Genomic DNA, 55028 nt, shown 5'->3' with positions numbered 1-55028 from the left:
GTCGGTCACGGGCGTGCAGGGCTTCACGGGTGAGCCGGCCCTGGCCAGCCAGGCGCCGAGCCTCCAGGGCCACGTCGACCACCTGGGCCGCCTGGAACGAGCGCCACCGTTCCACGCCCTTCCGCAGCCGCGCCTCCGTGTGGCCCCGTGACCCGTACGAGGGGTCCGCGCCCTCGAACCGGGAGTCCGCGCACCGCGTGTGCGGCGCCAGGAACGACACGTCGGCCGTGACGCCGGCCGCCAGCAGATCGGCCCGCAGTCCCTCGGGGTCGCGCATCTCGTTGAGAGCCACCGTGATCGTGCCGTCGGGGTTCTCGGTCACCGCGTACGCCGGGGTCCCGCCGCCTGGTCACATAGCGGTGGAGGAGCGGTGCGTGCCGGTCGAACAGGACGGCGAAGACCTCCGGCTCGTGCAGCGATCTCTCGATGAGGTCGCATCATCGGCCGCGACGACTTCGCGGGTGGTAGTCATGCATCTCGGCCCTTCCTGGCGTATGCGGTCATCTGTACTTACCGAGCCAGGCCGAAATGCTTCATTTTCTTCAATCGCCGGTCGTACGCGCCGGTCAGGTCTCCGGGGAGGGGAATTCGAGCCGGTTGCCGACGTTGTCGTGGGCGTAGAAGCGGCGGTGGCCGGGGAAGTGCGAATCCCAGGCGACCTCGACACCGGCGGCCTCCAGGCGCGCGGCGAGGTCGTCGAGGCCGCTCACCAGGATGCCCGGGTGCGCCTTTGTCACACCTCGCCCTTGATCTCCAGACGTTCGAGTGCCTTGGTCAGCGGATGGAGGGTCAGGCCGATCTGCCACTTCCGCGCGCCCAGCTCGCGCAGCCGGTCTCCCACGGTCTCCTCGCTGATCGGCACGGGCGGCTCCCAGGTCAGCCTGCGTACGGCGTCGGGCTGGAGCAGGTTCTCCGTCGGCATGCGGTGCTCGTCGGCGAGCGCGGCCACGACGGCCCGCGCCGCCACGAGCCGCTTGGCCGCGGCCGGGTCCCGGTCGGCCCACCGGTTGGCCGGAGGAGGGCCGTCCCCAGGCCCCACGGGCTGCGGCAACCCCGCCTCCGGCATCGTACGGGCCCGGTTCACCGCCGCCAGCCAGTCGTTGAGGTGACGGCGGGCGCTGCGGCCGACGAACGGCGTGATCTCGGTGAGGGCCTTGGTCGTGCGCGGCTGGTCGAGGGCGGCCTGCACGATCGCCGAGTCGGGCAGTACGCGGCCCGGCGCGAGGTCGGCCTCGCGCGCGATCTGGTCGCGCAGCGTCCACAACTCCCGCACCACGGCGAGCCCCCGCAGCGTGCGCACCCGGTGAATGCCCGATGTGCGCCGCCACGGGTCGGTACGCGGGGGCTGGGCGGGAGCGGCCAGGATCGACGCGAACTCCTCCATCGCCCACTCCAGCTTGCCGCTGTCGGTCAGCTCGTCGTGGAGGACGTCGCGCAGCTCGACCAGCACCTCCACGTCGAGCGCCGCGTAGCGCAGCCAGTCTTCCGGCAGCGGGCGGGCCGACCAGTCGGCGGCGGAGTGCCCCTTCTCCAGCCGCAGGCCGAGGACGAGCTCGACCATCGTCCCCAGGCCCACCCGCTCGTAGCCGAGCAGCCGCCCGGCCAGTTCGGTGTCGAACAGGCGGCGCGGACGGAAGCCCAGCTCGGCCAGGCACGGCAGGTCCTGGTTCGCGGCGTGCAGGACGATCTCGGCGTCGCGTACGGCCTCGTCCAGCGCGGACAGATCGGGGCAGGCGACCGGGTCGATCAGCGCGGTTCCCGCGCCGGTCCGGCGGAGCTGCACCAGGTAGGCGCGTCCGCTGTAGCGGTATCCGGAGGCGCGCTCGGCATCGACGGCCACCGGCCCCGTCCCGCGGGCGAAGGCGTCCACGGCTGCCGCGAGCGCGGCGGAGTCCTCGATGACGGGCGGGATTCCCTCGCGCGGCTCCAACAGTGGCTGGACTACGGGTTCTGTCACGGGCTACGGAACTTTCGGATCATCTCGGCGGGCGGGGCGCGGACGCAGCGCGGCCACGTCGGGCGGCAGCGGGGGGATGCCCGCGGCCAGGCACATGAGGTCGCACCAGGCGGCCGCGTGCGGCGACAGGTCCTCGTCGAGCGGCGACCACGAGGCGCGCAGCTCGATCTCGGTGGTGACGGGGTCGTCCGCCTTGCTGCCGAACCCCTCGGAGACGGCGCGGGTGACCGTGCCGCCCACCGCGGCGTATCGCGCGCCGTGGGCGTCGAGCGCTTCGGTCAGCCAGCTCCAGGCCACCGGCCCCAGCAGCGGGTCGGTGGTCATCTCCGGCTCCATGTCCGCCCGTACGTAGGCGACGAGGCGGAACGGCCCCTCCCAGCCGCGCTGGCCTTCGGGGTCGAACAGCATGATCAGGCGGCCGACGGCGAGTTCGTCGTCGTCACGGTACACGGACGCCCCGACGGCTCCGGAGTACGGCGCGAGCCGCTGGGGCGCGGGGATGTCCTCCAGCTCGATCTCCGGCCGTACCTCGGCGGGGCGCAACGTCTCCAGCGCGCGCCGGAAGGCGGCGGGAGGCGCCGGCGGTTCACCGAGGGTCATGACGGAAGAGTAGGTCGGATTCGGGAGAGCGCGAAGCAGGGGGGTGGCTGTGGGGGGCATCGGGAGTCGTCACACCGTCGCCGCCAGTCGAGCCGCCACCCCGCCGGCCGGACGCGCCGTGGCACGTCCGCGCCCGCGGCCCCGCCGCTCCGTCACGTCCGAAAGGGCGGTTCCCCGCGCCGCGCGGCTGGGACGGGCGGGGCGCGCGGCGTCGCTGCCGGCACAGTGCTCAGTGCGGCGTTCGGGGGAACTCCACATCGAAGTCATCGCTCCGGGGCCTCTCGTCGGATCCACGGTCGTGGCGGTCGCTCGGGACTGATCCGACGTTGGCACGTCCCGGCGACATTTCCCCGCATCGCACTCGGCGTGTCTCGAAAGTGGTATTGGAATCGATGCCGGATGGCCGATTGGCGAACACATTGCCGAGCTGTGAGATGACTCACAGGAGGGGATGGGGATCACCTTACGCGATCAACGGCCGTCGCGCGTCGTTCTGGAGTCCCAGGTCGTGGGTCCGGGCGCCGGGCGAGGCAGGGACATGGCAGGCTGGTCCCGTGAAACCCCAGCTCGCCGATTCCGTTTTCATCCGCGCCTGCCGGCGCGAGCCCGTTCCGTACACGCCGGTGTGGTACATGCGCCAGGCCGGGCGCTCGTTGCCGGAGTACCGCCGCGTGCGCGCGGGCGTCGAGATGCTCACCGCCTGCGCCACGCCCGATCTCGTGGTCGAGATCACCATGCAGCCGGTCCGCAGATACGGCACGGACGCGGCGATCTTCTTCAGCGACATCGTGGTCCCGCTCAAGGCCATCGGCGTCGACCTCGACATCAAGCCGGGGGTCGGCCCGGTCGTCGGCGCCCCCATCCGCGACAAGGCGGGCATGGAGATCCTGCGGCCCCTGGAGCCGGACGACGTCCCGTACGTCACCGAGGCCGTCGGCGCGCTCACCGAGGAGCTGGGCGGGATCCCGCTGATCGGCTTCGCCGGAGGGCCGTTCACGCTCGCGTCGTACCTGATCGAGGGCGGCCCCTCCAAGAACCACGACCGCACCAAGGCCATGATGTACGGCGAGCCGGAGCTGTGGCACGAGCTGATGGAGCGGCTGGGCGCGATCACGCTCGCCTTCCTGCGCGTGCAGGTGGCTGCGGGGGCCTCGGCCGTCCAGCTGTTCGACTCGTGGGTGGGCGCGGTCGCGCCGCAGGACTACCGCACCTACGTGCTGCCGCACACCAGCCGGATCTTCGCGGGCCTGGCGGATCTCGGCGTGCCGCGCATCCACTTCGGGGTCGGCACCGGCGAGCTGCTCGGCCTCATGGGCGAGGCCGGCGCCGACGTGGTGGGCGTCGACTGGCGGGTGCCGCTCGACGAGGCCGCGCTGCGCGTGGGCGCCGGCAAGGCCCTGCAGGGCAACCTCGACCCTGCCATCCTGCTCGCGCCCTGGGAGGTCGTCGAGAGGCGGGCCAGGGAGGTGCTCGAACGCGGCAGGGTGGCCGAGGGGCACGTGTTCAACCTCGGTCACGGCGTGCTTCCCTCGACCGACCCCGACCAGCTCGCCAGGCTCACCGACTTCGTTCACGAGTCGTCCGCCCGCTGACGCGCCCTACCCCCGGGTGTGCTCCGACGCCCGGTCCTCGTCCTGCTCCTCGTCCTGCTCCTCGTCCTGGTTCTCGGGCCGGTCCTCACGGGGGGCCGGATCCGGCGAGGTGAAGCGCGGCTGCGCGGGGGAGGCGGGCCCATATCCGGGAGGCCCATATCCGGGAGGCACGGGACCGGGGGGCACGGGACCGGCCGGCGGGGCGGCACGGCGGCGTCTACGGCGCAGGACGGCCCGGACGGCCAGCCACACGACCCCGGCCACGACGATCCAGGGCAGCAGCGCGCCCAGCACGGTCAGCGCCACCACGGTCGACGCGGTGAGGGTCTTCCACCCGGTTCGCAGCCCGCTGAGGAAGCCGGACTCGTCGTCGTCCTCGCTGGGCCGGGTGGAGGACGTCGGCGGGGACGCCAGGGTGAGCGTCACGGTGGCCATGCCGGTCTGCGCCGCCAGGGCCTTCTGCCTGGCCTGCAGCGACTCCAGGTCGGCCTCCCGGTTGGAGATCTCCCGTTCGATCTCCAGGATCTCGCCGATCTTGTTCGCCTTCGACAGCAGCGTGCGGAACTGCCCGAGCGCGGCCTCCGCCGACTTCACGCGGCTGGCGACGTCGGCGACCTCCTCGGTGACGTCCTGCGCGTTCTGCCGCATCGACTTGCGTTTCCCGAGATCGCGCCCGAGCTGGGCCAGCACGTCGGCGTAGCGCGCCGGGGGCACCTTGAACGCGATGGTCGACCGGTCGCCGCCCGAGACGGACGAGCTGCGCTCCTCGGCGACGTAGCCGCCCGCGCCCGTCACGATCGCCTTCGCACGGTCGGCCGCCGCCGGGACGTCCGCGGCCTCGACGGTGAGCTCGGCCTGGTAGACGATCGCGCGGTCGGCCGGTTCGATCCTGGCCTTGTCCTGCGCGCCGCTTCCGCCGCCCGCGGCGGAAGCCTGCTCCCTGATCTCATTCTCGGCCACCGCCGTGGGGGCGTCCGCGGCCGGCGCCGCGGGGGCGTAGGACGTCCCGCCGGCCGAACCGTCCGCGCCGCAGCCCGTCAACAGAAAAGCGACGGCCGCCAGGGCCGCCGCTCCGTACCGGATTCGCCTCATGTCCTTTACATCGGTTCACCGGTAGGGGCAGTTCGACGCCGGCGATCACGATGGCATCACGATGCCGCCATGGTCGCCGGCGCCTCTGTTTCGGGGGGTGCGAGGGTTCAGAGAGATTCAGGTGGTGAGAGGGTTTCCGGAGGTGGGGTCCCGTGGGTCCGGCCGGGCCGGGCCGGACCCACGGGACGTCTTTGTCAGCCGCCCGTCAGCCGCGCAGCTGCTTGATCAGCGCCTGCGCGTCACGGATGAGCGCGTCGCCCGCGGCCTTGTCGGTCACCCGCTTGGCGTCGCCGGCGAATCCGGCGAACCGCTCCAGGGCCTTGATCGCGTTGTCCTTCTTGCCCATGCCGGCCTGCTTGGCCGCCTGGTCCAGCTGCGCGGTCAGGACGTCACCGTCTTCGGTCACCGTGCCGGCGTTCCTGAAGGCGGTGAGGAGGGCCTTCACGTCCTCGAAGGAGGTCGTGACCGTGAAGGTCACCGACTTCTTCGTGACCTGGCCGGCCTTGTCCTTGGCGGTCACGACCAGCTCGTTCTCGCCGAGCGGCAGCTTCCACAGGGGGAGCGCCTCACCCGACTTGACCTGCAGGTCGCCGACGGCGCCCGTCACGCTCGCCAGGCCGGAGCCCGCGTCGGTCGCGGTGAAGACCGGCGTGATCGAGGCCGAGTCGCCGTGCTCGCCGGATTCGACACCGCTGACGGTCAGCTCGGGCGCGGTCTTGTCGATCTTCACCGTGACGGTGCCGATCTGCGAGACGTTGCCGCCGCTGTCGGTCGCGCGGTAGCGGACCTCGGTGGTGCCCTCGGTGCTCAGGGTCACCGGGTTGTTGGCGTTCGACCAGGTGCTGCCGCCGTTGACCGAGTACTGCCGGCTCGCGACCGTGCCGTTGTCGGTCGCGGTGACCGTCAGCGTCACGTTGCCGGTGTACCAGCCGTTCTCACCGTTCGGCTGGGCCGGGTTGAGGGTGGCGGTCACGGTCGGCGGGGTCTTGTCGGCGGCGCCGTCACCCACGAAGGTGAACGCGTCCACCTCCACACCGCCGGTCGAGGTGACATAGAGCTTGCCGCTGCCCGTGGGGGCGTTCTTCAGCTCGGTCGTCACCGTCTGCCAGCCGGAGCCGGCCGGGATCGCGACGGTCGCGAACGGGGCGGCGGTCGGCGAGTTCCACCGCAGCGACAGGGTGCCCGCGCCACTGGCCTTGGTCTTCACCGAGCTGATCCCGGCGAGATTCACCGGGTCGTAGCCGATGTGGTCGCCGGCGTCGAACGAGGTGACCTTGTTGAGGCCGGAGGCCGTCTCGTCCTGGGTCTTGGTGACGCCCTTGCTGTCGTCCCCGTGCTCGGCCTCCATGAGCTTGGGGTTGAGGACCAGGGTCGCGTCACCGGTGGCGCCGGGAATGCCGTTGGCGCCGTTGTCGCGGTAGCTGACCACGACGACGCCGAAGATGTTCTCGGTCTCGCCGTGCTCGGGGGCGTCCGCGGGGGTCGCCCAGGTGACGGTGCAGCCCGTGCCGGTGGTGATCGGGTGGGCGTGCGTGTCGTGGCCGAGGCCGAAGGTCCACGCGACCCGGCTGCAGGTCGGGTTGTCGCCGTCCTCCTGGTCGGCCACCTTGACCGTGAACGGCACCGCGTTGCCCCAGTCGATGAAGGAGCCGTCGCCGGGGGTCTGGATGCTCACCTTGGGGGCGGTGTTGCCCACGGTGATCTCGGCGGTGGCGAGGCCGAACCTGCCGCCCGCGTCGGTGACGCGGAGCCGGGCGGTGTACTGCCCGAGCTTGTCGTAGGTGTGGCTCGCCGTCACGCCCTTGGCGTCGAAGGTGCCGTTGCCGTCGAAGTCCCACTCGTAGGTCAGGTCGCCGGCCTCGGAGTCGGTGGACTTGGCGCCGCTGAACTCGACGGTGAGCGGCGCGTCGCTGCCCGAGGTCTTGTCCGTGGTGATCTTCGCCTGCGGGGCCTTGTTGCCGGGCGAGTAGTCGATGCGGTACAGACCCGAGTCGGGGTTGGCCCGGAAGAAGCCGTCGCCGTACTCGAGCACGTACAGCGCGCCGTCGGGGCCGAACTCGAGGTCCATCGGGTTGTCCGTGATGGGCATCGCCATCTTGGTCAGCTCGGCGTTCGGCAGGAAGTGCTCAAGCTTGGTCACCGGGCCGTCCGAGCCGGACACGGTGAACGCGGCCAGGTAGTCCTGGGAGAACTCGCCGAAGAAGAACTTGTTGTCCCAGTATTCGGGGAACTTCGTCGGCGACGGGTTGGCCGGGTCGAAGTGGTAGACCGGGCCGCCCATCGGGGCCTGCCCGTTCTGCACCGGGTCGAACTCGGTCAGCCCGGACCACTCCGCCGGCTGGTCGCTCGCGCGGTCGCCGTAGTACAGGTCGGCCGGGGTCGCCGGCGGCACCGTGTCGAGGCCGGTGTTCCACCGCGAGGTGTTCTTCGCCCCCGCCGCGCAGTCGAACCAGTCACGCGGCTTGGAGGTCGCGTAGTCCCAGTTGTTGTAGTTGAAGTTGTCGCCCGTGCAGTACGGCCAGCCGCCGTTCATCGGCTTGTTCAGCGGGGTGACGTTCCACTCGACGAGACCCATGGGGCCGCGGTTGGGGTCGGCGGCGCCGGCGTCCGGTCCGTAGTCGCCCCACGACAGCGTGCCGGTCTTCCCGTCGACGTCCATGCGGAACGGGTTCCGCACGCCCATCACGAAGATCTCGGGCCGGGTCTTGGCGGTGCCCTTGGCGAACAGGTTCCCGTCCGGGACCGTGTAGGAGCCGTCCTCCTGCACGGTGATCCGCAGGATCTTGCCGCGCAGGTCGTTGGTGTTGCCCGCGCCGCGGCGGTCGTCGAAGCCCGGGTTCATGCCGGGGGCGTCGTTGTTGGGCGCCATGCCGTTCGCGCCGGGGGTGCTGGCCGGGGTGTTGTCACCGGTGGCCAGGTAGAGGTTGCCCTCGTCGTCCCAGTCGAAGTCACCGGCGACGTGGCAGCACTGCCCGCGGTTGGTCTCGACCTTGATGATGACCTGCTCGGTGGACAGGTCGAGCTTGTCGCCATCCCACTTGAACCGGGAGAGCTGGTTGTAGCCCTTCCACTGGTTCCAGTACGACTCGTCCGCGCCGGCCGGCAGGGAGTTGGGCGCCGAGCCCGCGGGGGTCTCCGCCGGGTACGGCCCGGTCATCTTCCGGGGCGCGTAGTAGACGTAAACCCACTTGTTGTCGGCGAAGTCGGGGTCGATGCCGATCGTCTGCAGGCCGTCTTCGGAGTTGTTGTAGACGTCGATCCTGTTGATGATCTTCGTCACGCCGCTGGCGGGGTCGGTCATCCGGACGTCGCCGTTGCGGGCGGTGTGCAGGACGCGGCCGTCCGGCAGGATCGCCATGTCGATCGGCTCGCCGACGTCCTTGGTGAGGGTGACCTTCTCGTAGTTCTCCCAGTGCAGGGGGTCGTCGTGCGCCTGCGCCGGTGCGGCGGTGAGCGCCGCCGCGAACGGGAGCGTCAAGGCGGCGGCGAGAACGCCGCCCAGTATGCGAGTACGCTTCAAGTCTGCTGCGCCTCTTCTTCCGGGGGGGTGACAGGGGAAAGGCGGGCCGCCGCGTGCCGGTGGAACGGGTCGAACGCGTGGCGGTCCGCCATACTCGTCGAAGTCGTCAGCCGCGCAGAGCGGACATGTTCCGGTAGCTCAGGTCCGCGTACTGGAGGGACTGGCCCGGGTTCGACGCGTTGCCGGGGGCGTTGTCCTGCTCGTACATCGGGTTGTGGTAGCCCTTGGCGCCCACGCCGCGCAGGAACGCCGCGTAGTCGATGTCGCCGGTGCCGAACGGAACCATGTCGTAGCCGTTGGCCGTGCCGGTGTTGATCTTGCCGTCCTTGGCGTGGAACAGCGGGAACCGCTTGGTCTGGGCCTGCACGACGCCGAGCGGGTTGAAGACCTGCGTCTGGGTCGACCCGTCGGGAGCGGTGAAGGTCTTGTGCTTGTACTGCGCGACGTGGGCCCAGAAGATGTCCATCTCGAGCCAGACGTGCTTGGGGTCGGTGATCTGGAGGAAGTACTCGAGGCGGCGGATGCCGGAGGAGCGGGTGGGCCGGCCCTGCGCGTCGAGCGGGCCGCTGTCGAGCAGGAAGCTGTAGGCCACGTCGTGGTTGTGCGTGTACAGCTTGAGGCCCGCGGCGGTGGCGATCTCGCCGAGCGCGTTCCACTTCTCGGCGGCGACGTCCCAGTCGGCCTTGTAGGCGCTGCCGGTCGGGTCGCTGCCGGTGCCCACGTGGGCCATGCCGAGGATGTTGGCGATCTCGAGGTGGAGCTTGAACCGGTCCAGGTCGGCCTGGTTCAGCGGCCAAGAGCCGGGGATGAAGCCGTGGTTGCCCTGGGCGACCAGGCCGTTGTCGTCCAGCCAGCCGCGCAGCAGCTTGGCGCCCTCGACGCTCTCCAGGCTGGCGCCGCCCTCGGCGTTGCGGTGCTGGCTGTAGCCGGCGAACTCCACCTGGGCGTAGCCGATGCGGGCGAGCTCCTCGAACACGGCGCGGAAGCCGGAGGGGAGGTTGCTGGACTGCGGGTCACGGGAGATGGCGTCGCGGACCGTGTAGAGGATGATGCCGCGCCGCGGCGGCGGGACCAGAACGCCGTTCGGGCCGTTGCCCGCGGGGGCCGCCTGCGCGACCGACTTCATCGGACCGGCGGCCGCCACGGCGGCGGCCGCCGCCATGCCGGTCGTGGCCGCGAGCAGCTGGCGGCGGCTGAGCCCCAGCCTGCGGCCGAGTGTGCCGGCCGTCTCCATCTCTTCTTCGTACGCACTCATCGTCGTGCCAACTCCATTTGCGTGAAGAACCTTGTTCCCCCGATGACGCGGCCGAGCCGCTGGTGACTCCCCAGAGCGGACGAGAGGGTCAGGCGTGATGAGCCGCTCCCGGGGCGGGGGACCCACGGGGTGGGCTGCCCGGGTGCTGTCGTTCGCCTCACTCCGACCCCTCGTTACTGTGCGGAGCACTTGGCGAGCAAGTTACGACACTTTTACTCTTCTGGGAAGAAGTTTCGCCATGATCTTTTGAACTTTGTCTTTGTAGAGGACAAAGTCGGCGACTCGCCAGGATCCGCGGCGGCGTGGCGCGCCCCCGCTCCCCATCGCTCGGGCCGGGAGGGGTGGGTAACCGGGCCTGGTTGCACCGTTCCCACGCAGGTGGATGAACTTTCCATAACTCTCGGGGGACTTTTTCTTGTCAGTGACGAAAGATCCCTCTTACTATCCGAATGTTCCGGGTCATCCTTCATACCCGAGTTGACGGGAGAGTTACAGTGCCCATCGGTGTCTGGCTGGTCGGCGCGCGAGGGTCCGTCGCGACCACGGCTGTGGTCGGGGCGGCAGCGGTCCGCGCGGGAGCGGCCCCGCCCACCGGCTGCGTCATCGAGGCCCCGGGTTTCCCCGGGGGATTCGTCCCCTTGCGTGACCTGGTGTTCGGCGGTCATGACGTGGCCGCGGTCCCCTTGCGCAAGAGGGCCGAGCTGCTCGCCCAGGCGGGCGTGCTGCCTCCCGTCCTGACAACCCTGCTCGCAGCCGACCTCGACGCGGCCGACGCGGAGATCAGGCACGGCTACGTCCCCGGCGAGGAGAGCCAGGCGGAGGCCGCGCGGCGGCTGGCCGCCGACATCACCGGCTTCCGGGAGCGGCACGGCCTGTCCCGGGTCGTCGTGGTGGACGTGTCGTCGACCGAGCCCCCGGCGGAGGTGCCGTACGCCCGGCTCGCCGACCTGGAGGAGGCGCTCGCGTCCGGGCAGGACGTCCTGCCCGCCAGCTCCCTCTACGCGTACGCGGCCTTCCAGGCCGGTTGCGGCTACGTGGCCTTCACGCCCTCGTCGGGCCCCACCCCGCCCGCCCTCGACGAGCTGGCGCGGCGCAACGGCGTGCCGTACGCCGGACGTGACGGCAAGACCGGCGAGACGCTGGTCAAGAGCGCGCTCGCGCCGATGTTCGCCGGCCGCGCGCTGCGGGTCCGCTCGTGGTCGGGGCTCAACCTCCTCGGCGGCGGCGACGGCGCCACGCTGGCCGATCCCGCGGCCCGGGAGAGCAAGTCGGCGAGCAAGGCGCGCGCCGTCCCCGCGATCGTGGGCGAGGACGTCGAGGGCCTGACGCACATCGACTACGTGGCCGACCTCGGCGAGTGGAAGACCGCCTGGGACCACATCACGTTCGAGGGTTTCCTCGGCGTGCGGATGACCATGCAGTTCACCTGGCAGGGGTGTGACTCGACGCTGGCCGCCCCGCTCGTCCTCGACCTCGTGCGCCTCGTCGCGCGGGCCCACGAGGCCGGGCACGGCGGCGTGCTTCCCGAGCTCGGCTACTTCTTCAAGGACCCGCTGGGCGGCGCCGGGCACGACCTGCCCACCCAGTACGCCCGGCTGGTGGCGTTCGCACAGACCCTCACGGGTGAACGGCCGTGAGAGCCTGGCTGGAGCTGGTCCGCGCGCCCGCGGCGCTGTCGGTTCCCGGGGACACGCTCGCCGGTGCGGCGGCGGCCGGGCGATCGGCCCGGCCCGGCCTCGCCGCCGCGTCGGTCCTGCTCTACTGGGCCGGCATGGCGCTGAACGACTGGTCCGACCGTGAGCTCGACGCGGTGGAGCGGCCGGAGCGGCCCATCCCCTCCGGCCGGATCAGCCCGGCGGGGGCGCTCGGGGTCGCCGCCGCGCTGACCGGCGCCGGGGTGGCCGCCGCCGGGATCTTCGGCGGCCGGCGCGGGCTCGCGATCGCGGGCCTGCTCGCGGGTTCCGTGTGGGCCTACGACCTGAAGCTCAAGCACACGCCGGCGGGTCCGGCCGCGATGGCGGCCTGCCGCGTGTTCGACGTCCTGCTCGGCGCGGGCCCGGGCACCCGGGCCGCGGCCCCCATGGCCCTGGCCGTCGGCGCGCACACGTACGGCATCACCCTGCTCGGCCGGGCCGAGGTCGACGGCGCCGACCCTCCGACGATCGTCGGCGCGATGGCCGCCACCGGCGCGTCCGCGGCGCTGGCCGCCTTCGCCTGCCGCGGCGGCGGGACCGCGGCGCGCCTCGGCGCCGCCGGGCTGGTCGCCGGGTACCTCGCCACGGCCGGGCGGGCCCAGGTGGCGCTGTGCACCGACCCCGACCCCCAGCACGTGCGGCAGGCGGTGCGGATGAGCATCCTCGGCCTGATCCCGCTGCAGGCGGCGGGGGTGGCCGGACGGGGCAGGCTCGCCCAGGCGGCGGCGCTGCTGGCCGCGTTGCCGGCCGGCCGCTGGCTGTCGGCGAAGGTGGCCACGTCGTGATATGGGCCTACTGCACCAACGGCTTCCGCGATCATCCGCTCGATCAGACGCTGGAGGTGCTCGCCGACCTCGGTTACACCGGTGCGGCGGTCACGCTCGACCACGGGCACCTCATGCCCGGCGCCTCTCCGGCGGAGGTCGGGCGGATCGCGGCGCTGGCGGGGCGGCTCGGCCTGGCCCTCGCCGTGGAGACGGGCGGCAGGTACACGCTCGACCCCCGGCGCAAGCACTTCCCGACGCTGCTGCACGACGAGGCCGGGGCGCGGGTGGACTTCATCCGTGAGGCGATGCGGATCGCTGCCGACCTCGGCGCTCCCGTGGTGCACCTGTGGAGCGGCATCCGGCCGCCCGAGGTGCCCGAGGCCGAGGCGTGGGACCGGCTCGTACGGCACTGCGAGCGCCTGCTCGGCGAGGCGGACAAGGCGGGCGTCACGCTCGGGTTCGAGCCCGAGCCGGGGATGCTCGTGGCGGACCTCGCCGGATACGAACGGCTGCGCGGCCTGCTCGGCGGGCACCCGAGGTTCGGCCTCACCCTCGACATCGGGCACTGCCGCTGCCTGGAGCCGTACGACGTGCCCGAGTGCGTCGAGCGGGCGCTGCCGCACCTGGTGCACGTGCAGATCGAGGACATGCGGCGGGGCGTGCACGAACACCTCGAGTTCGGCGAGGGCGAGATCGACTTCCCGCCCGCGCTCGCCGCGCTCGACGGTTTCGGCGGGCTGGTCGCCGTCGAGCTGGCCAGGCACAGCCACGCGGCCCCCGATGTGGCGCGAAGGTCGATCGAATTCCTGAGGAGGGCACATGACCTGGCTGGCGCAGGCCGCAGCGGACGTTGAGCGCGACCCGGAGACCGTCTACGCGCTGTTCCCACGGGCCGCGCGGGAGGGCGGTCCCGGCGCCCGTGCCGAGCTGCTGAGAACGCTCACAAAGGCGGCCCAGGACCCGGCGGCGGCCATCACGAAGCTCTACTGGCAGGGCGACGCGGGGGAGCGGCTGGAGATCCTGGAGACGCTTCCGCAGCTCGACCTCGGTCCGGCCGCTCTCCCGCTCGTCCACGACGCGCTGCGGACCAACGACACCCGGCTGGTCGCCGCCGCGCTCGGCCCGTACGGCTCGGCCTGGCTGGACGACCACGCCTTCCGGCAGGGCGTGCTCAAGTGCGTCTTCATGTCCGTCCCGCTCGCGTCGGTCGAGGGCCTCGGCCGGCGCTTCGACGAGGAGCTGCGGCGTATGCTGGCCGACTTCGCCGCCGAGCGCCGCGCGGCCGGGCGTCCCGTTCCCCCCGACGTTCTCGAGAGGCTCTGATTCCGATGAGGATTTTCGACCCCCACATCCACATGACGTCCCGCACGACGGACGACTACGAGCGCATGTACGCCGCAGGGGTCCGTGCCATCGTGGAGCCCGCCTTCTGGCTCGGCCAGCCGCGCACGAACGTCGGCAGCTTCCTCGACTACTTCGACGCGCTGCTGGGCTGGGAGCCCTACCGCGCGGCGCAGTACGGCATCCGCCACCACTGCACGCTCGCGCTCAACCCCAAGGAGGCCAACGACCCGCGCTGCGCCGGCGTGCTGGACGAGCTGCCCCGCTACCTGCTGAAGGACTCCGTCGTGGCCGTCGGCGAGGTCGGCTACGACTCGGTGACGCCGGAGGAGGACCGCGTCTTCGAGGCGCAGCTGGCGCTCGCCGAGGAGCACGGCCTGCCGGTGCTCGTGCACACGCCGCACCGTGACAAGGCGGCCGGCACCCGGCGCACGCTCGACGTGGTCAAGGGCATGGACCCGGGCAAGGTCCTCGTCGACCACCTCAACGAGCTGACCGTCGGCATGGTCCGCGACGCCGGATGCTGGGCGGGCTTCTCGATCTACCCGGACACGAAGATGGACCCGGACCGGATGGTGGCGATCCTCAAGGAGTACGGCACCGAGCGGATGATCGTGAACTCCGCCGCCGACTGGGGGCGCAGCGACGTGCTCAAGACCCGCGAGGTCGGCGAGGCCATGCTGGCCGCCGGGTTCACCGACGAGGACGTCGACAGGGTGCTGTGGCAGAACCCGGTCGCCTTCTACGGCCAGAGCGGGCGCCTGCACCTGGACGACGTCGAGTCCGGCGGCGACTACGAGGGCAACACGATCCTGCGCGGGACGCGCTGACCATGCGCCTGCTGCATCCCTCCGGCTCCGTCGTCCACCTGGCGTACTGCACCAACGTCCATCCCGCCGAGGACCTCGCCGGGATCCACGAACAGCTGTCCGGGGTCGCCGCCCGGGTGCGGGCGCTGACCGGCGCGCCGGTGCTCGGCCTCGGGCTGTGGCTGTCGTCCCGCGCGGCGCGGGCGCTGCGGGCCGACCCCGCGGAACTGGCGCGGCTGCGCGCCCGGCTCGACGAGCTGGGGCTGGAGGTCGTCACCCTCAACGGCTTCCCCTACCAGGGCTTCCACGACCAGGTCGTCAAGCTCCGGGTGTACCGGCCCGACTGGGCCGAGCCGGAACGGCTCGCCTACACCCTCGACCTGGCCGAGATCCTCGCGGTGCTGCTGCCGGACGACGTGACCGAGGGCTCGATCTCGACGCTGCCCCTCGCCTGGCGCACGGAGTGGACGCCGGACAAGGCCGCCGCCGTCGACGCGAACCTGGGCGCGCTCACCCGGGGCCTGCGGGCGCTGGCGGAACGCACCGGCAAGACGATCCGCGTCGGCTTCGAGCCGGAACCGGGCTGCATCGTGGAGACCACCCCGCAGGCCGTCACGTTGCTGGCCGGCGCCGATCCCGAGCACCTCGGCGTCTGCCTGGACGCCTGTCACCTCGCCGTCGGTCTGGAGGAGCCCGCCGCCGCCGCCGCCCTGGGGCTGCCGATCGTGAAGCTCCAGGTGTCGGCCGCGGTCGAGGCGCCGCCGGGCGGCCAGGCGGCCCTGGCGGCGTACGAGGAGGAGCGGTACCTCCACCAGACGCGCTGCGCGGCGGGCTACACCGACGACCTGCCCGAGGCGCTGGCCGGAGGGCTTCCGGGGGACCTGCCGTGGCGCACGCACTTCCACATGCCGCTGCACGCCGCGGCCCCGCCGCCGCTTACCACGACCACCGCGTACCTGGAGGACCTGCTGGAACGTCTCTTGGCCTCCCCGGACGCGCCCCTAACCCGGCACCTCGAGGTCGAGACCTACACCTGGAGCGTGCTGCCCGGGCCGGTGGACATCGCCGAGGGCATCGCGGCCGAGCTCGACTGGACCCGGCGGCGGCTCGCCGCCCTCGGACTTAAGGAGATCTGATGGCGCCCGTCGTCGTCGTGAACGTCGTCGGCCTGACCCCGCGCCTGCTGGCGCACATGCCGAACGTGGCCAAAGTGGGGGCCGCCGCGTCCCTGACGCCCGTGCTGCCGGCGGTGACCTGTTCCGTGCAGGCCACGCTGCTGACCGGATCGATGCCGCGTGACCACGGCATCGTCGGCAACGGGTGGTACTTCCGTGACCTCGGCGAGGTCTTCCTGTGGCGGCAGCACAACCGGCTGATCCAGGGCGAGCAGCTGTGGGACGCGGTGCCCGGGATCCGCACCGCCAACGTCTGCTGGTGGTACGCCATGGGCGGCTCCAGCGACTTCATCGTCACCCCGCGGCCGATCTACTACGCGGACGGGCGCAAGGAGCCCGACTGCTACACCCGGCCGCCGTCGCTGCACGACGACCTGGTGGGCGAGCTGGGCGAGTTCCCGCTGTTCACCTACTGGGGACCGACGGCGAGCATCACCTCGTCCAAGTGGATCATCGCGGCCGCCCGCCGGATCCTCGCGAAGGAGCGGCCCGACCTGCTCATGGTCTACATCCCGCACCTCGACTACGACCTGCAGCGCTTCGGGCCCGACGCGCCGCAGGCCGTCGCGGCGGCCCGGGAGGTCGACGCCGCGCTCGCGCCGCTGCTGCGGGAGGACGCCACGGTGGTCGTGCTGTCGGAGTACGGCATCACCAACGCCTCACGCCCGGTCGACGTCAACCGCGCGCTGCGCAGGGCCGGGCTGCTGGAGGTCTACACGCAGGACGGCATGGAGTATCTCGACCCCTGGGCCTCACGGGCCTTCGCGGTCGCCGACCACCAGGTCGCCCACGTCTACGTGAACGACACCGCCGACCTGCCCCGCGTACGCGACATCGTCGCCGAACTGCCGGGTGTGGACGAGGTGCTGGGCCAGGAGGGCAAGGCGAAGTACGGCCTCGACCACGAGCGGGCCGGCGATCTCGTCGCCGTGGCGGACCCGGACGCGTGGTTCACCTACTACTACTGGCTCTCGGACGACCGGGCGCCCGACTTCGCGAAGCTCGTGGAGATCCACCGCAAGCCCGGCTACGACCCGGCGGAGCTGTTCATGGATCCCAACGACCCGCTGGTGAAGCTGCGCGCGGGCGCGGCGCTGGCCCGCAAGAAGGCGGGCATGCGCTACAAGATGTCGGTGGTGCCGCTCGATCCCGCGCCGGTGCGCGGCAGCCACGGCCGGCTGCCCGACACGGCGGCGGACGGGCCGGTGCTGCTGGGCCCCTTCGACAAGGACGCGTACGCCGCGACCGAGGTCAAGGGCCTGCTCACCCAGCTTCTGAAGCGCTGAGCCGTACGAAGGCCGAGCGTGGAAACGGCCGCCGCCCCCACGGGGCGGCGGCCGTCGCGTGCGGCGGGGCTCCTCGGACGCCCGCGGCTCACTCGGCGGAGAAGACGTGGTCGCTGATGAGCCGGGTCGCGCCGATGATCCCGGCCGCGTCGCCGAGTTCGGACAAGACGATGGGCAGGTTGCCGGTCGCCAGCGGCAGCGAGCGCTGGTAGACGACGCTGCGGATCTCCGCGAGCAGCGCGTGACCCAGGCCGGCGACGCCGCCTCCGATGATCACCAGGCCGGGGTTGAAGAAGCTCACGAGCGACGCGAGCACCATGCCCATGTGCCGGCCGCCCTCGCGAACCATCCGGACGGCGGCGGCGTCGCCCGAGGCCGCCGCCGCGGCGACGTCCTCCGCGGTCAGCGCGCCCTCATGGGTGAGCCGTTCCGCGAGGAAGGGGGAGTCGCCCGACTCCGCCGCGGCCAGGGCGTCGCGGGCCAGCGCCGCGCCGCCGAAGTACGCCTCCAGGCAGCCGGTGTTGCCGCAGGTGCACAGGGGACCGTCGTCGGACACCCGGATGTGGCCGATGTCGCCGGCGCTGCCGGTGACCCCACGGTAGATCTCGCCGTCGACCACGATGCCGCAGCCGATGCCGGTGCCGATCTTCACGAGCAGGAAGTCGCCGACGGCCCTGGCGAGGCCCGCGTGCAGCTCGCCGAGCGCCATGATGTTCACGTCGTTGTCCACGAGCACCGGGCAGCCGAACTCCCGGCTCAGCGTCTCCCGCACGGGGAACCGGTCCCAGCCCGGCATGATCGGGGGCGAGACCGGTGTCCTTTCGAGAAAGCTCACCGGACCGGGAACTCCGATCCCGACACCGTGGATCTCGGTCGTCTCGCCGGTCCGCAGTTTGCCGACGAGCTCGAGGGCCTGCTCCAGCACCGCCTCGGGGCCGTCCCGCACGTCCGCCGGCTTCGACAGGTGGCCGAGCACCTCCAGCTCGCCGTTGGTCACCCCCACGTCGATGGACGTGGCGCCGATGTCGATGCCGACGAAACGCAGGTGCGACGCTATCCGGACGATGCCCGACCTGCGGCCGCCCCGCGAGGCCGCGAGCCCGCCGGATTCCAGGAGCTCCAGTTTGCCGAGCCGGTCGAGTTCGAGGGCGAGCCTCGACGGCGACAGACGGGCCACCTCGCCGAGTTCGGCGCGCGAACGCGCGCCGTCCTGACGCAGGAGGCGCAGGAGCCGCGCCTGGTGCGGGTTCTCGGGGCGAGCCGTCATTCGCTTCACGCCGCTCTTCGCATCGGGGAATCGGGGTGCGTGCCAGAAGTGACTCTACTTCTGCTCTTACGGCATCAACTTTATTACAGCGAACCCTTACTTTTTGCCCTATACGTGAAAAGTTTCTGAGAATCTTGCCTTCCGGGCGGCTTTGCGGGTCAATGTTCCGGTACGTGACTATCTGTGTTCGTGCAGTGGGGGCCCGGCTTCCGGTATTGCGGCGGACACGCCCCGCGCCGGTTCGGAACCCGCGTCTACGGGCCGGTAGCTTTGCCCCATGGACGGGATTGCGGGTCGCCATGTGGTCGTCGTCGGCGGGGGCATCGCGGGTCTGGCCGCGGCGCTGCACCTGAACCGGGCCGACGCCGGCCTGCGGATCACCGTGCTGGAGGCGGCGCCGAGAACGGGCGGCAAGCTGTACGCCTCACAGGTGGCGGGGATCGAGGTCGACGCGGGCGCCGAGTCGATGCTCGCGCGGCGGCCCGAGGGCAAGGAACTGGCCCGGCTCGCCGGGCTCGGCGACGACCTGGTGGACCCCGGCACGACCCGGGCCTCCGTCCTGTCGCGCGGGTCGCTGCGCCCGCTGCCCCGGCAGCAGGTGATGGGCGTCCCCTCGGACGTGGTCGCCCTCGCGCGCTCGGGCGTCCTGTCGCCGGCCGGGCTCGCCCGGGTGCCCCTCGACCAGTTCCTGCCGCCCACGCTCGTGACCGGCGACGTCTCCGTGGCGGCGTACATCCGGGCCCGGATGGGGAGCGAGGTCGTCGACCGGCTGGTCGAGCCGCTGCTCGGCGGCGTGTACGCGGGCCGGGCCGACACTCTGTCGCTGGACGCCACCATGCCGCGGATCGCCGCCGTCGCCCGCACCGAGCGGTCGCTGCTGCAGGCGGCCAGGAGCATCGCCGCGGAGGCGCCCGCGGACGCCGGACCGGTCTTCACCACGCTCAGGAGCGGCCTGGGCGCCCTGCCCGCCGCGGTGGCCAAGGAGTCGGGCGCGCAGATACGCACCGGTGTCACCGTGCGCGAGCTGATCCGTACGCCGGACGGCTGGCGGCTGATCGCCGGTCCCACCCGGGACGAAGAGGTGATCGACGCCGACGCCGTCGTCCTGGCGGTCCCCGCGCGGCCCGCCTCCCGCCTGCTGCGGCGCGAGGTGCCGAAGGCGGCGGCGGAACTGGCCGGCATCGAGTACGCCAGCATGGCGATCGTCACCCTCGCCTACCCCAGGACCGCCTTCCCCGAGCAGCCGGAGGGCAGCGGCTACCTCGTGCCGCCGGTCGAGGGCAGGCCGGTCAAGGCCGCGACGTTCAGCAGCGTCAAATGGCCCCACCTGGCCGAGGCCGACCGCGACGTCGTCATCGTGCGGTGCTCGGTCGGCCGCCTGGGCGAGGAGCTCGTGCTCCAGCGCGACGACGCCGAGCTGACGGCCCTCGCGACGAACGAGATGGCCGAGGTCATGGGCGTGCGGGGCCTGCCGCTGGACACCCGGGTGACCCGCTGGGGCGGCGCGCTCCCGCAGTACGACGTGGGCCACCTCGACCGGATCGCCCGCGTGCGCGCCGCGATCGCCGGGCAGCCCGGTCTCGCCGTCTGCGGTGCCGCCTACGACGGTGTGGGCATCCCGGCCTGCGTCGCCAGCGCCCGCACCGCCGCCGGACTCGTCCTCGAGCACCTGCGGGAGACCCGGGACGCGGCACCGGCCCAGGACGCCTGACCGGGCGCGGCCACCGGCCGCCGGTCCGCCCGAGCGGCGGTACCCGGCGGCCGGACCACCGCGCCGTACCGGCAGAATGGAGGCATGACGGAGCCCGCCCCGCGCCCCAAGGCACGCGATCTCAACCTGGTCATCCGCTACACCATGTGGTCGGTCTTCCGGCTGCGCGACCGGCTTCCCGCCGCCCGCGAGGGCGTGGCCGACGAGGTCGAGGAACTGCTCGCGCAGGCGGCGGGCAAGGACGTGACGACCCGCGGCTGCTACGACGTGGCCGGGTTCCGCGCCGACGCCGACTTCATGTTCTGGTGGCACGCGCCCTCTGCCGAGGACCTGCAGGAGACCTACACCCGCTTCCGCCGCACCGCCCTCGGGCGCGCGAGCGAGCCGGTCTGGTCGGCCATGGCCCTGCACCGCCCGGCCGAGTTCAACAAGTCCCACATCCCGGCCTTCCTCGCCGACGAGGAGCCCAAGGGCTTCGTGTGCGTCTACCCCTTCGTACGGTCCCTGGAGTGGTACCTGCTGGAGGACTCCGAGCGCCGCAGGATGCTCGCCGAGCACGGGAAGATGGCCCGTGACTACCCCGATGTGCGGTCGAACACGGTCGCCTGCTTCGCGCTCAACGACTACGAGTGGATGCTGGCCTTCGAAGCCGACGAACTGCACCGCATCGTCGACCTGATGCGCCACCTGCGCGGAGCCGAGGCGAGGCGGCACACCAGGATCGAGATCCCCTTCTACACGGGCACCCGCAAGCCGGTCAGCGAACTCGTCGCCGCGCTGCCCTGACGATCGCGAACGCCAGGACGCCCCAGGTGAGGGCCTCGACGAGGGGGCCCGCCGCGCCGAGCGCCATCGCCAGCGGCAGCGTCGCCGGGAGGACGACGGCGACCGCGCGGGGAACCGGCGCCGAGCGGAAGACCGCGATCGCCAGCGGGACCAGGCCGGCCATCCACAGCACGATCCCCGGCGCGTACAGCGCGCCGAGCGGGTCTGGCGGGTTCGTGGCGAGGACGAAGGTGGCGGTCACCGGGACCGCCACGACCGCGTGGCCGAGGCCGTACAGCAGCGCCCCGGCGTCGCCGATCCGCCCCCAGCCCGGCTCCGGGCGGCCGACGCGGCGCAGGGCCAGGACTGCGGCGACCGCCGCCGTCAGGTGGAGGGCGTACGCGCCCTCGCAGACGTAGTCGCCCACGGAGGCGAACGGCACCGTCTGCGTGTGCAGGATCTGCGTCACCCCGAGCGCCAGCGCCGCCGCGGCGGCGAGGAGGGGAGCGGCGGCGAGCGCGGCGATCCGGCCGGGCGCGGCGGACGGGACCGCCGCGCCGTCCGGCTCGTCCCGGCCCTGCGGCCCGTCCTGGCGGGCCGGGCGTGGCGATGTGGTGGCGTCCATGAGGATCTCCTCCGGGATGGGCTGTCGTTACCCGTCCAGGTTCGGACCGCGCCGATCCCGAAGGCAGGAGCCGATGTTCCCGTCGGCCCGGGAACGCCTCCCGAGCCGCGGGGGCCGGGCTCAGCCCGGCGCGAGCCCCGCCGAGCGGGCGGCGGCGACCGCCTCGGCCCGGTCGCGCACGCCGAGCTTGACCAGCACACCGGAGACCGTGTTGGCCACGGTCTTCGGGCTGACGCCCAGACGCGCCCCGATCGCCTGGTTGCCCAGGCCCAGCGCGACGAGTTCGAGGATCTCGTACTCCCGGTCGGTGAGCGCGGGGAACGGCCGCGGGGACACGCGGGGCGGCGCGTGCAGCAGCTTGATCACGGCCTCGGCCGCGCCGGTCCCGAAGACGGCCTGGCCCCGGGCCGCCGCCCGCACCGCCGCGATCACGTCGTCCTGGGCGGCGTTCTTGAGCAGGTAGCCCCTCGCGCCCGCGCGGACGGCCGCCAGCAGCGACAGGTCGTCGTCCGACATCGTGAGCATGATCACGCTGGGTGGGCGGGGTCCCGCCGACAGGCGCCGGGTCGCCTCGATGCCGTCCATGCCCGGCATCGCGATGTCCATCAGCACGACGTCGGGGGAGTGCTCGCGGACGGCGGCGAGCGCCCGGAGGCCGTCCTCGGCCACCGCGACGACCTCGATGCCCTCCACGGTCGACATCAGCGCCCCGAGGCCGTCGCGGACCACCGGATGGTCGTCGACGACGAGCAGCCTGATCACATGCCCGATCACATGTCCGTTCACAGGGGAATCCACGCGGTCACCACCGTTCCGCCGCCCGCGGCGGCTCCGATCGTCAGCGTTCCGTCCAGTTCCTCCACCCGCTCCCGCATGGAGGTCAGCCCGACTCCCGGGACGGCCTCCGGCCCGAGTCCCCGTCCGTCGTCGCGCACGCTCAGCTCGAAGCCGTCCGCGGCCCGGCCCAGCCGCACCGCGCAGCGGCGGGGCGCGCCGTGACGCACCGCGTTGGTCATCGCCTCGCGGGCCACCAGATAGGCGGTGACCTCCACGGCGGCCGGCAGGCCGCTCACGTCCCCGGCCGCGATCTCGATCTCCACCCCGCCGTCGCCCAGCGTCGCCGCGGTGTGCTCGACGGCGCCGGCCAGGCCGAGCTGCGCCAGCTCCGGCGGCCGCAGCCCCCGCACCAGGCGGCGTACGCCCGCGCCCGCCTCGGCCACCTGGGTCCTGATCTGGGTCAGCAGGCCGCGGGCCCGCTCGGGGTCGGCCTTCAGCGCGTTGCCCGCCGCGTCCACCGTGAAGCCGATGCCCGCGAGGAAGGCGCCCAGCCCGTCGTGCAGGTCCCTGCTGATCCGCCGCCGTTCCTCCTCCCTCGCGGTGACCAGCAGCGCCCGCGAACGCTGCAGCGCCGCGGCGCGGTGGGCGGCGGCGAGCGCGGCCCCGGCGTGGGAAGCGAGCGGGGCGAGCGCCCGTGCGTCGCCTTCCGACGACCCCAGGGTGCCGAGGACCTCGTCCTGGAAGCGCAGCGGCACCGACACGCCGAGCGGGGCGGGAGTGCCCCGCTCCACGACCTTCAGCGGCTCGCCGGGCGCGCCCAGTTCGGCCCGTACGTAGGGGGCCCGGGTCGCCTCGGCCACGGCGTCGGCGACGGCGGCCAGGATCTCCCCGGGCTCCGAGGTCGCGGCCAGGCGGGCGCCCAGCCGGGCGTGGACGGCCTCGGGGTCGGGTCCGCCGCCGTACAGGATGCGGCCGGAGGCCCGGCGCAGCCAGCGGTGCAGCGGCTCGACCGCGACCGCCACCGCCACCGCTGCGGCGACGTGCGCCCCGGTGAGCCCGTCGACCGTGAGGTACAGCAGGGCCAGCGCCCCCGCCAGCAGCCCCAGGGTCAGCACGCGGCGCAGCCACGGGCCGGTCGCGTACAGGTCGTGGCGGAGCATCGCCACCCCGACGCAGGCCGGCAGGGCCAGGATGAACGGCACGCCGGCGGCGGGCAGCCGGGTGACGGCCGGCAGGAAGACCCCCGCCACGAACGCGGCGGCGCCGAGGCAGATCCACAGCAGCTGGGTGCGCTCCTCGCCCTGCGCCCTCGCCGTACGGACGACGAGCCCGGCGGCGCAGGCGAGCGAGGTCGCGGCCAGGATCACGACGACCACCGGCAGTGCGTCCCGCGCCGGCGCCAGGGCCTCGACCGCGAACGGCCGGCCCGCGCCCTCCGGCACGAGTGCGGCCACGACCGTGAACGCCGCCGTGGCGGTCGCCCCTGTCACGGCCACCGGCCGCCAGGCCCGCCCGGGCAGGCGGCCGTCCGGCACGAGCAGCAGCAGGACGCCGCCCACGGTCAGCAGCGCGGGGGCCCAGGCCCACGTGCCCACCCAGGCGGCCCAGCGGGCGCCCGGCAGGCCGGGCCGTGCGGAGTAGGAGTCGGCGAAGTAGGCGACGGCGCCGAGCACGGTCACGAGCGAGCAGGGACCGACGGCGCCGCCCTTGCGACGGGCCACCAGATAGGCGCCGAGCGGGGTGAAGCCGAGCGCGACCGCCGCGTCCACGGGGTCGGCGCCGCCCAGCGCCCCGCCGGCCGTGACCAGGACGCAGGCCAGCCCGAACACGAGCCAGGACACGACGGCGGGCACCGCACCCTCCCTCTCCGAACGGCCCCTTTCTCCCTCCGAACGGCGGGGACCATGACCCGTTCAGAAGGGACATTGTGGTGGATCTCGCACGAAGCAGTGGAAACGGTCTTGGCCGCGTGAAGTCTTTGCCATACTGTGACGAAGGATCGACGTTCATGTGAGGCAGAGTGGCAAGCGGGCTGGCACGTTCCAGGGGGCGCCGCCGCAGGAGGCGGGCCCGTTCACACGTCGTCGAGGTGTCCCTCGGGGTGGCCGCCTTCGCCGTCGGAGCCGTCGCGATCGCCTGGCCGTTGTCGCGTTCGGACGCGGCGGCCCCCGAGCGCGCGGTCGCCGCGCCCGCGCCGCAGGCCTCCCCGGCCGGCGAGCTGACCGTCGCGAGCGTCGACACCGGCAAGAAGGCCGACGACAAGCGGGACAAGAAGGCGGCCGAGAAGGCGTCGGGACCGTCGAAGTACACCGACAAGAAGGCGGAGGCCTACTTCCGCAGCAGGTGGACCGACAAGACGGCCAAGCGGGTCAAGGACATCCGCACCACCGGCGGCTACCTGCGCATCTACACGAACCTGCCGGAGAACGCCGACAACTCCAAGGCCGCGATCACCCTGTGCAAGCGCGGCCTGGAGTACCTGGCCGAGCGGGGGGAGGCCAACCCCGTGGTGTTCGTCCAGTCCCGGTTCGGCGAGAACGGCAATCCCGTCCTCGCCAACGTCCTCGGCCCGGACGACGACGACTGCCGGGTCACCTACCCCAAGCCGAAGTGAGCCTCACTCGGCCGGCCGCAGGGTCAGGCAGACGGAGTTGATGCAGTACCGGTCGTCGGTCGGCGTGGGATAGCCCTCGCCGTGGAACACGTGCCCGAGGTGCGAGTCGCAGCGGGCGCAGCGGACCTCCACACGGCGCATCCCCAGCGAGTCGTCCTCGTGCAGGGTCACGGCGTCCGACTCCGACGGTTCGTAGAACGACGGCCAGCCGCAGTGCGACTCGAACTTGGTCTCCGACCGGAACAGCTCCGTTCCACAGGCGCGGCAGGAGTAGACGCCGACGGTCTTCGTGTCGACGTACTCGCCGCTGAACGGCCGCTCCGTCCCCGCCTGCCGGAGCACCCGGTACTCCTCGGGGGACAGTTGCGCGCGCCACTCGGCGTCGCTCTTGATGACCTTTTCCATGCGTATCACCCTGCCTTCGGCGGCCCCTCGCGGGATTACGAACTCATGAACTCCCCGGACGCCTGAGATCTTCCCCGCACGGGTTCTCGGTGCGAAGCATCCTTTCCCGGGTCTTCCTGCGTCTTCACCGATGAGAGGGCTGATCGCCGTACCCGCGCGGCGGTGGTCGCCCGCACCGCCGTCAGGGCGGCGAAGCACCCGACCCGTGCTGGACGCCGCCGGACGGCGAGAGGAGGCCGCCCGCGGGCGGCCGTCGTGGTCCGTCCCGTCGCGTGCGGCGCCGTCCGAACGCGAGCGCGCCGTACGCGACCACGAGCCGCGCCGCGAGAGCGCGGCCGTGGGAGCGCCCGGTCCGGCCGCCGTCGGCAGCCCGGGACGGACCACCTTCTCCGGGTAGGGTCACGTCCATGGCTTCGCCGTACATCGAGATAGAGGTGGGTGGCCGCACGGTCAAGGTCACCAATCCGGACAAGGTCTACTTCCCGGAGATCGGCGCCACCAAGCGCGATCTGGTGGAGTACTACGTGAGCGTGGGGGACGGCGTGCTGCGCGCCCTGCGGGAACGGCCGACCTACCTCAAGCGGCACCCCGACGGCGTCGGCACGGAGGCGATCTACCAGAAGCGGATGCCCCGGCATCCGGACTGGATCGAGACCGTCACCGTGCGCTTCCCGAGTGGGCGCACCGCCGACGCGTTCTGCCCGACGGAGGTGGCGGCCGTCGCGTGGTGCGCCAACCTCGGCACGATCGACTTCCATCCGTGGCACGCCCGGCGCGGCGACCTCGACCACCCCGACGAGCTGCGCATCGACATCGACCCGCAGCCCGGCACCTCGTTCGAGCAGGCCCGCGCGGTGGCCTTCACGGCCAAGGAGATCCTCGGCGAGCTGGGCATGACGGGCTTCCCCAAGACCTCGGGCAGCCGCGGCATCCACGTGCACGTGCGCATCGAGCCCCGCTGGACCTTCACCGAGGTGCGGTACGCCGCGATCGCCTTCGCCCGCGAGGTCGAGCGGCGCTCGGACCTCGCGACGAGCGCCTGGTGGAAGGAGGAGCGGGGGGAGAAGGTCTTCATCGACTACAACCAGAACGCCCGCGACCGCACGGTGGTGGCCGCCTACTCGGTCCGGGCGCGGCCCGACGGCAGGGTCTCCGCCCCCGTGACGTGGGAGGAGCTGGCCGGCTGCGACCCGGGCGACTTCGACCTCAAGACGATGCCGGAGCGGTTCGCCAGGCTGGGCGACGTGCAGCGGGCGATCGACGACCGGGCCCACGACATCGGCACGCTGCTGGAGTGGTACGACGCCGACGACCGGGGCGACATGCCGTATCCGCCGAACTATCCGAAGATGCCCGGCGAGCCGAGGCGCGTCCAGCCCAGCAAGGCCAGGCCGGCCGGCGGGGAGAAAGCCGTCGAATGACCCGCCGGCACGCGCATGGCCTGCCGCGGTTCCCTGCACTGCGTCCCGTACGGGGCGATGCCGCATTCGATGGAGATGCGCTCACATGCCGCCGGCATCCTGATCCCGGCGGTAATTCGGTTGCGGGGCGTGGACCGAGCGTGATGATCCGGCCCGTGCTTGCTGACCTGTGGCCCCAATACGGCCTGACCATCGTCACACAACGGCTCGAACTCCGCCTGCCGCGCGAGGCAGAGCTGGCGGAGCTCGCGAACCTCGCAGGCAGAGGCGTACACCGGGCAGACGAGCGCCCGTTCTTGACGCCGTGGACCGACGGCGGTCCCGAACCCTGGCCTTCGACCACCTCGACGCACGTGCCGCGCGTACCGAGGTGTTCCAGGACAACCACGCCTCTCAGGGCGTGTCCCGCAAACTCGGCTACGAGCACGACGGCATCTCGGTCGACGCCCGCGGCGACGAGGCCGTGGTTTCCGATCGTCTGCGGCTCACCAGGCAGAAGTGGGCGCAGCGGAACGGGCGGGCGGCAAGAGTCGACGGGATGACAGCGTGCCGCCCGATGTTCGGCCTCTGACCACATCCGCTCACGCCACGACGCGCTCTGCCGGGCCGCGAGCCGTTGCTTGGTGATCGCGGACGCGACGTTTTTGTCCGCCTGTCTCCGCTCTTGATCGGCTCTTGCATCACCGCGCGGTGTCCCTGGAGACGGGTGCGGGGATGGTCCTGGCGAGCGCTCGCCGACGGGGGAGCGGGCGCTCATCCCCGGGCAAGACCGCGTACGGACGAACCTGGAACACCCAAGAGCCCCGCCCTCGTACCGCTGCCGAGGGCGGGGCCGCCTTGCACAAGACCGAGCGGGGGGAGACAACCGGATGTGCCTGAGCTGCGGCTGCGGCGAGCCTGACGACGACCACGGGAATCCCGACCACATCACCTGGGCGGATCTGGAGAAGGCATCCAGGGCCGCGGACATCAGCCCGGCGCAGGCCGCCGACAACATCAGGTCCGGGATGGCGTCCGTCGGCACGCCACCTTCCTGACACCGGGTCTCCGGCCGCGCGTCCGACGAGGAGGCGGGCCGTTTTCCCCTGAGCTGGACCAGGCGGAAACTCGCTAGACCGATACGTATGGAGAGTGACCAAGTGACAACACCGGTCAAAAGGATCACGATGTCCAAGCCGTTCTGCGCCCTCGCCGGCGTCGGCCCCTACGCCCTGGCCAAGGCCGGCGAGGTGTATGAGGACATGGCCGTCCGTGGTCGCAGGCTCGTCAGCAGGATGAGCCGGGAGGCCGCGCAGGAGTTCGAGGAGACCGCGCACGAGCTGGACGACCTGTCCAGGACCGCGCGTGCGCAGGAGAGGCAGGAGAGGGAGCGGGAGACCGTCGGCCAGGCGACCGGCCGGGCCCGCGCCACGACGTCCACCAGGGCCTGACGCGCGGCCGCGGCCGCCGGTCCTGCCGCTGCCGGCCCGCGTGTGGCCCTGCCCTGTCCGAGGGCGGGGCCACACCGCCGGGGCCCGCCACGCGCGGCTCAGCGCGTCCGCGGCCACACGTCGTCATAGCGGTAGCCCAGCCTCTCGACGTCCAGGACGGCCGCGACCGTGTCGCCGTACCGCGGCAGGCGGCTCTCCTCGGTGACGTTCCCGTACGCCGACCGGACCGGGGCGTCGGGATGGCGCGAGCGCCACATGTGCCACAGCAGGTCGCCGAAGCAGGCGACGGGCCAGAACAGGGGGTCGTTCGGGGCGGCGGACTGGGCCAGGTCGCCCCCGATGCCCATCTGCACCGCGCCCATATGGATCTCCAGTTGCATGTTGAACACCTGAAAATCCGGATTTTTCAGCATGTTCGCGATGAGCTCGGAGGAGGCCCATGCGGGGATCTTCTCGCCGTCGGCATAGGAACGCCGGAGCGGATGGACCCGCGGAACTTTGGCGGTCCACCCGGCGAACGCGCCGTCGAGCACGGCCTGATCACGCGTGGCGCTTCCGTTTCCCCCGAAATACGCCTTCGACAACACCGCCGAGCGCTGCGGCGCCCGGCCGTCGAGCGGCCAGTCCCAGTAGGGCACGGACACGGACGGATCGACGCGCTGAAGCTCCCGCTCGAAATCCAGGAGGTATCGGCGCTGCCAGGGCAGGAAGAAGCCGTTGGCGTGGGTGGCCGAGAAGTCGTCCGCGTAGGCCTTGACCAGCGCGTCGTAGGTTCCCCGCGCCTTCAGGGCGCGCACGGCCCGGACGAACGCCTCCCACTGCTGCGTGCTCATGTCACGGACCCGCCGGCGGGCCGGCGGCCGGGGCGGGTCCGCGTACGCCGCCGTCCCGCGCACCCCGGACGCGATCGCCGCCGTGCCCCACACCGCCGATGCCAGCACTTCCCGCCTGCTCGGCCCGCGCATCTCCGCCCCCAGAATCTCGCCCGGATCCAACGCCTGTCCGACGGGCGGAAAGACTAGAACGAGAAAGCCGCCGGGACGCGAATTTCACGCCGTGTCGGCAAGGACCGGTTCAGGGGACGCGTCCGACCGCGGCGAGGATGTTCGGGCGGCTGAGGTCGACCTCGGCCTCCCATTCCTGCTCCGGCCGCCAGGCGGCCACCGGCACGATTCCGGGTTCGAGCAGCTCCAGCCCGTCGAAGTAGGCGGCGATCTGCGCGTGGTCGCGCGGCTTGGACGACCCCGCGCTCGACCGGCGGTACACCTCCCGCACCTCCCGGTCGGTCCGGCTGCCGACCTGGCCGGTGTAGCCGTGGGAGATGACCAGATAGCTGCCGGGCGCCATGGCCGCGCGGAACGTCGCGACGATGGCCTCCGCCTTGGCGTCGTCCGGCACGACATTGAGGACCGAGAGCATCAGCACGGCGATCGGCCGGGACAGGTCGAGGTGCGCCCGCAGGTCCGCGTCGCCGAGAATCGCCTCCGGGGCGTTGATGTCGCCCTGGACGACGATGGTGCCGGGACTGTCGGCGAGCAGGGCGCGGCCGTGAACCAGCACGATCGGGTCGTTGTCCACGTAGGCGACCCGGGCCTGCGGGGCCACGGCCTGGGCGACCTGATGCACGTTCTGCTGGGTCGGCAGCCCGGCGCCGACGTCGAGGAACTGGTCGATCCCCTGCTGGGCGAGAAACCGGACGATGCGCCCGAGGAACTCGCGGTTGGCCCGGGCGAACTCACGCACGTTCGGCACGAGGGAGATCATCTTCTTCGCGGCCTCGCGGTCGGCCTTGAAGTTGTCCTTCCCGCCCAGGAAGTAGTCGTACATTCGCGCGATGCTCGGAGTGTTCGGATCGACGCCCTGTGGTACCTCGCCGTACTCGGTCATGCCTTGTGCCTCCCGTCCCCGTTTGTTGATCATCATGCCACCGGGAGCGCCGAGCCGTCCGGCGAATGAGACGAACCGCCGAAGTCGGACGGGCGGTCCCCGCCGAACGGGCCGCGGGAAGGGAGTGGGGAAGGGAGGGCGGGGCGTCGCGGGCGGCCTTGTCGGTGGGGTGTGCCACTGTAGGAGACGTGCGCCGCATCCACCCCTACGCCGAGGTCGAGCCGGACATCCCCGCCGCCTACGCCTACCCGCGCGACCACTGGCTGCGCCTCAACATGGTGGCCAGCGCCGACGGCGCGGCGTGGGCCGACGGCCATTCGGAGGGCCTGTCCGGCCGCGCCGACAAGCGGATCTTCGGACTGCTGCGCGGCCTGGCCGACGTCGTGCTGGCCGGGGCCGCCACCGTCCGCACGGAGGGATACCGCCCGGCCCGCCCGCGCGAGTCGTGGCGGGCGCTGCGGGAGGGCAGGCCCCCGGCGCCGCCCATCGCCGTGGTCACCCGCCGCCTCGACCTCGACCTGGACGCTCCGCTGTTCACCGAGGCCGAGCCGTACGCCCGGACGATAGTGATCACGACGGAGTCGGCGCCGAAGGAGCGCCGCGAGGAGGCGGCGGGCAGGGCCGAGGTGATCGTCGCGGGTGACGAACGGGTGGATTTCGCGACGGCCGTGAGCGAGCTGCGCGACCGGGGGCTCGGCCGCGTCCTGTGCGAGGGCGGCCCCCGGGTGAACGCGCAGCTGGCCGCCGCCGGCCTGGTCGACGAGCTGGCGCTGACCGTGAGCCCGCTGCTGATCGGCGGCGACGCCGCGCGCATACTGGACGGCGTCGCATCGCGCACGCCGCTGACCCTCGCCCAGGTGCTCGAAGAGGACGGCTTCCTCTTCTGCCGATACATCAGGGAGGCGCAGGATGAAGCTTCCGGTTGAGCCGCAGATCCCCGACCTGGATCTGCCGGTCGTGCCGCCCATCGCGCCGATGCTCGCAAAGGCCGTCAAGGGGCTGCCGAAGCAGGACGGCACGCTCTACTACGAGCCGAAGTGGGACGGCTTCCGCTGCATCGTCTTCCGTGACGGCGACGAGGTCTTCCTGGGCAGCAGGAACGAGCGGCCCTTCACGCGCTACTTCCCCGAGCTGGTCGAGGCCGTCAGGCGGGAGCTGCCGCCCAAGTGCGTCGTGGACGGCGAGATCGTGCTGATCAGGGGCCAGTCGCTCGACTTCGACGCGCTGCAGCAGCGCGTCCACCCCGCGCAGTCCCGGGTGCGGCTGCTGGCCGAGAACACGCCCGCGTCCTTCGTCGCCTTCGATCTGCTCGCCACCGGGACGGAGGACCTCATGGAGGCGCCGTTCTCGGAGCGCAGGTCCCGGCTGGAGGAGATGCTGGCGGGCGCGGGCCGGTCCGTACGGCTCACGCCGGTCACCCAGGACGAGGGCCGGGCCGCCGGGTGGTTCGACGCGTTCGAGGGCGCCGGGCTGGACGGCATCGTCGTCAAGCCGGGCGACCAGCCGTACACGCCGGACAAGCGCGTGATGTTCAAGGTCAAGCACGAGCGGACCGCCGACTGCGTGGTGGCGGGCTACCGCGAGCACAAGTCCGGGCCGGTCGTCGGCTCGCTGCTGCTCGGGCTCTACTCGCCGGACGGCCGCCTGCACCACGTGGGCGTCGCCGCGTCGTTTCCGATGAAGCGGCGTGAGGAACTCGTCGAAGAGCTCGCGCCGTACCGGGTGGAGGACCTGAGCGAGCATCCGTGGGGACACTGGGCCGAGGTCGCGGCGGGCGGCGCCGAGGGCCAGCGCCTGCCCGGCGCCGTCTCGCGGTGGAACGCCAAGAAGGACCTGTCGTTCATCCCCCTGCGGCCGGAACGGGTGATCGAGGTGGCCTACGACCACATGGAGGGCGACCGGTTCCGCCACACCGCCCAGTTCCGCCGCTGGCGCCCGGACCGCACCCCCGAGTCCTGCACCTACGAGCAGCTCGAACGCCCGGTGAGTTACGACCTCGACAAGATCCTCGCCCGCTGACCGGCCGGGCCGCCGGGCGGCGTGCCCCGGCGTCGCGCGCCGATCGCCGTGCTGGTCGCCGCTCCGATCCTGCGGGGGCGTCCTGGCGCGCGTCAGCCGGTCAGCGCGCGGACCACGGCGGTGACGACGACGGCGACCGCGACGATCACCAGGAACGGCGCGCGCAGCAGCAGCGCGACGGCCGCCGCCGCGAGCCCCGCGGCCCGGGCGTCGACGACGAGTGTGCGGCCGTCGGCGAAGGTCTGCAGGGCGATCAGCGCGGCCAGCGCCGCGATCGGCACCAGCGCGGCCAGCCTGCGCACGAGCGGCCGCTCCAGCACCGCCGCCGGCACCGACAGTCCGAGCAGCTTCACCGCGTAGCACCCGGCGGCGGTGACCACGATCGCGACCCAGACCATCAGCGTCCTCCTCGGGGCGAGCGGCGGGAGAGGAGCCGTGAGGCGGCCAGCACGGCGGGCGCGGCGAGCACGGCCACCAGCACCGGCACCCCCACGGGAACGAAGGGCACGACGGCGAGGGCCAGCACGACGGCCAGCACCGCCACCGCCGCCTCATGACGCGGGAAGGCCGCGGCCCGGACCGGCCCCGATACGCCGGACGGCGCAGATGGGCTGGGCGCCGCGTCACCGTGGCGGTTCGAGCCGCCCGAAGGTGCCGCGTCGCCGCCGATGTCCGAGCCGGCGGACGCCGCGCCCTCGGCAGGATCCGAGGCGGCGGAGGGTGACGTAGGAGCGGCGGAAGACGCGGAGGAGGTCCCGGAGGAGGTTATGGAGGAGGCCACGGGCGAGGCCGCCGCGGAGGCCGCGGAGGAGGATCGTGCCCGGAGCATGGGGAGGAGCAGGGCGAGGAAGACGGCCGGGCCGGCGGCGTCGAGGCCCCAGGCCGCCGGATCGCCCAGCGCGGAGGCGCCCAGCGCGCCGAGGAACGTCGTGATGTTCCATCCGGCGTACAGGCTGACCCCGGTGACCGTGAACCCGAGCCGGGCGAGGCGCCGGTCGGGCTGGGCCAGGGCCACGGCGGAGGTCTCGTCGATCACCCACTGCGCGGCGAGCGGGCGGACCGCTGCGGGGAGCCCGAGCAACTGCGACAGCCGCAGCCCGTAGAAGGCGTTGCGGACGCCGAGCAGCAGCGCCCCGGCCGCGGCGGCGAGCGGATTCCCGCCGGTGCCGAGCGCGCCCACCAGCGCGAACTGCGACGCCCCCGTGAACACGAACAGCGACAGCACGCACGTCTGGACGACGGTCAGCCCCGCGCCCGCCGAGGTGACGCCGAACGCGAAGCCGGACAGGCCGACGGCCGTGCCCACCCCGAGGGCGTCCCGCACGACCGCCGCCCGGGGCTTCGGCGGCAGGCCGGCCTGCACTGGTGTCGTGGTCACCCGCCTGAGGGTAACGAACTGGGCGGAAAGTCCCTTATATGGGTCAGCGCCGCGTTCGTCCCCACCGCCACGTCGGGCAGGGCGGCTCACCGGACCACGCGCCCGGCCGCGACAGCGCGAGGCCCTTGATCCCCCCGGCCGCCGGTGCGCCCCCGCGCGCGGGCGTGCGGAGCCACGCGGGCCCGGGTGGCCGGTCCCTGTGCGGCGGTGCGGATCAGCCCGCGCAGACCAGGATCCGCATGGACCGGTCGGCGAGACAGACCTTGGCCCCGGGGGGCAGGGTCTCCTCGGCGTACGGGTCGTCGCGGACCTCTTCGGCGGCGGTGTCGAGGACGGGACGCCAGGCGGCCCCCAGCTCCGGACCTGGGAGGGCGAACGTCAGGTTCTCGTGGTGCGCGTTGATCAGCAGCAGGAACGTCTCGTCGCTGATCCGCTCGCCACGCGGGCCCGGCTCGCTGATCGCCTCGCCGTTCACGTACACCGCCAGGGACTTGGCGTAGCCCGTGTGCCAGTCGCCGTCGGTCATCTCCGCGCCCGAGGGCGTGAGCCAGATGATGTCCCTGCTGCCGTCCCCGACCGGGCGGCCCTGGAAGAACCGGCGCCGCCGGAAGACGGGATGCGCCCGCCGTAACGCGGCCAGGCGGCGGACGAATTCGAGCAGATCGCCCTCCTGCCGGACCAGCGACCAGTCGATCCAGGAGATCTCGTTGTCCTGGCAGTAGGCGTTGTTGTTGCCGTGCTGGGTGCGGCCGAACTCGTCGCCCGCCAGCAGCATCGGCACGCCCTGCGACACGAACAGCGTGGTGAGCAGGTTGCGCCGCTGACGCCGGCGCAGCCGTACGATCGCCGGGTCCTCGACCGGGCCCTCGGCGCCGCAGTTCCACGAGCGGTTGTCGTCCGTGCCGTCGCGGTTGCCCTCGCCGTTGGCCTCGTTGTGCTTGTGGTCGTACGACACGAGATCGGTGAGGGTGAACCCGTCGTGGGCGGTCACGAAGTTGATCGAGGCGACCGGGCGGCGGCCGCTGCTGGCGTAGAGATCGCTCGACCCGGCCAGGCGCGAGGCGAACTCGGGCAGCGTCTGGGAGGCCCCGCGCCAGAAGTCCCGCACGGAGTCGCGGTACTTGCCGTTCCACTCGGTCCACAGCGGCGGGAAGTTCCCGACCTGGTAGCCGCCGGGGCCGACGTCCCACGGCTCGGCGATGAGCTTGACCTGCGAGATCACCGGGTCCTGCTGGATGAGGTCGAAGAACGCGCTCAGCCGGTCGACGTCGTGCAGTTCCCGCGCCAGCGCGGCGGCGAGGTCGAAGCGGAAGCCGTCCACGTGCATGTCGAGCACCCAGTAGCGCAGCGAGTCCATGATCAGCTGCAGCGCGTGGGGCGAGCGGACGTTCAGCGAGTTGCCGCAGCCGGTGTAGTCGAGGTAGTAGCGGCGGTCCTCCTCGCGCAGGCGGTAGTAGGCGACGTTGTCGATGCCACGGAAGCCGAGCGTCGGGCCCATGTGGTCGCCCTCGGCGGTGTGGTTGTAGACGACGTCGAGGATCACCTCGATCCCCGCCTCGTGCAGGGCGCGCACCATCGCCTTGAACTCCTGGACCTGCTCGCCGCGCTGCCCGGACCCGGCGTACGCGTTGTGCGGCGCCATGTAGGCGATCGTGTTGTAGCCCCAGTAGTTGGTCAGCCCCCGGGCGACCAGGAAGTGCTCGGGCACGAACTGGTGGACGGGCATCAGCTCGACCGCGGTCACGCCGATCGACAGGAGATGGTCGAGCACGGCCGGGTGCGCGAGCCCCGCGTAGGTGCCCCGCTGCTCCTCGGGGACCGCGGGATGGCGCATGGTCAGGCCGCGCACGTGCGCCTCGTAGATCACCGTCTCGTGGTACGGCGTGCGGGGCGGCCGGTCGTTGCCCCACTCGAAGAACGGGTTCACGACCACGTTCTTCGGCATGTACGGCGCGGAGTCCTGAGTGTTCAGCCGGGCCGGGTCGGCGAAGTGATACGAGAACAGCGAGTCGTTCCAGCGCACCGAGCCCTCGATCGCCTTGGCATAGGGGTCGAGCAGCAGCTTGGACGGATTGCACCGGTGCCCGTGGTCGGGCCGGTAGGGCCCGTGCACGCGGAAACCGTACCGCTGGCCGGGCATGATCCCCGGCACGTACCCGTGCCAGACGAACCCGTCGACCTCGGGCAGGTCGACGCGGGTCTCTTCGCCCCTGTCGTCGTACAGGCACAGCTCGACCCGCTCGGCCACCTCCGAGAACACCGAGAAGTTGGTGCCCACACCATCCCAGGCGGCGCCGAGCGGGTAGGGCTCTCCAGGCCAAACCTCGCGCATGTAACCTCATTCTCCACTGCCGGGACGATTCGTGCACCCGCGAGGTCGCCCGACCTCGCACGGGCACGGGGGAGCCCCCGCCGGATCGGGTCCGGCGGGGGCTCCCGCTGGCACTCAGCCGACGAGTTCGGCGTTGAGGCTGATCGTCGTTCCGGCGAGCGCCTGGCTCACCGGGCAGTTCGCCTTGGCCGTCTCGGCGGCCTGCTGGAAGTCCTCGGCCGAGATGCCGGGCACCTGCCCGCGAACGGAGATCACGATGCCGGTGATGCCCTGACCCGGCTGGAAGGTCACGTCCGCCCGGGTCTCCAGCGACTGCGGCGGCGTGCCGGCCTTGGCCAGGCCGTTCGACAGCGCCATCGAGAAGCACGAGGAGTGGGCGGCGGCGATCAGCTCCTCCGGGCTCGTCTTGCCATTGGCCTCCTCGGCGCGGGAGGGCCAGGAGACGTCGAAGGTGCCGACCCCGGAGGAGTCGAGCGAAACGGTGCCCGAACCGTCGAGCAGCGCGCCCTTCCACTGCGTCGTCGCGGTACGAGTGGTCGCCATGGCGATATCCCTTCAGTAAGCGAAGCCTATCCACAGTGACCTTAACGCCGCCGCCGGTGCGCCGGGCCCACCGGCATGGCCGGTGGGCTCACGCCGGCGCCGCGCGGTCCAGGATCGCCTCCAGATCGAGGCCGGAGGGCAGCGTGCCGAAGGCACGTCCCCAGTCGCCGGACAGGCGCGAGGCGCAGAACGCGTCGGCCACCGCGGCGGGGGCGTGCCGTACGAGCAGGGACGCCTGCAGGACCAGCGTCATCTCCTCGGCCACCCGGCGCGCGTCGGCCTCTCCCGCCGAGGCGAGCGTCTTCAGCACCCGCTCCGCCGCGTCGGCGACCCGCCTGTCCTGAGCCGACGCCACCTCGGCGAGGAACGCCTCGACCGCCTCGGGCTCCCTGGCCAGCACCCGCATCAGGTCGAGGGCGGCCACGTTGCCCGAGCCCTCCCAGATGCCGTTGAGCGGCGACTCCCGGAACAGCCGGGGCATCTGCGACTCCTCGACGTAGCCGTTGCCGCCGAGGCACTCCAGCGCCTCGGCCGCGTGGACCGGGGCCCGCTTGCACACCCAGTATTTGCCGGCGGCGAGCGCGGCCCGCCGGAACAGGCCCTCGGCCGCGTCCCCCCGGATGGCCCGGTCGGTCGCCCCGGCCAGGCGCATCATGAGCGCGGTCGCCGCCTCCGACTCCAGCGCCAGGTCGGCGAGCACCGAGCGCATCAGCGGCTGCTCGGCCAGCGTCCGGCCGAACGCCGTGCGGTGGCGGGCGTGGTGGAGCGCCTGCGTCAGCCCGTAGCGCATGCCGGCGGCGGAGCCGATCACGCAGTCGAGCCGGGTCATGTTCACCATCTCGATGATCGTCCGGACGCCCCGGCCCTCCTCGCCGACGAGGAAGGCGACGGCGCCCTCGTACTCGACCTCGGCCGAGGCGTTCGACCGGTTGCCGAGCTTGTCCTTCAGCCGCATCAGGCGCATCGCGTTGCGGCTGCCGTCGGGCAGCACGCGGGGGAGCAGGAAACACGACAGGCCGCCTGGGGCCTGGGCCAGCACCAGGAACACGTCGCACATCGGGGCCGAGTTGAACCACTTGTGCCCGGTCAGCGCGAAACTCCCGTCGCCCAGCGGTTCGGCCCTGGTGGTGTTGGCCCGCACGTCGGAGCCGCCCTGCTTCTCGGTCATGGCCATCCCGGCCAGCACACCGCGCTTGTCCTGCGGCGGGCGCAGCCCGAAGTCGTACGTGCGGGAGGCCAGCAGCGGCTCCCACTCCGCCCGCAGCGACGGCGAGTGCCGCAGCGCGGCCACGGCGGCGTACGTCATCGAGATCGGGCAGCCGTGCCCGGCCTCGACCTGGGACCATGTGAAGAACTTGGCGGCCCTGGCGACGTGCGCCCCCGGCCGGGCCGACGTCCAGGGCGCGGCGTGCACGCCGCTCTCGACCGCGACGGTCATGAGCTCGTGCCATGCCGGGTGGAACTCCACCTCGTCGATCCTGTTGCCGTACCGGTCGTGGGTGCGCAGGACGGGCGGGTGCTCGTTGGCCAGCCGCCCCCACTCCTGGGCCTTCGCAGAACCGGCCAGCAGGCCGAGCCGGCGCAGCTCCCCGGTCGCCCAGTCCGCCCCCTCCCTGGAGAGCCCCTCCAGCAGCGCCTGGTCTGCCGAGACGTCGTGGCCGGTCAGCGGGGGCGCCTGGTTGGTCACGTCGTGGGTCACCGAGACCTCCGGAGGAAGCCCGGTCCTTCGGGGCCGGGAGGAATCCGGACCTCGTAAGGGGTGGCCCGGCGGAGCCGGGACAACCCAGAGCGGGAAGCGCTCATGATTTGCTCCTTTCGCTGACCGGTCAGGCAAAGCCTCTGTACAAATGCGAACATGCGTACGGCCTACAAGGTGCGGGTCTACCCCACCCCCGACCAAGCCGCGGTGTGAACCGCACGTTCGGCTGCGTACGCCTGGTCTGGAACACGGTCCTGGCGTGGCGGCACACCCGCTACCGCGCCGACGGCGTGACGACCTCCTACGCGCAGACCGACCGGCACCTGACCGAGCTGAAACGCGACGGCGGCCACGACTTCCTGTACGAGGTCTCCAGCGTTCCGCTGCAGCAGGCATTGCGGCACCAGCACACGGCGTTCGTCAGGGCGATCTCCGACTGCGGGTGGGGGGAGTTCCGTCGCCAACTGGAGTACAGGACCGCCAAGTACGGCCGGACCCTGGTCGTGATCGACCGCTGGTATCCCAGCTCGAAGACGTGCAGTGCGTGCGGGCACCTGCTCGCTCACCTCTCGCTCGGCACTCGGACGTGGCAGTGCCCGTCCTGCGGCACCCGGCACGACCGGGACGTGAATGCCGCCAAGAACATCCTGGCCGCTGGTCGAGCGGTGTCCGCCTGCGGAGCTGATGTAAGTCCGCAAGGGTCCTCCCTTCGGCGGTCGGCTGTGAAGCAGGAAGCCCAGCCCGTGAGGGCGGGAATCCCCCGCCTTTAGGCGGGGGAGGAAGTCAATGGGTCCTCCTGTCGGTGATGCCGGACTCCTCGATGCCGAGTCCGTCAGAGGCCGGGACTCCATCTCAGCATCCCGGGCCGCCGGGATGAACACCCGGGCTCACCCCGCGGGACCGGCGGTTCAGGGAGTGACACACGGCCGGTAGTCCCGCCACCTCCGCGTCAGGCACCCGAGATCTCCAGACCGAGCTCGTGGGCCGCCTCCAGGGCGAGGTCGCGAGCGTAGTCCTGATCGGCGCCCGCCTCGCACAGCACCCGGTGGACGCCCTCGATCGCGCGCCGGTCCCCGCGCCCGGCCAGGCCCCGCGCGGCCTCGGCCACCGTCGTCAGATCGCGGTCCGCGAGCCGGGTGACCAGTGCGTCCCTGATTCGGGGGGTGTCGGCGGGCAGGCCCGCGATGCCCATCGTCGCCCAGTCGCGCACCTCGTCGGCGGCGCACTCGCTCAGCCGGATCAGCGCGGTCAGGCCGTCCTCGTCGTCGGGCGGCAGGACCGCGGCGAGCGCGACGGGGTCGTGGACGGTGGGTTCCCGGCCGGGGGCGCCGACGATGCGCAGCACCTCGGGGAGCGCCCGCTCGTCGGCCCGGTGGCCGAACGCGTGCAGCAGCGCCTCGACGACCGCGGGCTCGCTCTCGTGCTGGGCCATGTCGCGCAGGAGCTCCAGAGTGCGGTCGTGGTAGGGGTCGCGCCCCGCGTCCCGGCCGAAGCCCGTCTCCTTCCCGAACCCTGTCTCCTCGCCGAATTCCGCGAGCACGTCGGCACCGAACTCCCGCCTGACCGGGTCGTCGCTCTCGCACAGCCGGGCCAGCGAGAGGAACGTCTCCTCGTCGTGGCGCGACTGGAGCGCGTGGACGGCCGCCCACCACGTCTCGTCGTCCTCGTCCAGCTCGCGATAGGGCAGCACGCGCGTGAGCAGCGCGTCGGCGGGCGGCCTCAGGCCGAGAGCCGTCTCCAGAGCCGTCGCGATGGCGGCGTGCCCGTGCTGGCGGGTGATCGAATACGCGCGGTCGGCACCGCGCGCCTCGACCGTCACCCGCCGGGTGCCGTCCGGGGCGGAGCTGTGCGCGGTCAGCACGGTGTGCTCGCCCTCCACCCGCGCGGAGACCTCCTCGCGTATCAGGGCTTCGAGATCCACCGCCGCCAGCCGCGTGGCGATCTCCAGCGGGGTCGCGCCGTCCCAGCCGGGCGCGGACGGGTCGGCGCCGTGCTCGAGCAGGGACCACACGATCCCGTAAGCCCCGAAGATCGTGGCCAGCGTCAGCGGGGTGTCGCCGTCGTCGTCGGCCCGGCCGGGATCGGCCCCGGCGTCGAGCAGGATGTCGGCCGACTCCAGGTTGCCGTTGGCCGCGGCCCACAGCAGGGCCGTCCAGCCGCCCTCCTCCGCCGCGTCGGGGTCGGCGCCGCCGTCGAGCAGCGCCTGCACCGTCTCGGCGTGGTTCCAGCACGCCGCCGCGCAGAGCGGAAGGCCCTCCTCGTGCCCCCCGCTCGGCAGGTCGGGGTCGGCGCCGTACTCCAGGAGCAGCCTGACGATGTCGTGGTGCCCGCCCACGGCCGCCCGGTAGAGCGGCGTGGTCCCCTGAGCGGGGTTCACGGCGGTGTCCGGGCGCAGCATCGTCGCCACCCGAGCGACGTCCCCTCCCGCTATAGCCTCCAGCAACCTGCTGCGGGTCACGCTTCCATGCTCACACAGCCCCTTCCGGGCCTCGTCCCCAGGGAGCGATGCGACGGCGCATCGGGCGGCGAGGAGGGCCCGCACCGGCCGCGGCGCCCGGGGGAAGGGCGGTGGTGGCACCGCCGCGCCGGGAGAGAACCCGCGCTCCGGCTTCTCGACTCGGAGATCATGGAGAGTAGGGAGGCCTCTCTTGCTTCTTGGCCCGTTTCGGTTGCGTAAGCGTATTCATGTCGTCACTTTGGGTGAGTGACATCAGCCTCCAGGCCCCCTGCCGGCAGCACGACGGGCGGACTCGGCTGCGCCGTCGTCGCCGCTCTCGTCCTGCTCGCCACGATCGTGTACGGGTGCGGCGCCTCCGCCCGCGACAACCAGTCTGCGCCTGCCCCGGGCCGCACCTGGTTCTCCCCTGAACCGTCCTCGGGGGAGTCGCCGCCCGATCGCGGTGGCAACGGCATCGGCGCACCCGCCGGCGCCCCCACCGGTGTCCCCACCATGGCCGAGGCGGACCAGGCCGGCGATGAGCCCGACGAGTCGCAGGACCCGCCCGCCCCCAGGCGCAAGCCGCGCCACACTCCGCGCCACACTCCGCGCCACACCGTGCGCCACACCCCGCGCAGGGAACATCACGACACGGGTCCGGCCGATTCGAAGGCCGTCCACGGAGTCCGCCCGGGCGGGTTCTGCGGCGATCCCGGTGCTGTCGGCGTAGCCGGCAACGGCAGGACGTACGTGTGCCGGGACGGCCATTGGCGTCGATGAATCGCCGCCCCGTGATGCGCGGCCGGCCGGTGACGGGCCGCCACCACGCGGACCGGCCACCGTCATGGAGGCCCTCGTGGTCAGGCATGCGATCACGGCCAGCCGCCCGGGCGACGCAGGGACCGTGTCAGAGGATCGTTCGCAGGGAGGAGGGGGATCGCGGCCGGCCGGGATACGGTGAAGGGCGTGAATGATCCGGGTGGTATGCGGGCATCCGACGCCGAACGCGAGGCCGTGGTGGAACGGCTGCGCGTGGCGTCCGCGGAGGGGCGGCTGACCCTCGCGGAACTGACCGAGCGGACCGAGGCCGCCTATCTGGCGCAGACCCACGGCGAGCTCGCCCAGATCACCGCCGACCTGCCGGGGTCGTCACCCGCGCCCGCCTCCGCTCCCGTGGCGCCGGCCGCCCCGCGAGGCAGGATGCGGAAGTGGATCGTGGCGGTGATGGGCGACGCCAAGAGGACCGGCACATGGCGGATCGACGACGGCATCGGCGCGGTCTGCGTGATGGGCGACGTGGTTCTCGACCTGCGGCAGGCCGAGGTGCGCGGGCGTGAGGTGGACATCGTCGCCACGTGCGTGATGGGCGACGTCAAGATCATCGTGCCGGACGGCGTGGACGTCGAGCTCTCCGGCGTCACGATCATGGGGGACAAGAAGGTCCAGGTGGTCGAGGCGCCCCGCGGCCAGTCCGCCCCCGTCGTCAAGGTCACGGCGTACGTGCTGATGGGCGATGTGAAGATCATCGGTGACTCCCGGGCCGCGCCGATCAAGCGCGGGTGGTTCGCCTGGAGCGAATGGTGGCAGGAGCGCCGCCGGCACCCGGGCTTCGGGGGACACGAGATTCCCGACCGCCGCCGCCACGGCCTGCACTGATCCGGCCGCACTGATTCCGCCCGCAACGGCCGGCTGTGAGCCGGGTGGCCGTACGAGGCAACGCGGGGGCGCTCCCGGGGCGTAGTCATCGGTGACCGCTGACCAAGGGATCACCGAGAACCGGGGGGCCGCACATGCGCGACCGGGCCGACTTCGAGCGCTACGTGGAACAGCGCTCGGACCGTCTGCTGCGAACGGCCTACCTGTTCTGCCGCGACTGGGCCACGGCCGAGGACCTGCTCCAGACGGCGCCGGCGAAGGCGTGGCTGGCCTGGCGCAGGGTCGGCGAGAACCCCGACCCGTACGTCTACCGCATCCTGGCCAACACCCACGCCTCCTGGTGGCGCAGGCGCTGGCGGGGCGAGCAGCCGGCCGACGTGCTGCCGGCGCCGCCGCGGCGCCGCGGGGGCGGTGCTGCCCGCCGGCCTGGCCGCCACGGTGATGGTGGCGACCGCGCCGCGCACGGTCACGACCGCGCCCGGCGACGGCCGGTACGCCGCCGCCGCGACGGCCGGCCCGTCGCTGTCCCCCCGCGAGCGGTACACCGCGGGGTCCCGCGTCTCCCGGTGGTGCCGGCGGCGCGGCGTCCGGTCCCGGAACGGGCCGTGGGGATCCTCCGGGAGCGGTGAGGTCGAACCCACCCCTCGACGTCGTCGGGACCGAGGCCCTTGGCCGGCCTCGGTCCCAAGGGCGAAAGGGCCTACCGGAAACTCCGGCCACCTGTGCGCTGGGCGAGAAGCATGAAAATTTCACCGTGTGTCATCGCCGATTCGCTGAGCGGTCCCGCGATAACACCCAGTCAGCCCGCGCTCGGAATCATGGGGTCGACGCGAACGGGTGCGCCGGACGCTTGACAGCGGCGCTCTGCCTCGTATTTGCTCCGCCCGACACCACCGCCATCCACTTCAACGGAGAGGGGCTCGATCAGCAGACGAAATGTGAGCGCTAACAATAGGAGCCCTGCGCGGAAGTGACCGGGTTGCCATGCGACCGCGACGGCACCACGTCATGGCTGTACATCCTCACGGTCCGCGACGTCCCGGCCGAAAGGTTCTCCATTTACAGCGGTGGAAGCCGGAGCCGCCGTGCACGGGTCGTCGCAGCAGTCCCGGCCGGCCGGCGAGCACCACACATCGAAGTCCGGCACATCCGACCGGCGGTGGCAGCGCCGGTGAGCATCACCTCCGAGCCGGTACGTCACGTACGCGGCCCGCAGAGGCGTCAGCCGTGAGGCTCGGCACCACCCGGCGGCTGTATCGCCGGCGGGTTCGGGCCGATCCCCACACCGGCAGGGCCGAACCCTGCCGGGTTCGCCCTCGACGAAGCCCCTGCACAGTTTCCCGGCGAGCTGTTGCGCGACGGTCGAACACCACGGTGCCCGCGCCTTGGGGTGGGGCGTTCTCTGTCAGAGCTCGACAAGGAGGAACACAACGGTGCGAAGACATGTGAGTGAATCGTCAGTCGGTGGCGCCGCCGGACTTGGGCCGCGGCCCGGCCGGGGACGCCGCTTGATGCACCGCATGACGGCCGCGACGGTGGTCGTTCTCGGGCTGCTCTCGATGACCATCGCGACACACGCGGCATCGGCCGCCGACAACCCCTATCAGCGGGGTCCCAACCCGACCCTGGCCAGCGTGTCGGCCACCCGGGGGACGTTCGCCACCGCGCAGATCAGCGTGCCGGGCGGGAACGGCTTCGGCAGCGGTGTGATCTACTACCCGACGGACACCAGCCAGGGGACCTTCGGCGGCGTCGCGATCGTGCCGGGCTACTCCGCCCTGTTCGCCAACGAGGAAGCGTGGATGGGCCCCTGGCTCGCGTCCTTCGGCTTCGTCGTGATCGGGATCGAGACCAACAGCCGCACCGACAGCGCGGACGCCCGGGGGACCCAGCTGCTCGCCGCGCTGGACTACCTCACCCAGCGCAGCGCGGTGCGCGACCGGGTCGACCCCAACCGCTTGTCGGTGGTCGGCCACTCCGCGGGCGGAGCCGGCGTCCTGTCCGCGCTGCTCCGGCGGCCCACGCTGAAGGCCGGGGTCGGGCTCGCGCCCGGCTCGCCCGTCGGGGACTACCGTCTGTCCAACGACCGTGTGCCGACGATGTTCATCTCGGGCCAGAGGGACACGACGGTCACGCGGTCCTACCTCGACGGGCTGTACAGCACCATCCCGGCCTCGACGCCGAGCGCGTGGGTGGAGATCACCGGTGTGGACCACCTGTTCGCGACCCGTGCGAACACCACCGAGATGCGGGTGCTGATCCCCTGGTTGAAGATCTTCCTCGACGACGACACCCGGTACACCCAGTTCCTGTGCCCGCAGCTGGCGGACTCCGGCAACGTCTCGATGTACCGGAGCAAGTGCCCGTACGTGCCGCCGGGCGGGTCGTCGCCGTCCCCCAGCCCGTCCGCGTCGCCGTCCGCGAGCCCGTCCGCGAGCCCGTCCGCGTCGCCGTCCGCCAGTCCGTCGATCTCGCCGTCGCCGTCGCCGTCCGCCAGCCCCTCGGCGTCGAGCGCCTGCACGGCGAGCTACCGTACGGTGAACTCATGGTCCGGGGGCTTTCAGGGCGAGGTCACGGTGACGGCGGGCGCTTCGGCGATCAACGGGTGGACCGTCGGCTGGACGCTGAGCGGCGGCCAGACGATCAACCAGGTGTGGAACGGCACGCTGAGTGCCAACGGCTCTGCAGTCAGGGTGACGAACGCCTCGTACAACGGCTCCATCCCCGCGTCCGGCTCGAGCACGTTCGGCTTCCTCGGCACCGGTACGCCGTCGGCCCCCTCACTCACATGCACCAGCCCGTGATCCCTGCCGGCACGCCGTAGCGCGTAATCAGGTGAGACGCGGCGGACCCAGGAGCCGATAACGGTCCGCCGCGCTTCGCCGACGAGATGATCCACCACGGTCGGCGGCCCGGGCGCGGGCACGCACGCGACAGCGTGATCTCGCTGTGGCGTCAGGCGGCGTCGCGGGCCTCGCGTACGGCCTGGGCGTGGCGTTCGAGCAGGAGCGCGGCCAGTTCGGGGGCGGGACCGAGGACGCCGGCCACGGCGTGCGCCCCGGCCTCCAGGGTGTCGCGCTCCACCTTGTCGGCGAAGTGACCGGGGGCCAGCAGATACGGCGCCACCACGACCCTCGGGGCGCCCGCGCGCGTCAGCCGTACGACCTCGTCCCGGGGCGTGGGGGCCGCGGCCGAGGCGTAGGCGGCGGTGACCGACCACCAGGGGCGGGTGCGCGCCCACTCGCGGGCGACGTCGGCGATCGTCGCGTTCGCCCTGCGGTCGCTGGAGCCCGCGGAGACGAGCACCACGGCGGTGTGCGGGTCGCCGATCTCCACGCCGGCCTCGGCGAGGCGGCGTTCGAGAGCCCGGACGAGCAGCGGATGCGGGCCGAGCGTGGGGCCGCAGACGGCCCGCAGTCGCGGCGTGCGGCCGGCCGCCTCCCGCAGCGCCGCCGGGATGTCCACCCGGCTGTGGTAGGCGGCGGTGAGCAGCAGGGGGAGCACGACGGCCTCGTCCAGTCCCGACAGCGCCTGCGGCAGCGACGGCGTGGCGTGGTCGAGATAGGCGGCGCGCACGTCCAGGCCGGGCCGCGCCCGCCGTACGCCGTCGAGCAGCGCCTCCACGGTCGCGGCGGCGCGCGGGTCGCGGGACCCGTGCGCCACCGCGATCAGCGGGGCGTCCGCGTGTGAAACGGTCGTCACAGATGGATACCGCATTCGATCTTGCCGAGGCCGGCCCAGCGGCCGCTGCGCGGGTCCTCGCCCGGGGCCACCCGCCGGGTGCAGGGGGCGCAGCCGATCGAGGGGTAGTCGTCGTAGTGCAGCGGGTTGATCAGGACGCCGTTGTCGGCGATGTAGTTGTCGACGTCCTCCTGGGTCCACCGGGCGATGGGGTTGACCTTCACCATCTGCCGCTTGGCGTCCCACTCCACGACCTTGGTGTTCGCCCGGGTGGGCGACTCGTCGCGGCGGATGCCCGACACCCAGGCGAGGTACGGCTCGAGCGCCCGGTTGAGCGGCTCGACCTTGCGCAGGTAGCAGCACAGGTCGGGGTTGCGCCCGTACAGGCGCGGACCGAGGTCGCGGTCCTGCTCCTCGACGGTCCTGGACGGCTTCACGTTGATCACGTTGACCTGGTAGACCGCCTCGACCGCGTCCCGGGTGCCGATGGTCTCGGCGAAGTGGTAGCCGGTGTCGATGAACAGCACGTCGACACCGGGCTTGACCCTGCTGACCAGGTCGATCAGCAGGGCGTCGCTCATCGACGAGGTGAGACAGAGGCGGTCGCCGAAGGTGGCCGCGGCCCACCGGATGATCTCCCGGGCCGGCGCGTCCTCAAGGAAGCGCGCGGCGGACTCCACGATGCCCTGCAGGTCCAGCGTGACCCGCTGCCGCTCCAGCCCTGCCTCTATCTCCGCCACCGACATCGGTACTCCTCACACGTCGTTCACTGATTCATCGGTTGATTGGACGAAAGCCTTCGGGGATCACGAACGCACGCCGAGGCCGAGGAATTTCACCCGAAAGGCACGGGCGCAGGATCTGCAGTACCATCCGTGGCTCTCCTCCTCGGTCACGTAGGGCTCCAGGTCCTCCTCGCCGCAGTACGGGCAGTAGAACGGCGCCGCCCGCTCGGTCGTCACTTGAGGTCGGCCTCGTCGGCGCGCTGGACCCATTCGGCGAAGGACTCGCCGTCGTTCTTCTGCTTCTCGTAGTTGCGCACGACCCGCTCGACGTAGTCGGGCAGGTCCTCGGCCGTGGTCTTGAGGCCCCGGACCTTCCGGCCGAAGCTCGGGTTCAGGCCGAACGAGCCGCCCAGGTGGACCTGGTAGCCCCCGACCTGCTCACCCTTGTCGTTGACGACGAGCTGGCCCTTCAGCCCGATGTCCGCCGTCTGGATGCGGGCGCAGGAGTTCGGGCATCCGTTGAGGTTGATCGTCAGCGGCTCGTTGAAGTCGGGCAGGCGCCGCTCCAGCTCGTCGATCAGCTCCGACGCGGCGTTCTTGGTCTCGACGATCGCGAGCTTGCAGTACTCGATGCCGGTGCAGGCCATCGTCTGGCGGCGGAAGGTGGACGGGTTGACCCGCAGGTCGGACGCCTCCAGCTCGGCCACGATCGACTCCACCTGGTCGGGGGCGACGTCGAGGATGACCATCTTCTGCTCGATGGTGGTCGCCACCCGGCCGGACCCGTGGCGCTCGGCGATGTCGGCGATCCGGTGCAGCAGGTCGCCGCTGAGGCGGCCCACGCGCGGCGCGAAACCGACGTAGTAGTTGCCGTCGCGCTGGAGGTGGACGCCGACGTGGTCGCGCCGGTCCCCTCGCGGCGCGGCGGGAGCCGGGCCGTCGGGCAGCTCGTACTTGAGGTACTCGGTCTGCAGCACGTCGCGGAACTTCTCCGGGCCCCAGTCGTTCATCAGGAACTTCAGCCGCGCCCTGCCGCGCAGCCGCCGGTAGCCGTAGTCGCGGAAGATGCCGGTGACGCCGGCCCACACCTCGTGGGCCTGCTCGGGCCGGACGAACACGCCGAGCCGCTTGGAGAACATCGGGTTGGTCGACAGGCCGCCGCCCACCCACAGGTCGAAGCCGGCCTCGCCCTGCTCGTTCACCACGCCGACGAACGCGATGTCGTTGATCTCGTGGACCGTGCAGTGCGCGGCGCAGCCGCTGATCGCGGTCTTGAACTTGCGCGGCAGGTTCGAGAACGCCGGGTCGCCGATGTACCGCTCGCGGATCTCCCGGAGCTGGGGCCGTCCGTCGATGACCTCGTCGGCGTCGATCCCCGCCAGGGGACAGCCGAGCATGCCGCGCGGGGTGTCGCCGCACGCCTCGGTGGTGGACAGGCCCACGGCCTCCAGCCGCGCCCACATGTCCGGCACCGACTCGATCTCCACCCAGTGGAGCTGGATGTTCTGCCGGTCGGTGACGTCCGCGGTGCCCCTGGCGTAGTCGTTGGAGACGTCGGCGATCACGCGGAGCTGCTCCAGGCTGAGCTGGCCGCCGTCGGTCCGGATGCGGATCATGAAGTAGCGGTCGTCGAGCTCCTCGGGCTCGAGGACGGCCGTCTTGCCGCCGTCGATGCCCGGCTTGCGCTGGGTGTACAGGCCGTACCAGCGGAACCGGCCACGCAGGTCGGCGGGGTCGATGGAGTCGAAGCCGCGCTTGGAGTAGATGTCGATGATCCGCTGACGGACGTTCAGCCCGTCGTCGGCCTTCTTGTTCTCCTCGTTCTTGTTCAGTGGCTCACGGTAACCGAGAGCCCACTGACCTTCGCCGCGCGGGCGCTTGTGGTGGCGGTTCGCCGGGCGGGCCGGGGTGCTCATGGGCACACGTCCTTCTCCGAGGCTCGGTCTGAGATCGGTTGACGGCGGACGCCGGCGCAGGCGGCCTCTCACCTCGTCGTCGAGTGTGAGGGCATGAAAAAGACGCCTGGCCGAGCGCCCGGATGGATCAGCGGAGGGCGACGGTCAGCCGGCGTCGATACAGATCGCGCTACGGACACGCAGGAGATCGACGTGGCGTCGCACGACGAGCAACGGGTCCGCTGGCATGTCCCAAACGATACCCCTGAGATCCTGGATGTCCAAGTTCGTGTCCAGGATGCGGGATTGTGACGGCAATGTGACGCGGGGTCCTCAGCCCTTGCGGACCCAGTTCTCCGGAGGCTCGGCCTCGTGGTCCCTCTCGGACGGCTCCTGGTGCTGGCAGTCGCACCAGGACCCGCCGCGGCAGTCCTCGTGCCGGTGCTCCCCGCACGCTCGGCAGATCATGTCTCCATTGTTCACCGCGTATCACAGGCGGATGACAGCGGTATGCGCCGATCGCTTCGTGAGGGTTCTCGCAAGGAACGGGCAGGGGCCCCTATTCTGGGCGGCGACAACTCGCCCGCAGATCACGTACTAACCGCCGCGGCAGCGGGTAGAGCCCAGTTCTCATGACCGGTTGGGTGCCATGACCTCCACCGACGCGCCGTCGCGCAGGCCGCGGCGTCTCACGCGCAAGGGGATGGCGCTCGCCCGGACGCGCCTCACGTGGCTGCGCGACACGAACGTCTGGGCCCTGGCCAAGGCGACCACGATGGCGGGCGTCAACTACCGGGTGACCGGTCTCGCGGGCGAGGCGGCGTTCTTCGCGCTGCTGTCGCTGCCGCCGTTCGTGCTCGGGCTGCTCGGCGTCATGGGCCATCTGAGCGGGCTGCTCGGCCCGGCCGCCATCGCCGAGATCAGGCGCTGGGTCGTGGAACAGTCCGAGCTGCTGTTCACCCACAACACCGTGGAGCGGGTCGTCAAGCCGCTGCTGGCCGACGTGCTGAGCGGCGGTCAGGTCTCGCTGATCTCCGTCGGCTTCCTGCTGTCGCTGTGGTCGGGCTCGCGGGCCCTGTTCGTCTATGTCGACCTCATATCCATCGCGTACGGCCTGGGGGAGACCCGGGGGATCATCCGCACCCGGGTCCTGTCGTTCGTCCTCTATCTCGCCGCGTTGCTGATCGGGCTGGTCGTCATGCCGATCCTGGTCATCGGGCCCACCCTGATGTCCAACGCCCTGCCCAGGTACGCCGCGCTCGTGACCGTCCTCTACTGGCCCGTGGTCGTGATCGGCTCGGTGCTTATGCTCACGCTGCTCTACCACGTGAGCGTCCCGCACCGGACGCGCTGGTGGCGCGAGACTCCGGGGGCCGTGCTGGCGCTGGTGATCTGGATCGTGTGCGCCGCGTTCCTGCGCGAGGTGCTGGCGGCCTGGTTCACCCCGCTGTCGATCTACGGCTCGCTCGCGGCGCCGATCGCCGTGCTGCTGTGGCTCTACATCACCGCGCTCGCCGTGCTCATCGGGGCGACGCTGAACGCGGAGGTGGACCGGCTGTGGCCGCTGGAGGGCGCCAGCCGGCATGAGCACCATCACCGCAAGTCCCGGTGAAGGCTGATCCAGCCTGACCTCAGGCCGTTCGACATCATGCCCGCGAGCGAAGACGGAGCCTGCCAGTGCAGCACGCTTGCGGCCCAACGGCTGCAGCCGGGCGACTCGACCTCCCGGGGTTCGGGCTCTTCGCCGACGTGCCCGTCTCGGCGGAGTGAGGGGGTTGTTTCGCTCCGATAAAGTGGGGGCGTCGCGACTGGCGCTGAGGCTCCTCTGGGAGGGGCACAAGGTGGGGCACCACCGGGGAGCGAAATCGCGGAGGCCGTGCGCCTGGGTCGCCGCCGCCGTCGACGTGGAGAAGGAAGGCGCCATGGCTGAGAACTCGCTGAACGTCGTCGATCCCGAGATCGCCGAACTGATCAGGGCGGAGGAGCGGCGGCAGGCCGACACCGTCAAGCTGATCGCGTCAGAGAACTACGTGTCCAGGGCCGTCCTGGAGGCGACCGGGACCGTCCTCACCAACAAGTACTCCGAGGGTTACCCGGGCAAGCGTTACTACGAGGGCCAGCAGGTCATCGACAAGATCGAGACGCTGGCGGTCGAGCGGGCCAAGTCGGTCTTCGGCGTGAGCCACGCCAACGTGCAGCCCTACTCGGGCTCGCCCGCCAACCTCGCCGTTTATCTCGCGTTCCTGAACCCGGGCGACACCGTGCTCGGCATGGGCCTGCCGTTCGGCGGCCACCTCACCCACGGCTGGTCCGTGTCCGCCACCGGCAAGTGGTTCAACTCCGTCCGCTACGGCGTGCGCCGCGACACCGGCCGCATCGACATGGACGAGGTGCGCGCGCTGGCGCTGGAGCACCGGCCCAAGCTGATCTTCTGCGGCGGCACCGCGATCCCGCGCACGATCGACTTCCCGGCCTTCGCCGAGATCGCCAGGGAGGTCGGCGCGGTGCTGGCGGCCGACATCGCCCACATCGCGGGCCTCGTCGCCGGCGGCGCCCACCCCTCGCCGGTCGGGTACGCGGACGTGATCTCCACGACCACTCACAAGACCCTGCGCGGCCCGCGCGGCGCGATGCTCATGGCGAACTCCGAGGAGGTCGGCAAGGCGCTCGACAAGGCCGTGTTCCCCGGCCTGCAGGGCGGCCCGCACAACCACACCACGGCCGCCATCGCCGTCGCGCTGCACGAGGCCGCCCAGCCGGAGTTCAAGGCGTACGCCGCGCAGATCGTGAAGAACGCGAAGGCGCTCGCCGACGAGCTGCTCGCCCGCGGGTTCGACCTGGTCTCCGGCGGCACCGACAACCACCTGATCCTGATGGACCTCACGTCCAAGGGCGTCGGCGGCAAGCCGGCCGCGCAGGCTCTCGACCGGGCGGGGCTGGAGACCAACTACAACGCCGTGCCCTTCGACCCCCGCAAGCCGTTCGACCCGTCGGGCATCCGCATCGGCACGCCGTCGGTCACCTCCCGGGGGATGGGCGAGGCCGACATGCGCCAGATCGCCGCGTGGATGGACGAGGTCGTCACCGCGGTGGCCAAGGGCGACGCGGAGGACGTGATCGCCCGGGTGCACGGCGAGGTCACCGAGCTGACGAGCCGGTTCCCCACCCCCGGCCTGTCCTGACCCCCACGCCCACGCCGTGATCTCGTACTGCGAGATCACGGCAAGGGTGGGTGGGGGGATCTAATGGGTTGCGGGGAGCGGCCGGGGTGCTGTTAGTGTTCCTCCGTCGCCGCGAATCCGTGCGGCCGGGACCAGGGAGGTGAGGACTATGCGGGTCTTTCTGACGACCATGCCGTCCGTCAACTCCCGGGTGTCCGCCTGATCTCTTCGCACTGAGACACCCGGTTTCCGAAGGGTGTCTACCAGCAGTGTTCAACGAACTTTCTCTTCTCGGCTGGCACGACGGGCTCGCCGAGCAGCTTCCCGACCTGCCCGGCGGCGCCGCACCGGGGCGCGTGGCGCGGGTCGACCGTGGCGCCGCCGAGGTCGTCTCCGCCGGCGGAACCCATCAGGCGCGGTTCGGCGCCCGCGTACGCAGGGCCGCGGCGGCCGATCCGCTCGCGCTTCCGTGCGTGGGGGACTGGGTCGCGCTCAGCCGGCTCGATGAGGGCCGCTACGAACTGGCCGAGGTGCTGCCCCGCCGTACGGCCTTCGTCCGGGGCGGGGTGAGCCGCGACTCGCGCGGAGGGCTGTCGGGCGACGGCCAGGGCCAGGTCCTGGCCGCCAACGTCGACGTCGTCTTCGTGGCCGAGCCGTCCATGCACGCCACGGATTTCGCGGATCTCGGGCGGATCGAGCGCCTCGTGGCGCTGGCCTGGGAGAGCGGCGCCCGGCCGGTCGTGCTCGTCACCAAGGCCGACCTGTTCGACCAGGGCCTCGGCGATCTCCTCGCCGACGTCGCGGCGGCCGTGCCCGGCGTCGACGTCCACCCGGTCTGCTCGCTCACCGGCGACGGGGTGGATCTGGTGCGGGCCCACCTGGGCCCCTCGGGGACCGCGGTGATCCTCGGCCCGTCGGGCGCCGGCAAGTCCACGCTCGTCAACGCCCTCGCCGGCGCGGAGGTCATGGAGACCCAGCAGGTCAGGGCCGCCGATGGGCGGGGCAGGCACACCACGGTCCACCGGCAGCTCATCCCGCTGCCCGGCGGCGGGCTCGTCATCGACACCCCCGGCATCCGCCGGGTCGGGCTGTACGAGATGAGCGAGGGCGTCGACCTGGTCTTCTCCGACATCGAAGAGCTGGCCGAGGGCTGCCGGTTCTCCGACTGCCGGCATCGAGAGGAGCCCGGCTGCGCGGTGCTGGCGGCGGTCGAGTCGGGTGAGCTGCCCGAGCGGCGGCTGGAGAGCTGGAACCGGCTCCAGCGCGAGGCCGCCTGGATGGCCCGCCGCACCGACGCCCGGCTGCGCGCGGAGGAGACCCGCAAGTGGAAGACCATCCACAAGCAGATGCGGGGCATGAGCCGCCCGTGACGAGCCCGGCGGGCGGAGGAGCGCACCCTTCTTCGGGGTGCGGTGCCGGCCGGCCGCTACGGCGTGTGGAAGGACGGGTGAAACCGTAAGGGCGCCCCGCGTGTGCCCGTCTCCCTCGGGGGGGACGGGACGCGGAGCGCCCGGCGGTGACGCGTGTCGGGGAAGGGGGAAACGCTCAGGCGACGGCGCTGATGCCGGCGCTCGCGGCGCGGCGCATACGGCGGCGGCGCTCGGACGCGCGCTCGTCCTCGTTGAGGCCGCCCCACGTGCCGTACTTCTCCGGCCGGGAGAGCGCGTAGTCGAGGCACTCCGCTCGCACAGGACACTGAGCGCAGATGGCCTTGGCCTTGCGCTCCCGGATGTCGCGCTCGGGCTGACGCTCACCGTCAGGACCGAAGAACAGCACCAGGTCCTCTCCCCGGCACGCGGCATCATCCTGCCAACCCCAGCTGGGGCGCGGGCGGGCGAGCTGCCGACGTACCTGAGACATGAGAAACCACCTTTGGTGAGAGGTATTTCAGTGTTTGTGCCGCATTGGACGCTTGTGGCGTCCCTTGTGCCAACGCCGGGACAGGCCGTGGTGTTCCCGGCTCCGGGGCGGAGCCCTCAGGTCAATACCGGCGTGAGCTCGCTCAGTCCGGCCAACCTGTAGGTCGGAATTCCGTCGGCGCAGGTCATACCACACGGTGCCGTGAACACCGCGGGTTCGACCACGACCCGGAATCGCGACGTCCCACGCTCCGTCGTGCGCCGCACGACGCAGATCGTGGTGTCGTCAACCGACCGGGAGGATTCCACGGCCACCCCGCCGACCGAGAGCTCGCCGGTATGCGCCCGGACGAAGTGCTCGGCGGCCTGCAGTGGCTCAGGGATACCCGCGCGTCCCCGGAAACGGTCGAGGACAACCTCGCCGAGCCGGTACGCGTTTGCCGCCGCGATCGCAGCAGCCTGAGACATGCTGCCGTAGTAAAGCCCGTGTGGCAAGCATACGAGGTTGGCGGCGTATCGATCGCCGCCGACATGTGTGGTTTCCCACACTTCGCCGGGCAGGTTCTCGTCGAGGAACCGCGCCAGCGGGAGACCAAGGCGCGCACAGCACGCGTTGTGCCTGCCGTGCGTGCAGACCAGGAACATCGGCTCGTTCACCAGTATGCAGGACTCCGGAACCACTCCGTGCACGAGTGCGCCCAGGTCAAGATCGTCGGGGCGCTCCACGAAGCCCTCCGCGAGCCACGGATCCTCCACCGCGACGGCGGCGACGTAGACGTGCAGGGGGCCCGTGAGGGCCTCGCGGCGGCCGGGCCGGCGGATGAGTTGCGGCCGGATGTCAAGAGCTCTGGCGCGGGAGATCAGCCGGTGGACGTCCTCCGGCAGCCCGCACTCCTCCAGCTCCGCGGCCCAGGGCCCGGGGTGCTCGATGAGCAGCCAGAACCGGCCCTTCCTGGTCGCACTCGCCAGGATCGGCGCCTCCCCCGTGTGGCAGGCGGCGGGGTGCTCGCACCCGTTGGCCATCCGGTCCCGTCCTTCTCTCGCGTTTCTTAGGTAAGACTAACCTTAGCGACTTACCTCGGAGGCCGCGCGAGTGGAGGCGTAAATCCACGTTAAATGCGCACATGTCCGGATATTGCCGGTGTATGCGTCGTAGGTCAGGAATAGGTCAGGGCGGCCTCGGCGGCGGGGAGGGCGGCCGTCCGATCCTCGGGCACCAGGCCGATCCTGGTCCGCCGGTCCAGCAGGTCGCCGGCGTCCAGGGCGCCCTCGTGGCGCACGGCCCAGACCAGTTCCGCCCGGGTGATCCCCAGCGCCACCGGCTCGGCCAGGGCGGGGTCCTCGCGCATCAAATCGCGCAGCGCCCATGCCTCCGAGCCGTATCTGCGGGCCAGCCGCCCGGGCGCGCCCGGCCGCACCGGCCCGGCCCCGACGAGGGGCAGTCGCGCCGTACGGCTCGCGCGTGCGTGGGGGCAGGCGGCGTCGACGGCGTCCTCGGCCATCCGCCGATACGTGGTGAGCTTCCCGCCCACGACCGTCACGACGCCGTCCGGCGAGCGAAGCACGGCGTGGCGGCGGGACAGGTCGGCCGTCCGCCCGCCCGCGGAACCGGGCGCGCCGGCCGTGTCGATCAGGGGCCGCAGCCCGGCGAAG

55 protein-coding genes, 2 pseudogenes and 1 riboswitch (2 of these 58 cut by a window edge) are annotated in these 55028 nt (G+C 72.0%); of the genes and pseudogenes, 28 read left to right on the top strand and 29 right to left on the bottom strand.

Annotated features, from left to right (window positions below; translation table 11 throughout):
- From ACQPZZ_RS27785 to ACQPZZ_RS27770, 4 genes are all read right to left on the bottom strand, one after another.
- Positions 1-322, bottom strand: partial view of a hypothetical protein gene (locus ACQPZZ_RS27785; RefSeq protein WP_432923848.1) — the 5' portion only. It extends 32 nt beyond the left edge of the window; 322 of the gene's 354 nt are visible here — the first part of the coding sequence; the start codon lies at positions 320-322; its stop codon lies off the left edge, out of view.
- A gap of 244 nt (positions 323-566) precedes the next feature.
- Positions 567-737, bottom strand: coding sequence for a hypothetical protein (locus ACQPZZ_RS27780; protein ID WP_432923846.1), 171 nt, complete (start codon positions 735-737; stop codon positions 567-569).
- Positions 734-1957 (bottom strand): HRDC domain-containing protein, encoded by a 1224-nt coding sequence (locus tag ACQPZZ_RS27775; protein ID WP_432923844.1) that lies wholly within the window; start codon positions 1955-1957, stop codon positions 734-736. Before ACQPZZ_RS27775 ends, ACQPZZ_RS27780 begins: the two co-directional genes overlap by 4 nt.
- 3 nt (positions 1958-1960) lie before the next feature.
- Entirely contained in the window at positions 1961-2557 is a 597-nt protein-coding gene (locus tag ACQPZZ_RS27770; protein WP_432923842.1) for a DUF3000 domain-containing protein, read from the bottom strand.
- Between the two features lie 554 nt (positions 2558-3111).
- On the opposite strand from ACQPZZ_RS27770, the gene hemE reads away from it, so the two are divergent.
- A complete protein-coding gene (hemE, locus tag ACQPZZ_RS27765) occupies positions 3112-4149 on the top strand; it encodes a uroporphyrinogen decarboxylase (RefSeq protein WP_432923840.1) in 1038 nt (345 codons plus the stop codon).
- Between the two features lie 6 nt (positions 4150-4155).
- Here hemE and ACQPZZ_RS27760 read toward each other — a convergent pair whose 3' ends face one another.
- The 3 genes from ACQPZZ_RS27760 to ACQPZZ_RS27750 form a co-directional block, all read right to left on the bottom strand.
- Positions 4156-5241, bottom strand: coding sequence for a DUF4349 domain-containing protein (locus tag ACQPZZ_RS27760; RefSeq protein ID WP_432923838.1), 1086 nt, complete (start codon positions 5239-5241; stop codon positions 4156-4158).
- A gap of 205 nt (positions 5242-5446) precedes the next feature.
- On the bottom strand, positions 5447-8761 hold the full coding sequence (locus tag ACQPZZ_RS27755) for a PQQ-dependent sugar dehydrogenase (RefSeq protein ID WP_432923836.1): 3315 nt from the start codon (positions 8759-8761) through the stop codon (positions 5447-5449).
- 106 nt (positions 8762-8867) lie between these two features.
- On the bottom strand, positions 8868-10016 hold the full coding sequence (locus ACQPZZ_RS27750; protein ID WP_432923834.1) for a sugar phosphate isomerase/epimerase family protein: 1149 nt from the start codon (positions 10014-10016) through the stop codon (positions 8868-8870).
- Between the two features lie 494 nt (positions 10017-10510).
- Here ACQPZZ_RS27750 and ACQPZZ_RS27745 point away from each other — a divergent pair, with 494 nt between their 5' ends.
- From ACQPZZ_RS27745 to ACQPZZ_RS27715, 7 genes are read left to right on the top strand one after another with little or no spacing between them, the layout of a single operon-like run.
- Positions 10511-11653 carry an inositol-3-phosphate synthase gene (locus ACQPZZ_RS27745; RefSeq protein ID WP_432923832.1) on the top strand — a complete coding sequence of 381 codons (1143 nt, stop codon included), beginning with the start codon at positions 10511-10513 and terminating at the stop codon, positions 11651-11653.
- The gene (locus tag ACQPZZ_RS27740) at positions 11650-12495 is read left to right on the top strand and encodes an SCO3242 family prenyltransferase (RefSeq protein ID WP_432923830.1); all 846 of its coding nucleotides are present in this window, start codon (positions 11650-11652) and stop codon (positions 12493-12495) included. Before ACQPZZ_RS27745 ends, ACQPZZ_RS27740 begins: the two co-directional genes overlap by 4 nt.
- A complete protein-coding gene (locus tag ACQPZZ_RS27735; RefSeq protein ID WP_432923828.1) occupies positions 12492-13331 on the top strand; it encodes a sugar phosphate isomerase/epimerase family protein in 840 nt (279 codons plus the stop codon). Before ACQPZZ_RS27740 ends, ACQPZZ_RS27735 begins: the two co-directional genes overlap by 4 nt.
- A complete protein-coding gene (locus ACQPZZ_RS27730) occupies positions 13297-13800 on the top strand; it encodes an EboA domain-containing protein (RefSeq protein ID WP_432923826.1) in 504 nt (167 codons plus the stop codon). Before ACQPZZ_RS27735 ends, ACQPZZ_RS27730 begins: the two co-directional genes overlap by 35 nt.
- Positions 13801-13805: 5 nt before the next feature.
- Complete coding sequence (locus ACQPZZ_RS27725; protein ID WP_432923824.1) at positions 13806-14648, top strand: TatD family hydrolase; 843 nt, start codon at positions 13806-13808, stop codon at positions 14646-14648.
- Between the two features lie 2 nt (positions 14649-14650).
- A complete protein-coding gene (gene eboE, locus ACQPZZ_RS27720) occupies positions 14651-15763 on the top strand; it encodes a metabolite traffic protein EboE (RefSeq protein ID WP_432923822.1) in 1113 nt (370 codons plus the stop codon).
- Positions 15763-17088: an alkaline phosphatase family protein gene (locus tag ACQPZZ_RS27715; RefSeq protein ID WP_432923820.1), complete on the top strand. Its 1326-nt coding sequence runs from the start codon at positions 15763-15765 to the stop codon at positions 17086-17088. The genes eboE and ACQPZZ_RS27715 overlap by 1 nt, the downstream gene beginning before the upstream one ends.
- A gap of 88 nt (positions 17089-17176) precedes the next feature.
- Here the strand turns inward: ACQPZZ_RS27715 and ACQPZZ_RS27710 are convergent, their stop codons facing one another.
- Complete coding sequence (locus ACQPZZ_RS27710) at positions 17177-18355, bottom strand: ROK family protein (protein WP_432923818.1); 1179 nt, start codon at positions 18353-18355, stop codon at positions 17177-17179.
- 277 nt (positions 18356-18632) lie between these two features.
- Here ACQPZZ_RS27710 and hemG point away from each other — a divergent pair, with 277 nt between their 5' ends.
- A complete protein-coding gene (gene hemG, locus ACQPZZ_RS27705; protein ID WP_432923816.1) occupies positions 18633-20066 on the top strand; it encodes a protoporphyrinogen oxidase in 1434 nt (477 codons plus the stop codon).
- An 84-nt stretch (positions 20067-20150) separates the two neighbouring features.
- Complete coding sequence (gene hemQ, locus ACQPZZ_RS27700) at positions 20151-20852, top strand: hydrogen peroxide-dependent heme synthase (protein WP_432923814.1); 702 nt, start codon at positions 20151-20153, stop codon at positions 20850-20852.
- Here the strand turns inward: hemQ and ACQPZZ_RS27695 are convergent.
- From ACQPZZ_RS27695 to ACQPZZ_RS27685, 3 genes are all read right to left on the bottom strand, one after another.
- A complete protein-coding gene (locus ACQPZZ_RS27695) occupies positions 20824-21456 on the bottom strand; it encodes a hypothetical protein (RefSeq protein ID WP_432923812.1) in 633 nt (210 codons plus the stop codon). The two genes, hemQ and ACQPZZ_RS27695, sit on opposite strands and share 29 nt — an antisense overlap.
- Positions 21457-21576: 120 nt before the next feature.
- Positions 21577-22242, bottom strand: coding sequence for a response regulator (locus tag ACQPZZ_RS27690; protein ID WP_432923810.1), 666 nt, complete (start codon positions 22240-22242; stop codon positions 21577-21579).
- Positions 22239-24086, bottom strand: a complete 1848-nt coding sequence (locus ACQPZZ_RS27685) for a sensor histidine kinase (protein ID WP_432923808.1) — start codon at positions 24084-24086, stop codon at positions 22239-22241. Before ACQPZZ_RS27685 ends, ACQPZZ_RS27690 begins: the two co-directional genes overlap by 4 nt.
- A 236-nt stretch (positions 24087-24322) precedes the next feature.
- On the opposite strand from ACQPZZ_RS27685, the gene ACQPZZ_RS27680 reads away from it, so the two are divergent.
- Positions 24323-24847, top strand: coding sequence for a hypothetical protein (locus tag ACQPZZ_RS27680; protein ID WP_432923806.1), 525 nt, complete (start codon positions 24323-24325; stop codon positions 24845-24847).
- 3 nt (positions 24848-24850) lie between these two features.
- On the opposite strand, the gene msrB is transcribed toward ACQPZZ_RS27680, so the two are convergent.
- Positions 24851-25252 carry a peptide-methionine (R)-S-oxide reductase MsrB gene (gene msrB / locus ACQPZZ_RS27675; RefSeq protein ID WP_363638681.1) on the bottom strand — a complete coding sequence of 134 codons (402 nt, stop codon included), beginning with the start codon at positions 25250-25252 and terminating at the stop codon, positions 24851-24853.
- A gap of 205 nt (positions 25253-25457) precedes the next feature.
- Between msrB and ACQPZZ_RS27670 the strand changes: the two genes are divergently transcribed.
- The 5 genes from ACQPZZ_RS27670 to ACQPZZ_RS27650 all read left to right on the top strand — a co-directional run bounded on the left by ACQPZZ_RS27670 (position 25458) and on the right by ACQPZZ_RS27650 (position 28103).
- Positions 25458-25649: a hypothetical protein gene (locus tag ACQPZZ_RS27670; RefSeq protein WP_432923804.1), complete on the top strand. Its 192-nt coding sequence runs from the start codon at positions 25458-25460 to the stop codon at positions 25647-25649.
- 10 nt (positions 25650-25659) lie between these two features.
- Entirely contained in the window at positions 25660-26673 is a 1014-nt protein-coding gene (gene ligD, locus ACQPZZ_RS27665) for a non-homologous end-joining DNA ligase (RefSeq protein ID WP_432923802.1), read from the top strand.
- 304 nt (positions 26674-26977) lie between these two features.
- On the top strand, positions 26978-27244 hold the full coding sequence (locus tag ACQPZZ_RS27660) for a hypothetical protein (protein ID WP_432923800.1): 267 nt from the start codon (positions 26978-26980) through the stop codon (positions 27242-27244).
- A gap of 298 nt (positions 27245-27542) precedes the next feature.
- On the top strand, positions 27543-27710 hold the full coding sequence (locus ACQPZZ_RS27655) for a hypothetical protein (protein ID WP_363638689.1): 168 nt from the start codon (positions 27543-27545) through the stop codon (positions 27708-27710).
- Positions 27711-27839: 129 nt separating this feature from the next.
- Positions 27840-28103, top strand: coding sequence for a hypothetical protein (locus tag ACQPZZ_RS27650; RefSeq protein WP_363638691.1), 264 nt, complete (start codon positions 27840-27842; stop codon positions 28101-28103).
- Positions 28104-28201: 98 nt separating this feature from the next.
- Here ACQPZZ_RS27650 and ACQPZZ_RS27645 read toward each other — a convergent pair whose 3' ends face one another.
- Positions 28202-29044, bottom strand: a complete 843-nt coding sequence (locus ACQPZZ_RS27645) for a tyrosinase family protein (RefSeq protein WP_432923798.1) — start codon at positions 29042-29044, stop codon at positions 28202-28204.
- A gap of 133 nt (positions 29045-29177) precedes the next feature.
- Entirely contained in the window at positions 29178-29990 is an 813-nt protein-coding gene (locus tag ACQPZZ_RS27640) for an SAM-dependent methyltransferase (RefSeq protein WP_432923796.1), read from the bottom strand.
- 188 nt (positions 29991-30178) lie between these two features.
- On the opposite strand from ACQPZZ_RS27640, the gene ACQPZZ_RS27635 reads away from it, so the two are divergent.
- Both ACQPZZ_RS27635 and ACQPZZ_RS27630 read left to right on the top strand, forming a co-directional pair.
- On the top strand, positions 30179-30916 hold the full coding sequence (locus tag ACQPZZ_RS27635; RefSeq protein ID WP_432923794.1) for a pyrimidine reductase family protein: 738 nt from the start codon (positions 30179-30181) through the stop codon (positions 30914-30916).
- A complete protein-coding gene (locus tag ACQPZZ_RS27630; RefSeq protein WP_432923792.1) occupies positions 30900-32009 on the top strand; it encodes an ATP-dependent DNA ligase in 1110 nt (369 codons plus the stop codon). Before ACQPZZ_RS27635 ends, ACQPZZ_RS27630 begins: the two co-directional genes overlap by 17 nt.
- A 92-nt stretch (positions 32010-32101) precedes the next feature.
- Here the strand turns inward: ACQPZZ_RS27630 and ACQPZZ_RS27625 are convergent, their stop codons facing one another.
- From ACQPZZ_RS27625 to ACQPZZ_RS27605, 5 genes are all read right to left on the bottom strand, one after another.
- Positions 32102-32410, bottom strand: coding sequence for an AzlD domain-containing protein (locus tag ACQPZZ_RS27625; RefSeq protein ID WP_432934571.1), 309 nt, complete (start codon positions 32408-32410; stop codon positions 32102-32104).
- Complete coding sequence (locus ACQPZZ_RS27620; protein ID WP_432923790.1) at positions 32407-33387, bottom strand: AzlC family ABC transporter permease; 981 nt, start codon at positions 33385-33387, stop codon at positions 32407-32409. Before ACQPZZ_RS27620 ends, ACQPZZ_RS27625 begins: the two co-directional genes overlap by 4 nt.
- Positions 33388-33601: 214 nt before the next feature.
- Positions 33602-35719 (bottom strand): glycogen debranching protein GlgX, encoded by a 2118-nt coding sequence (glgX, locus tag ACQPZZ_RS27615; RefSeq protein WP_432923788.1) that lies wholly within the window; start codon positions 35717-35719, stop codon positions 33602-33604.
- Positions 35720-35833: 114 nt separating this feature from the next.
- Positions 35834-36262, bottom strand: coding sequence for an OsmC family protein (locus ACQPZZ_RS27610; protein WP_363638703.1), 429 nt, complete (start codon positions 36260-36262; stop codon positions 35834-35836).
- A gap of 88 nt (positions 36263-36350) precedes the next feature.
- Positions 36351-37961, bottom strand: a complete 1611-nt coding sequence (locus ACQPZZ_RS27605) for an isovaleryl-CoA dehydrogenase (protein WP_432923786.1) — start codon at positions 37959-37961, stop codon at positions 36351-36353.
- Positions 37962-38117: 156 nt separating this feature from the next.
- Here ACQPZZ_RS27605 and ACQPZZ_RS27600 point away from each other — a divergent pair, with 156 nt between their 5' ends.
- From ACQPZZ_RS27600 to ACQPZZ_RS27590, 3 genes and pseudogenes are all read left to right on the top strand, one after another.
- On the top strand, positions 38118-38174 hold the full coding sequence (locus ACQPZZ_RS27600; RefSeq protein ID WP_432934569.1) for a helix-turn-helix domain-containing protein: 57 nt from the start codon (positions 38118-38120) through the stop codon (positions 38172-38174).
- A pseudogene (locus tag ACQPZZ_RS27595) lies at positions 38171-38215 on the top strand (helix-turn-helix domain-containing protein); the annotation flags it as partial. The gene ACQPZZ_RS27600 and the pseudogene ACQPZZ_RS27595, both read left to right, overlap by 4 nt.
- Before the next feature lie 168 nt (positions 38216-38383).
- A pseudogene (locus tag ACQPZZ_RS27590) lies at positions 38384-38731 on the top strand (RNA-guided endonuclease InsQ/TnpB family protein); the annotation flags it as partial.
- Positions 38732-38910: 179 nt separating this feature from the next.
- On the opposite strand, the gene ACQPZZ_RS27585 reads toward ACQPZZ_RS27590, so the two are convergent.
- Positions 38911-40419, bottom strand: coding sequence for an ankyrin repeat domain-containing protein (locus ACQPZZ_RS27585; RefSeq protein ID WP_432923784.1), 1509 nt, complete (start codon positions 40417-40419; stop codon positions 38911-38913).
- Between the two features lie 246 nt (positions 40420-40665).
- On the opposite strand from ACQPZZ_RS27585, the gene ACQPZZ_RS27580 reads away from it, so the two are divergent.
- The 4 genes from ACQPZZ_RS27580 (at position 40666) to ACQPZZ_RS27565 (ending at position 44858) form a co-directional block, all read left to right on the top strand.
- Entirely contained in the window at positions 40666-41178 is a 513-nt protein-coding gene (locus ACQPZZ_RS27580; RefSeq protein ID WP_432923782.1) for a hypothetical protein, read from the top strand.
- A 186-nt stretch (positions 41179-41364) separates the two neighbouring features.
- The gene (locus ACQPZZ_RS27575; protein ID WP_432923780.1) at positions 41365-42054 is read left to right on the top strand and encodes a DUF1707 SHOCT-like domain-containing protein; all 690 of its coding nucleotides are present in this window, start codon (positions 41365-41367) and stop codon (positions 42052-42054) included.
- Between the two features lie 134 nt (positions 42055-42188).
- Positions 42189-42683, top strand: a complete 495-nt coding sequence (locus tag ACQPZZ_RS27570) for a sigma factor (protein WP_432923778.1) — start codon at positions 42189-42191, stop codon at positions 42681-42683.
- Between the two features lie 891 nt (positions 42684-43574).
- A complete protein-coding gene (locus ACQPZZ_RS27565) occupies positions 43575-44858 on the top strand; it encodes a cellulose binding domain-containing protein (protein WP_432923776.1) in 1284 nt (427 codons plus the stop codon).
- 151 nt (positions 44859-45009) lie between these two features.
- Here the strand turns inward: ACQPZZ_RS27565 and ACQPZZ_RS27560 are convergent, their stop codons facing one another.
- The 6 genes from ACQPZZ_RS27560 to ACQPZZ_RS27535 all read right to left on the bottom strand — a co-directional run bounded on the left by ACQPZZ_RS27560 (position 45010) and on the right by ACQPZZ_RS27535 (position 48823).
- Positions 45010-45771 (bottom strand): sirohydrochlorin chelatase, encoded by a 762-nt coding sequence (locus ACQPZZ_RS27560; RefSeq protein WP_363638717.1) that lies wholly within the window; start codon positions 45769-45771, stop codon positions 45010-45012.
- The gene (locus ACQPZZ_RS27555; RefSeq protein ID WP_030505395.1) at positions 45753-46481 is read right to left on the bottom strand and encodes a phosphoadenylyl-sulfate reductase; all 729 of its coding nucleotides are present in this window, start codon (positions 46479-46481) and stop codon (positions 45753-45755) included. Before ACQPZZ_RS27555 ends, ACQPZZ_RS27560 begins: the two co-directional genes overlap by 19 nt.
- Before the next feature lie 60 nt (positions 46482-46541).
- Entirely contained in the window at positions 46542-46730 is a 189-nt protein-coding gene (locus ACQPZZ_RS27550) for an Insertion element protein (RefSeq protein ID WP_139574713.1), read from the bottom strand.
- A complete protein-coding gene (locus ACQPZZ_RS27545) occupies positions 46694-48376 on the bottom strand; it encodes a nitrite/sulfite reductase (RefSeq protein ID WP_432923773.1) in 1683 nt (560 codons plus the stop codon). The genes ACQPZZ_RS27550 and ACQPZZ_RS27545 overlap by 37 nt, the downstream gene beginning before the upstream one ends.
- 144 nt (positions 48377-48520) lie before the next feature.
- On the bottom strand, positions 48521-48604 hold the full coding sequence (locus tag ACQPZZ_RS27540; RefSeq protein ID WP_357054749.1) for a putative leader peptide: 84 nt from the start codon (positions 48602-48604) through the stop codon (positions 48521-48523).
- A gap of 84 nt (positions 48605-48688) precedes the next feature.
- A complete protein-coding gene (locus ACQPZZ_RS27535; protein ID WP_363638722.1) occupies positions 48689-48823 on the bottom strand; it encodes a hypothetical protein in 135 nt (44 codons plus the stop codon).
- Positions 48824-49004: 181 nt separating this feature from the next.
- Between ACQPZZ_RS27535 and ACQPZZ_RS27530 the strand changes: the two genes are divergently transcribed.
- From ACQPZZ_RS27530 to rsgA, 3 genes are all read left to right on the top strand, one after another.
- Positions 49005-49967, top strand: coding sequence for a YihY/virulence factor BrkB family protein (locus ACQPZZ_RS27530; protein WP_432923771.1), 963 nt, complete (start codon positions 49005-49007; stop codon positions 49965-49967).
- Positions 49968-50149: 182 nt separating this feature from the next.
- Positions 50150-50250: riboswitch (ZMP/ZTP riboswitch) on the top strand.
- Positions 50251-50259: 9 nt separating this feature from the next.
- Positions 50260-51537, top strand: coding sequence for a serine hydroxymethyltransferase (gene glyA / locus ACQPZZ_RS27525; protein WP_432923769.1), 1278 nt, complete (start codon positions 50260-50262; stop codon positions 51535-51537).
- 248 nt (positions 51538-51785) lie between these two features.
- A complete protein-coding gene (gene rsgA / locus ACQPZZ_RS27520; RefSeq protein WP_432923767.1) occupies positions 51786-52886 on the top strand; it encodes a ribosome small subunit-dependent GTPase A in 1101 nt (366 codons plus the stop codon).
- A gap of 175 nt (positions 52887-53061) precedes the next feature.
- On the opposite strand, the gene ACQPZZ_RS27515 is transcribed toward rsgA, so the two are convergent.
- The 3 genes from ACQPZZ_RS27515 to ACQPZZ_RS27505 all read right to left on the bottom strand — a co-directional run.
- Positions 53062-53376: a WhiB family transcriptional regulator gene (locus ACQPZZ_RS27515; protein ID WP_076434697.1), complete on the bottom strand. Its 315-nt coding sequence runs from the start codon at positions 53374-53376 to the stop codon at positions 53062-53064.
- Positions 53377-53492: 116 nt separating this feature from the next.
- The gene (locus ACQPZZ_RS27510) at positions 53493-54398 is read right to left on the bottom strand and encodes a sucrase ferredoxin (protein ID WP_432923765.1); all 906 of its coding nucleotides are present in this window, start codon (positions 54396-54398) and stop codon (positions 53493-53495) included.
- Between the two features lie 134 nt (positions 54399-54532).
- Positions 54533-55028, bottom strand: partial view of a glycerol-3-phosphate dehydrogenase/oxidase gene (locus ACQPZZ_RS27505; RefSeq protein ID WP_432923763.1) — the 3' portion only. 1013 nt of this gene lie beyond the right edge of the window; only the last 496 of its 1509 coding nucleotides appear in the window; its start codon lies beyond the right edge, outside the window; it ends in the stop codon at positions 54533-54535.

The sequence above is a fragment of the Microbispora sp. CA-135349 genome (genome assembly GCF_050947365.1).
Taxonomy (GTDB): domain Bacteria; phylum Actinomycetota; class Actinomycetes; order Streptosporangiales; family Streptosporangiaceae; genus Microbispora.
Note: the sequence above shows the minus strand (reverse complement) of the source record. Positions and strands in the feature narration are given on the sequence as shown.

Excerpts from the sequence above, each read along its gene's own strand:
- ACQPZZ_RS27565 (WP_432923776.1), top strand. The coding sequence starts at position 43,575 with ATGACGGCCGCGACGGTGGTCGTTCTCGGGCTGCTCTCGATGACCATC.
- ACQPZZ_RS27750 (WP_432923834.1), bottom strand. The coding sequence starts at position 10,016 with ATGAGTGCGTACGAAGAAGAGATGGAGACGGCCGGCACACTCGGCCGC.
- ACQPZZ_RS27770 (WP_432923842.1), bottom strand. The coding sequence starts at position 2,557 with ATGACCCTCGGTGAACCGCCGGCGCCTCCCGCCGCCTTCCGGCGCGCG.
- ACQPZZ_RS27560 (WP_363638717.1), bottom strand. The coding sequence starts at position 45,771 with ATGCGGTATCCATCTGTGACGACCGTTTCACACGCGGACGCCCCGCTG.
- ACQPZZ_RS27730 (WP_432923826.1), top strand. The coding sequence starts at position 13,297 with ATGACCTGGCTGGCGCAGGCCGCAGCGGACGTTGAGCGCGACCCGGAG.
- ACQPZZ_RS27640 (WP_432923796.1), bottom strand. The coding sequence starts at position 29,990 with ATGACCGAGTACGGCGAGGTACCACAGGGCGTCGATCCGAACACTCCG.
- ACQPZZ_RS27630 (WP_432923792.1), top strand. The coding sequence starts at position 30,900 with ATGAAGCTTCCGGTTGAGCCGCAGATCCCCGACCTGGATCTGCCGGTC.
- ACQPZZ_RS27550 (WP_139574713.1), bottom strand. The coding sequence starts at position 46,730 with ATGGGTCCAGCGCGCCGACGAGGCCGACCTCAAGTGACGACCGAGCGG.
- ACQPZZ_RS27515 (WP_076434697.1), bottom strand. The coding sequence starts at position 53,376 with ATGTCTCAGGTACGTCGGCAGCTCGCCCGCCCGCGCCCCAGCTGGGGT.
- ACQPZZ_RS27650 (WP_363638691.1), top strand. The coding sequence starts at position 27,840 with ATGTCCAAGCCGTTCTGCGCCCTCGCCGGCGTCGGCCCCTACGCCCTG.
- ACQPZZ_RS27695 (WP_432923812.1), bottom strand. The coding sequence starts at position 21,456 with ATGGACGCCACCACATCGCCACGCCCGGCCCGCCAGGACGGGCCGCAG.
- ACQPZZ_RS27570 (WP_432923778.1), top strand. The coding sequence starts at position 42,189 with ATGCGCGACCGGGCCGACTTCGAGCGCTACGTGGAACAGCGCTCGGAC.
- ACQPZZ_RS27555 (WP_030505395.1), bottom strand. The coding sequence starts at position 46,481 with ATGTCGGTGGCGGAGATAGAGGCAGGGCTGGAGCGGCAGCGGGTCACG.
- ACQPZZ_RS27715 (WP_432923820.1), top strand. The coding sequence starts at position 15,763 with ATGGCGCCCGTCGTCGTCGTGAACGTCGTCGGCCTGACCCCGCGCCTG.
- ACQPZZ_RS27510 (WP_432923765.1), bottom strand. The coding sequence starts at position 54,398 with ATGGCCAACGGGTGCGAGCACCCCGCCGCCTGCCACACGGGGGAGGCG.
- msrB (WP_363638681.1), bottom strand. The coding sequence starts at position 25,252 with ATGGAAAAGGTCATCAAGAGCGACGCCGAGTGGCGCGCGCAACTGTCC.
- ACQPZZ_RS27710 (WP_432923818.1), bottom strand. The coding sequence starts at position 18,355 with ATGACGGCTCGCCCCGAGAACCCGCACCAGGCGCGGCTCCTGCGCCTC.
- ACQPZZ_RS27540 (WP_357054749.1), bottom strand. The coding sequence starts at position 48,604 with ATGCCAGCGGACCCGTTGCTCGTCGTGCGACGCCACGTCGATCTCCTG.
- ACQPZZ_RS27545 (WP_432923773.1), bottom strand. The coding sequence starts at position 48,376 with ATGAGCACCCCGGCCCGCCCGGCGAACCGCCACCACAAGCGCCCGCGC.
- glgX (WP_432923788.1), bottom strand. The coding sequence starts at position 35,719 with ATGCGCGAGGTTTGGCCTGGAGAGCCCTACCCGCTCGGCGCCGCCTGG.
- eboE (WP_432923822.1), top strand. The coding sequence starts at position 14,651 with ATGCGCCTGCTGCATCCCTCCGGCTCCGTCGTCCACCTGGCGTACTGC.
- ACQPZZ_RS27535 (WP_363638722.1), bottom strand. The coding sequence starts at position 48,823 with ATGATCTGCCGAGCGTGCGGGGAGCACCGGCACGAGGACTGCCGCGGC.
- ACQPZZ_RS27725 (WP_432923824.1), top strand. The coding sequence starts at position 13,806 with ATGAGGATTTTCGACCCCCACATCCACATGACGTCCCGCACGACGGAC.
- ACQPZZ_RS27655 (WP_363638689.1), top strand. The coding sequence starts at position 27,543 with ATGTGCCTGAGCTGCGGCTGCGGCGAGCCTGACGACGACCACGGGAAT.
- ACQPZZ_RS27610 (WP_363638703.1), bottom strand. The coding sequence starts at position 36,262 with ATGGCGACCACTCGTACCGCGACGACGCAGTGGAAGGGCGCGCTGCTC.
- ACQPZZ_RS27760 (WP_432923838.1), bottom strand. The coding sequence starts at position 5,241 with ATGAGGCGAATCCGGTACGGAGCGGCGGCCCTGGCGGCCGTCGCTTTT.
- ligD (WP_432923802.1), top strand. The coding sequence starts at position 25,660 with ATGGCTTCGCCGTACATCGAGATAGAGGTGGGTGGCCGCACGGTCAAG.
- ACQPZZ_RS27530 (WP_432923771.1), top strand. The coding sequence starts at position 49,005 with ATGACCTCCACCGACGCGCCGTCGCGCAGGCCGCGGCGTCTCACGCGC.
- hemG (WP_432923816.1), top strand. The coding sequence starts at position 18,633 with ATGGACGGGATTGCGGGTCGCCATGTGGTCGTCGTCGGCGGGGGCATC.
- hemQ (WP_432923814.1), top strand. The coding sequence starts at position 20,151 with ATGACGGAGCCCGCCCCGCGCCCCAAGGCACGCGATCTCAACCTGGTC.